Genomic DNA, 56505 nt, shown 5'->3' on the forward strand with positions numbered 1-56505 from the left:
CCAACCGTTGCAGGCTCATCCAGCCCAACCAGTTGGAATTGCCCGTATTTATCATCTTCGCCCAAGGTGTACACCATCAGCCAGCGGTCAGTCGGGTGAACAATCCAGTATTCTTTGACCCCGTGCCGTTCGTAGAGCTTGCGCTTTTTTTCCATGTCCATGAGTGCGGAGGAAGGTGAAACGACCTCGACAATCCAGTCCGGCGCACCGCGACAGCCTTTGTCATCCAGCTTGCTGCGGTCACAAACCACCGTAATGTCGGGCTGGACGGTGGTGTCCACCTTGTCGTCGGCTTCCTGTTGGCGTGGCAGGCGGACATCAAACGGTGCGACATAGGGGCGGCAAGGTTTGCCACGCAGATGTTGCAAAATCTGTGAGCCTAATTCCAACACCACTTCCTGATGTTGCCGTGACGGCGCCGCCATTGCATACGCCACGCCGTCAACCAGTTCCCAATGCTCACCTTCCGGCCATTTTGCGTAATCGGCGTAGGTGTACCGTGCCTGTATCTGTTCTGCTGCACTCATTTTCCGTTTCTCCGCGTGGTTGCGCCAGCTCCAAACATAGCACAAACACCGTTGCTTATTCCCCGTAGCCCAACACCGCCAGATTCTGGCGGATCACCGCATCCAGGCGTTCCGCTGCCTGCATCTGTTGGTAAAGCGTGCGCGTCAATGCCTCCATCTTGGTTTCAAAGGCGATGCCGTCGTCTTCGATTTCAGCAGCGCCCACATAGCGCCCCGGTGTCAGCACGTAGTCATTGGCCTTGATGTCATCCAGCGTGGCGGCCTTGCAGAATCCGGCCCTATCTTCATAACTGCCGTCTTTCTTTTCGCCGCGCCACGCGTGATAGGTGCGGGCAATGGCGGCGATGTCGTCGCTGGTCAGTTCCTTGTGGGTGCGGTCAACCATCGAACCCAGGTTGCGGGCGTCGATGAACAGCGTTTCACCCTGCCGGTTGCGGAAATCGCGGCTGCTGTCCGCCTGCTTGGATTGGGTCAGGAACCACAAACACACCGGAATCTGCGTGGTGTAAAAGAGCTGCCCCGGTAACGCAATCATGCAGTCGACCAGATCGTTTTCGATAATCTTCCGGCGGATTTCACCTTCCGAGTTGGTGTTGGTGGACATGGAGCCGTTGGCCATGACAAACCCCGCCACGCCATTGGCAGAGAGCTTGGCAATCATGTGCAGAATCCACGCATAGTTGGCGTTGCCGGTCGGCGGCGCTTCGTAGCCCGCCCAGCGCGGATCACGGGTCAGCTCATCCGCGCCACGCCAGTCCTTCAGGTTGAAAGGCGGGTTAGCCATGATGAAATCGGCTTTCAGGTCAGGGTGCTGATCCTTGAAAAAGGTGTCAGCAGGCACATCGCCCAGATTCCCGGCAATGCCCCGGATGGCGAGGTTCATTTTCGCCAGCTTGTAGGTGGTGCCAGTGTTTTCCTGCCCATAAATGGAAATGTCTTTTTGGTTGCCGTGGTGACTTTGCACGAACTTGACCGACTGCACGAACATGCCGCCCGAGCCGCAGCACGGGTCGTAAATCTTGCCCTTGTACGGCTCGATCATTTCCGCAATCAGGTTGACCACACACTTGGGTGTGTAGAACTCGCCGCCCAGTTTGCCCTCCGCCGCCGCAAACTTGCCGAGGAAGTATTCATACACCCGCCCGACCACATCGTTTTCTTTGTCGTGGGTGGTGTCGATATTGCTGATGGTGTCAATGAGTGCCGCCAGCTTGCTGGGGTCAAGGCCGAGGCGGGAAAAGTAGTTGTCCGGCAATGCGCCGCGCAACGCCTTGTTGTGCTTTTCCAGCGTTGCCAGCGCCGTGTCGACCTTGAGGGCAATGTCCGGCTGTTTGGCGTAAGTCTGGATGTAAAGCCAGCGGGCTTGTTCCGGCAGGTAGAACACGTTTTTCATGGTGTAGAACTCCACCATGTCGAGGTAGGCTTCCTTGCCTTCGTCGATCAGTTCCTGTTCACGATCGGCGAATTTGTCACTGGCGAATTTCAGGAAAATCAGGCTGAGGATAACGTGCTTGTATTCGGAAGACTCGACCGTGCCGCGCAGTTTGTTGGCGGTGTCCCACAGGGATTCTTCAAAACCTTTTGATGCTTGCTGCTTGGCTGTCGCCGCCATTTGGTGCGCCCTTCGTCCATAAACCCAAAAGATACACCAAAGTGACGCCACCATGCCCATTTAACGCTATAAAGCGCGCGGGGCAGTACGCCTGACCCCGCGCCCGCAGCCACTATACGCAGCCGGTCGGCTTGGGCAGGCCACCGTACTTGGTGATGGGTTTCATTGGGCCGGTTTTCCACATGGCGAACATTTCTTTCTGATCCCTGCCAAGGTATTTGGAAAACTTGCGGATCGGCGGCACAACCGCCTGGTCATCGTAATATTCGCGCGCTTTCAGGATCTGATCCCACTTGTCATCCGTCAGCTCAATGCCGTCAACTTCAGCCATGGCGCGGCCAATTTCAGGCGTCCAGTCGTCCATGCTCAACAGGTAGCCATCGCCATCACGGGGGGGTAATTCGATACTCATCATTCAATCTCCTCAAATTGCCTAGTAATTTAATCAGGTATTGCAATGAAATGATAAATGAGGAGCAGTGTCAATATTCACATTGGCCATAAGCCTCGCAGCTATGGCGCAGATGCCATGGCCGGGGCAACCCTAAAGACCACCCCGGCCTGCGTTTTTATCAAGGTGCGCCGCTAATGAGCGAACCGTTCTGCACGGTAATGGCGGTTCCCCGCGCGCGCTGGAAAGCCGCCAGTTCGGTCTGGATTTCCACCGTCGCCGCCGGGCTGACCGTTGGGTCCAGGATGGAGCCATGCACACCTGCATTGAGGCGGACGACGCCATCCACCCCTGGCGTGGTGGCGGTGATGCTGGCCAGTTTCATGACCCCGATCAGCGGCTCAGTGCCGGATAAGGGCGCGCCCGCCACCCGGTTGGGAATGACTTGGTCGTTCAGCACTTCAACCATGTGCAGCGGCTGGTTGGCGGCGGCCTTTGCCCCCAACACCACCGGATCAGCCGCATCCACCATGGTTTGCGCCACCGCCATGAACGTGGCGTAATCGGCGGAACCCGGCACCAACCCGGCACTGCCCAGGCCAGCTTGGATAACTGGGCCAAATGTCGGCGAACCATCCAACAGGCGCGCAATCCCGCCGCCGGTTGTCACCAGCGACGCAGGCGTCGGGGTTGTTTCCGCCGCCAGATAGCCCGTGCCGACAATGCCGCCGAGGGAATGCCCGATGAAACCCACCTGCGCCGTATTCAATGGCACCGCGCTGATATTCCCCAAACTCCGCCGCAGCACCAACAGGTCAGCAATCCCCTGCCGGATATTGTCGCGCGAGGTCAGCAAGCTGGAAAGGTTGATGAAATGGCTGCCGGAACTGTCAACCACCCCGTCAGCGCCATCAGCACCCGTTGTGGCATTTTGCACATCCAGGTTGAACGTGCGTTCAGCGTCATCGGGAAACGCCGTGTTGGCCGCATTCAGGGGGTCTGCCGCATTGGTCACGCCGTGCAGCGGCAAATCGATGGCGATGCCGACGAAACCCGCATCCGCCAACGTATCCGCCAGCGCCAGCAAGTCTTCACGGTTACGGGAAATGCCATGCTGGAAAATCACCACCGGCCAACCGCCATCCGGCGGCGTGGCCCCAACCACTGACGTTGCATTGGGCACGGTCATCAGCACCGGAATGGTCTGGGTGGAAGTCGCCACTGGCGCAGGGTTGTAACGGGTCAGGAAAGAGCCGCCCGCCCCAGTCCAGAAACGGGTCAGCGGTGCGGTCGGGTTGGCCGCACTGGGCGCGCTCAGGTAATACGGCGTTTGCAGGGTGCCGATGTGCACGTCCGCCTTGCCCGCCAGCGCTGGCAGAACCGCTTTGGTGGAACCAATGGTTGGCGACATCTGCATCGCGCCCGCCGCCGCCTGGTTCCTGATCGCGTCCAGTTCCGGCGTGACGGATAAGGTGGTGAAACTCCAGCTCAACACAATGCCCGCAGCGCTGACGCCCTGGCTGGCCGCCACCGTTTCCTGGTTGTTCACCAGTTGGCGCACCGGCTCCAACGCCGCGTACTCGCCGCTCAAGGCGGTGGCGCTTTTCGCCAGCAAGTAGGCGGAATCACTGCTGGCCGCCTTGCCATCCGCACCCTTGATGGCGTTGGTCAACACCACCAAATAACTGGTGCTTTCCTTCAACGGCTTCAGCGGCAGCAACACCAGCGTATCCTTGTTGTCGCCCGTCGCAGCCGCCAACAGGTCGGCAGCGCCCAGTTCGCGCACCACGCCAGTAATTGCCTGGGTGGCGGCGTCCTTGGTCACTTCATAGACATGAATGCTGGAACCAACCTGTAGGGAGGCCGTATTCAGGCTATTGCCAAAAGCAGCGGTGATCGGCGCGCTCAGGCCAAAACCGTCCAGCGTGTTCAGGGCGGTGGCCAACGCCAACTGGCCGGTATTGGTGATGCTGGTGGTCGGGATGTTCAGCGTGCCATCCTTGGAGCCAGCCAGAAACAGGTCGTTGGTCTGCGGAATGGCACCCGACACAAGGTCAAACCGCGCCACCGCCGAACCGGCCCCCGTCGCCGTGGTATCCGTCGACGCATTAAAATCATAGTCGTTGGAATCATTACAGCCGTTGAGCCCCAACAACCCCAACGCAAGCAGGACGCTCGCCTGCAAGTGACGCAGTTTCATACAAGCCTCCTCCTAGAATGACCAATTGAGCTGGGCGCTGACAACATCCACATCGCTGTCATACAGGCCGCGCAAAGCATAGCCCGTCGCGCTGTCAATATTGTCGATCGGGGTGTCATCCACAAACAGGTGGCTGTAGCCCACGTCGACACTCAGGTTTTTCTTCAGCTTGTAATTGGCGCCAGCGGAAACCCAGGTGCGGTCGCTGTCCGGGATGCGCGCTGTGCGGTGCAAGGCGTCCGGCACCGGCGACTCATCCAGCGCCACGCCGGTGCGCAGCTTCAGGCGCTCGTTACGCTGGTAATTCAACCCAAGGGAATAACGGTTGGCATCCTTCCAACTTTCATCCACATCGGAAATGACCGCGCCAGTGTCAGCGTTGGTCACCCGCAGGCGTTTGAAGCTGCTCCATTGGGTGCGGGTGACATCCCCCAGCACCTCCACCTTGTCATTCAATTTGTGGGCAACCGACAGGGACACGATCGCGGGCAAATCCGCCTCCGCAGCAGCGGGCGCATCGTTGAAGCGGGTGACGCCAGTCGCCGTCAGGATCGGCTGGAGGGCGGGATTGACGGTGTAATCCGCCGTACCCTCCAGATTGTGCTTAATCTTGGAACGGTAACTGAGGCCAAGCTTGGTCTTGTCGGTCGGCTTGTACAAAACACCGGCATTGTAGTTGAACGACCAATCATCCCCCTTGATGGTCGCCTTGCTGTCGGTGGCCGCGTTGCCCACCTTCGGCAACGCCGTCAAGCACTGGGTCAGCAATGCACCACTATTGGCGGCGCTGGCGATGCTGCGGCAAGTCGCCGCCGAATCAATCGCACTGCTGAGGGTGACATCAATGTATTGGGCGCTGACGCCGCCGCCCACCGACAGCTTGTCATTGACCTCGTAGGAAACCGCCGGATTGATATTGACCGTCTTCATATCGGACTTGAGCGCATGGTAGCGGCCATACCAGCCGTCATCGTAATTGGTTTCCAGGCCAAACGGCGCATTGATCCCCAAGCCCGCCTTGGTGCGCTCATTGATCGGGTATACCGCATAGAAATTGGGCACAACGGCGCTCTTGTCCGTACTGCCATTGACGCCGCCCAACGCGGTTTCGGCAGCGGCGACATTCCCGCCGGTCAATGCCGGGTTGACCCGCGACGCCACATTGGTGAAGTTGGCCTGCGGCATAATGAAGTGAACGGCGGCGGACACTTGCTTCGTATCCTTCAGCTCCGACATCCCGGCGGGATTGAACCAGATGGTCGACGCATCTTCCGCGCTGGCGGCCGCCCCCGCAAACGCGTTGCCCATGCCGGAAGCCGAACTCTCAACCAAACCAAACCCCGCCGCATACAACGGCGAACTGGCGCAGCAAAAAAACGCGCTTCCCACCCATATCCTGCATGATGTTTTCATGACGCTCCTCCTCCTATTCGATGACACATATTTTTCTCGGTTACAGTTCTGTTAATTTAGCAGGATTAACGGAACAAATGCCTTATTTGATTACGAAAAACATCGGGCTGTCCCGAATTGGGCGGTTTTCAACCACTCTGGCGCACCATCATCACGACCGAAATCAGCAGCAGGCCAATGGTGGTGGGCAATTTGACCAGTAAAGCTGCCCACCCTGCCCAGCACAAGCCCGAACGAAACGCCCACAGCCTTACCCGAACGTGTAAACCCGCACGCTTTCCTGTTCATTGGGATCATTACGCGACACCAGCGCAATCGCCTCCTCCGTGCTGCTCAAGTTCACGGGCTGGTGAGGCACGCCATCGGGGATAAAAATAAAATCCCCCTGCTGGTTGATGATCGACTTGGAAAGATTTTCCCCATAAAAAGTCTGCACCCTGCCCTTCAGCAGATAAATCGCCGTCTCAAAACCGTCATGATAGTGCGGCTCTGCCTTCGCGGAGGGCGGAATGATCACGATATTCATGGAAATTCCGCTTGATCCGGCGGTTTTCCCCGAAATACCGACATAGTTTGGCAACTGCTGAACGGTATCGACGGTTTCTGCGGGTCTTACCGTCACAATATCCTGCTCCAGATTCACGGCAATACCTCCTGCCTATGTCACATTTACTACCCAGGCGGCCAGTATAGCCCGCCGCCCAACCACCGCCTAAATTCCGCCGCCGCAGCCGGGAGAATGCGCCCCCTTGAAAACGGCGGTGGCAGCACGAACTATAGGGGAACAAGGCGCGCCCAAACCGCCGTCACAGGACAACACCATGCCTGAATCTTCCTGGTTACTGCTGCTGTTGCTGACAGTGGCCGCCATCGCCGCCTTTGCGTGGCCGCATCACCGTTTGCGCAAGGCGGTGGATGCGCCGTTTCCGGCGGCGTGGCGGGAAATCGTGCTCCGCAACCTGCCCGTCTACCAGCGGATGCCCACCAGCCTGCAACGCCAGTTGGAACAGCGCATCCAGCAATTTCTGCACCAAAAGCATTTCACCGGCTGCAACGGCCTGGAAATCACCGACGAAATCCGCGTGACCATCGCCGCCGACGCCTGCCTGCTGATCCTCAACCGCAACACCGGCGTTTACCCCGGCCTGCGCTACATCCTGGTCTACCCTGACGGCTTCCGCGTCACCGCCGAGAGCAGCGATGCGGCCGGACTGGTCAGCACCCGCTGGCGCGGCCTGTCCGGCGAGTCGTGGAGCAATGGCAAGGTGATCCTATCGTGGGCGGATGTCATGCGCGGCAACCGCGATTTCACCGACGGCGCCAATGTCGCCCTGCATGAATTCGCCCATCAACTGGACTACGAGGACGGGGCCACCAATGGCGCGTCCCTCCTCAGCAGCGCGGCGCGCTACCAACGCTGGGCGGAAGTGCTGGGTGGGGAGTTCGCCGCCTTGCAACAAGCCGCCGTCCAGGGCGAGGAAACCCTGCTGAATTACTATGGTGCGACCAATCCCGCCGAGTTTTTCGCCGTCGCCACCGAACATTTCTTCGAACAGCCGCAACAACTGGCGGAACAGCACCCCGCGCTGTTTGCCGAATTGCAGCGTTATTACCGCATCAACCCGGCGGAATGGCGACCGACAGCGCAGCCGCCAAGCTGATCCAGGAAACCGGCTACCACCGCCGCGACGCCGAACTGGCCGAGCTACAAGCGCAGCTTCCTCAATGCTAGCGTATATGCTAGCATTGAACCATCAAGACCAGCGCGAGTAACCTGCTTGAACGTCATCATTGATACCAACGTCATGGTCGCAGCCCTGTTGGGAAAAGAGGATGCCGCTGCCCGGCAGACGATAGGGCTTGCCTTGCAAGACAAGCTTACTCCCTTGATGGGCGATGCCCTGTTCAACGAATATCTGGACGTGATCAGCCGCGAAGATCTCATGCAGAAATGCCCGTTCAACAGCGATGAGCGCATGGATTTTCTGGCCGCTTTCTTCTCCAGTTGCCAATGGTGCAGGATTTATTTCGGCTGGCGACCCAACCTGCAAGACGAAGGTGACAACCACCTGATTGAACTCGCTATCGCGGGTGGAGCCAAATACATCATCACCACCAATGTGCGTGATTTCAAAAACGGGGAACTGCTTTTCGACAACCTGAGAGTCGTGACTCCCCAGGAATTTATCAAGGAGGCGTTATGGGCGTAATCACAGTCAGGCTGCCGGAAGATACCCACCAACGGGTCAAAAACCTAGCGGCTTCCCGCAACATCAGCATCAACAAGCTGTACGAAGAGTTCACCATCATGGCGTTAACTGAATTTGACGCGGAAAACCGTTTCAAAGCGCTGGCCAGCCGTGGCAATAAACAACGAGGGTTGGAATTGCTAAAGAAACTGCAAAACCATTTTGGGGATTCCGCCTGAGAATCCGGATATGCAACAGAAAACGGCCAGCCGCATCGGCTGGCCGCTGATCACGGCAGCGCTTAGTCCGACAAGCCCAGGTTGCGCCAGATGCCCATGCTCGGCTCAACCCGGTTCATGGTGTAGAAATGCAAGCCTGGCGCGCCGGTTTCCAGCAGGTTTTCGCACAGCAACGTGACGAATTCCGTGCCGAAATCGGTGATCGCTTCGGCATTGTCGCCGTAGGTTTCCAGTTGCTTGCGCAGCCAGCGCGGGATTTCCGCCCCGCACATGTCGGAAAACCGCGCCAGTTGGGTGTAGTTGGTGATCGGCATAATGCCGGGCACGATCGGGATGTCCACGCCCCTGGCGGTGCAGGCGTCAACAAAGTGCCAATAGGCGTCCGCATTGTAGAAATACTGCGTGATGGCGCTGTTGGCGCCCGCCTTGACCTTGCGCACAAAGTTGTCGATGTCGGATTTCAGGTTCGGTGCCTGCGGGTGCATCTCCGGGTAGGCCGCCACTTCGATGTTGAAATGGTCGCCGGTTTCCTGGCGGATGAATTCCACCAGTTCGTTGGCGTAACGGAATTCGCCGATGTCGCGCGTGCCGGAGGGCAGGTCGCCGCGCAGGGCGACGATGTGCCGGATGCCGTTGCCTTGGTAGGTTTGCAGGATTTCACGGATTTGCTCTTCACTGGAGCCGACGCAGGACAGGTGCGGCGCCGCCTCGATGCCGGAATCGCGCTGGATTTCCAGCACCGTATTCAGCGTATTGGTTTGCGTGGAACCGCCCGCGCCATAGGTGACGGAAAAGAAACGCGGCTTCAGTTCCGCCAGTTGCGTGCGCACCGCCCGCAGGTTTTCCGCGCCCTTCTCAGTCTTGGGCGGGAAAAATTCGAAGCTGAAAATCAGGTCGTCACGTTGTTCGTGCTCATGTTCGTGTGCATCATTCATAACTAAACTCTCATCCAGCGGGCACCCGCCCGCTTCAGTTGGGATTTCATCTGACTCCATACACTGGAAACAACAGGCGGTGCAGGTTCCTGCGTCTGCAATTCGGGAATCGCCTGCCTGATCTGCCGGACAAGCAATGTCCAGGCATGATCAGGCTGGGAAACCGGCAAAGCCGCCAGGGCTTGCCCAATTTGCAACACCAAGGCGTGATAGACAAACAGGTTCTGGAAGTCCGCCCGCAAACCTTGCAAGGCGCATATTTCTGCCAGCTGCAAATACCGCCATACCCTCGGGTCTGATTCCGGCAACTGCCGCGCCCGCCAGTACAGGTAAAACGGCAAGTTATAGGGCATCGCCTTGCCGACGCCCACCAGCGAATCCGCCGCCAAAACCCGGTCACACAAGGCCTGCGGCTGATCCAGGCCAATGCCGAACAATTGCCGCAGACCGCTTTCGATGGCCTGCCCCGCAGCGTCTTCAACCGCCATGCCCGCCTGCGCCGTATGGGTATGGTAGTTGATCCAATGCCCCAGTTGCACGCGCGCGTCCTGAGCCTCAGCCTGCGTTTTGCGCCGGTAGTATTCCCGCACCCGCGCTTTCGCATCGAACCACGGGGCCAGTTCCACCGGCGCATGGGACAAGACCGCCAATTGCGTCATGCCAAACGGTTCAATGTGGCTCCAGCCAAACCCGGCTTGTTGCGCCAGATCCGCCAGCTTTTCCGGCGACAGCAGGAAATAATGCGCTCCCGGCGACAAGGCCGCGAGCAGTTCCCCCGGTGGCGTTTGTGGTTCCAAAGCCCCGGCGCGTGGCGTGGTCAGTAGCAGCACGCCGCCCGGATTCAGCCGTGCGCGCAACTCCTGCAAAAACGCCAACGGTTGCGGCACATGTTCCAACACTTCCGTCGCATAGATGCAATCGAACTGCTGGCTTTGCACCACTGGCGCATCTTTCAGGTAATGGGCATGGATGGGGATTTCCAGCAGTTTTTGCCCCATCACGCCATAAGCGGATGGCTCCAGTCCGATAACGGTTTGCGCATCCCACAAAGTACGGCAATAGTCCAGCGCAACCCCGGCATTGCAGCCAATTTCCAGCACTGAGCGGAAACCGGCGAACGGCAAGCGCTCCAGCAGGCCCACTTTCCAGTCCAGCCCGCCCACCATTTCCAGGTAATGGTAAATGTAGTAGGGGAAATCAGGGTCTTGCAAAATGATGTTCTGGTCAGGGTATGGCACCAGAAAGCGTTCCATGTCAGGGAACCACGCGCTGCCGCATGCCCCGCACAGGGCCGCTTCCATCATGCCCATTTCCTTGACCCAGTGGGCGACCTGCAACACCAGATGGTTGTGCTGCGTATTGCCACACACGGCACAGGCCTCGGTGGTTGCAGGGCGTGGCCCGTACCAGACGACCCGCTCATTTTGCATATGGATTTGGCCCTCTGAGAAAGAAACCCCTCCTAACCTCCCCTTGTCAGGGGAGGAACAGGAAGGTGCCATTACCCTCTTACTCCCTCCCCTGATAAGGGGAGGGTTGGGGTGGGGTTTCTTCGGGATTTCCTAATAGCGGTAATGATCCGCCTTGTAAGGCCCTTCCACCGCAACGTCGATGTACTGCGCCTGGAACTCGGTCAGGGTGGTCAGTTGCGCGTTCAGTTTCCTCAACTGCAAACGGGCGACCTTCTCATCCAGATGTTTCGGCAGGGTGTAGACGTTGATCGGGTATTCGCCGCTGTCACGTTTAGTCCACAGTTCAATCTGCGCGATGGTCTGGTTGGCGAAGGAGGAGGACATGACGTAAGACGGATGCCCAGTCGCACAACCGAGGTTCACCAGGCGGCCTTTGGCCAGCAGGGTGATGCGCTTGCCATCCGGGAAGATGATGTGGTCGACCTGCGGCTTGATTTCTTCCCACTGGTATTTTTCCAGCGAGGCGACATCGATTTCATTGTCGAAATGGCCGATGTTGCAGACGATGGATTCATTTTTCATCTTCGCCATGTGGTCATGGGTGATGACGTGGTAGTTGCCAGTCGCGGTGACGAAGATGTCAGCTTTATCCGCAGCGTAATCCATGGTCACGACGCGGTAGCCTTCCATCGCCGCTTGCAGGGCGCAGATCGGGTCGATTTCCGTCACCCATACCTGGGCGGACAAGGCGCGCAGGGCCTGGGCGGAACCTTTGCCGACGTCGCCGTAGCCGCACACCACGGCGATCTTGCCTGCAACCATCACGTCGGTGGCGCGCTTGATGCCGTCAACCAGGGACTCGCGGCAGCCGTACAGGTTGTCGAATTTGGATTTGGTGACGGAATCGTTGACGTTGATGGCCGGGAATTTCAGCTCGCCACGCGCATGCATCTGGTACAGGCGGTGTACGCCGGTAGTGGTTTCTTCGGTGACGCCACGCACTTCCGCCAGACGGGCGCTGTACCAGTTGGGGCTGGTTTCCAGGCGGTTGCGGATGGCGGCGTACAAATAGGTTTCCTCTTCGGAAGTCGGGTTGGCGACCAGGGAAGGATTTTTTTCCGCCCGCGCGCCCAGGTGCAGCAGCAGGGTTGCGTCGCCGCCATCATCCAGGATCATGTTGGCTTGCTGACCGTTTGGCCACTCGAAGATTTTGTGGGTGTATTCCCAGTACTCGGCCAGTGATTCGCCTTTGAATGCAAAGACTGGCGTACCGGCGGCGGCGATGGCGGCAGCGGCATGATCCTGGGTGGAGAAGATATTGCAGGAAGCCCAGCGCACATCAGCGCCCAGCGCTTGCAGGGTTTCAATCAGCACCGCGGTCTGGATGGTCATGTGCAGGGAACCGGCAATGCGCGCGCCTGCCAACGGCCTGGAGGCGGCGAATTCCTCACGGATAGCCATCAGCCCTGGCATTTCATGCTCGGCGATCTTGATTTCCTTGCGGCCCCAATCAGACAAAGCAAGGTCGGCGACAACGTAGTCGTTAAAAGTAGCCATATTGTAAGTCTCCTAAATTCTTGTTACAGGCCAGCGGCGGAACGCAGCGCCTCAGCCTTGTCAGTGCGTTCCCACGGCAGGTCAAGGTCATCACGGCCGAAGTGACCGTAGCTTGCGGTGCCGCGATACATTGGGCGCAACAGGTCGAGCATTTTGGTGATGCCGTAAGGGCGCAGGTCGAAGTGTTCACGCACCAGCGCTTCGATCAGGCTTTCGTCCACCTTGTTGGTGCCGAAGGTGTCCACCGTGATGGAAGTCGGTTGCGCCACGCCGATGGCGTAGGAGACTTGGATTTCGCAGCGGTCGGCCAAACCAGCCGCCACAATGTTTTTGGCCACATAGCGGCCAGCGTAGGCAGCGGAGCGGTCAACCTTGGATGGGTCTTTGCCGGAGAAGGCGCCGCCGCCGTGGCGCGCCATGCCGCCGTAGGTGTCAACGATGATTTTGCGGCCTGTCAGGCCACAATCGCCGACCGGGCCGCCGATGACGAAGTTGCCGGTTGGGTTGATGTGGAATTTGGTGTCCTTGTGCAGCCATTCCGTTGGCAGGACAGGGAAAATGACATGTTCCATCACCGCCACGCGCAGGTCATCCAGGCTGATGTCCGGGCTGTGCTGGGTGGACAGGACAACGGCGTCAATCGCCACGATCTTGCCTGCTTCATAGCGCACGGTGACCTGGGATTTGGCATCCGGGCGCAGCCAAGGCAGGGTGCCATCCTTGCGCACTTCGGATTGCTTGCGCACCAGACGGTGGGCGTAGGTCAGCGCGGCAGGCATCAATACGTCGGTTTCATTGGTGGCGTAACCGAACATCAGGCCCTGGTCGCCAGCGCCTTGCTCTTCCGGTTTGGCGCGGTCCACGCCCATGGCGATGTCAGGGGACTGTTTGCCCAGCGCATTGATGACAGCGCAGGTATGGCCGTCGAAACCGATTTCGGAATTGTTGTAGCCGATGTCGTTGACCACATCGCGCACGATGTTTTCGTAGTCGATTTCAGCGGTGGTGGTGATTTCGCCCGCCAGCACGACCATGCCGGTCTTGGTCAGGGTTTCGCAGGCGACGCGCGCATACGGGTCTTTGGCGATGATGGCGTCCAGAATGGCGTCGGATACCTGATCCGCCATTTTGTCTGGGTGGCCTTCGGAAACAGACTCGGAAGTAAACAAATAACTTCTCTCAGTCATTTACGTTCTCCTTAAACAAAAGTAAAAATGAATGACTGAGCGCCGTTATGTCTTGAAGCACAGCCCGAGCCTGGCAGGGTTGGAGCCCCCGTCGCAACGCTCCTCGGACTGGAACGCGCAATCATAGCGGAAAGATAATGATCATGCAGCATTCAGGGTTATTCGGGTTCTCCCAATTTTCCCATTATTGGTCAGCTATCTATCTAACAAGGGAGAGTTGCCCCTTCCCAGGAAGTCCGCCACAATACAAGAGCTTTTATCTGCCTGAATAATAACCATGCAAGCGGGCGCTGCTGTTTCGTCTTGGTCGCGCTTACGGAATGGCGGTTAATGACAAGGCAATGCAGGAATTCCATGCTGAAACTGCCTCATGCCATTGTGCAGTCTATAATGTGTCCTGCCATTCGCCAATTTTAAGACCGTGTCTTTTACACGGCGCTTCACACTATTTGAAAACTACAGGAGACCCGTCAATGACTACACGCCGCGAGTTGGCCAACGCAATCCGCGTACTGGCGATGGATGCCGTACAAAAAGCAAATTCCGGGCATCCGGGCGCACCGATGGGGATGGCAGATATTGCTGAAGTCCTCTACAACGATTACATGTCCCACAACCCACAGAATCCACAATGGGCTAACCGTGACCGTTTCGTCATGTCGAATGGTCATGGCTCTATGCTGCCTTATTCCGTCTTGCACCTGACCGGCTATGACATCTCCATGGATGACCTGAAAGCCTTCCGCCAGCTGCATTCCAAAACCCCGGGCCACCCGGAATACGGCTATGCGCCGGGTATCGAAACCACGACCGGCCCATTAGGCCAAGGCATCAGCAATGCGGTCGGCATGGCGCTGGCGGAAAAGGTGCTGGCTGCACAGTTCAACAAGCCGGGGCACGACATCGTTGACCACTATACTTATGTGTTCCTCGGCGACGGCTGCCTGATGGAAGGCATTTCCCACGAAGCCTGCTCCTTCGCCGGTACGCTGGGTCTGGGCAAGCTGATTTGCTTCTACGATGACAACAATATTTCCATCGACGGTGAAGTGGACGGCTGGTTTACCGACAATACCCCCAAGCGCTTTGAAGCTTACGGCTGGCATGTCGTGGCGGGCGTCAACGGCCATGATGCAAACTCCATCAAGGCTGCGGTCGAAGCTGCCCGTGCTGAAACTGGCAAGCCTTCCATCATCTGCTGCAAGACCACCATCGGCTACGGCTCGCCGAACAAGGCAGGTTCCCACGACTGCCACGGTGCGCCGCTGGGCAATGATGAAATCGCCCTGACCCGTCAGGCACTGGGTTGGGAATATGGCCCGTTTGAAATTCCTGAGCAGGTTTATGCCGGTTGGGATGCCAAAGCCAAAGGTGCGGCAGCGGAAGAAGCTTGGAGCGGCAAGTTTAGCGCTTATGCGGCGGCCTACCCTGCGGAAGCGGCTGAATTCACGCGCCGCATGGCCGGTGAATTGCCTGCCAACTGGGCGGAAGAATCCACCAAAGCCATTGCGGCGGTGAATGCAAAAGCTGAATCCCCGGCGACCCGTGTGGCTTCCAAAGGCGCACTGGACGCTTTCGGTGCCTTGCTGCCGGAAATGCTGGGCGGCTCCGCTGACCTGACGCCTTCCAACAACACCTTCCACAAGTCCAGCAAGCACATCAGCCCTGGGCATGGCAAGGCGCAGGACTTCAGCGGCAATTACCTGTCATACGGTGTGCGCGAGTTCGGTATGAGCGCGATCATGAACGGCATTACCCTGCATGGCGGTTTCATGCCTTATGGCGCCACCTTCCTGATGTTCTCTGAATATGCCCGAAATGCCCTGCGGATGGCGGCATTAATGAATATTCACAGCATTTTCGTTTACACTCACGACTCTATCGGTTTGGGTGAGGATGGCCCCACCCATCAGCCGGTTGAACAGATTCCGACGCTGCGCATGATTCCGCGCATGTCGGTATGGCGCGCTTGTGATGCGGTGGAAACCATTGTTTCCTGGAAACACGCGATTGAATACCAAGGCCCAAGCTGCCTGATCTTCTCGCGCCAGAACCTGAAACATCAGGTTCGCACGCCGGAACAGATTGCCAATATCGCCAAAGGCGGGTATATCCTGAAAGATACGGACGGCACGCCTGATGTCATCGTGATTGCCACCGGTTCCGAAGTCGCGCTGGCGATGGACGCAGCCGAGCAGTCCGACAAGAAAGTCCGCGTGGTTTCCATGCCATCGACTGACGTGTTTGATGCCCAGGATGCCGCCTACAAGGAATCTGTCCTGCCAGCAGCGGTGACTGCCCGCGTTGCGGTGGAAGCGGCGATTGGTGATGGTTGGTACAAGTACGTTGGTTTGAACGGCAAGGTTGTGTGCATGACCAGCTTCGGCGAATCAGCCCCGGCTGGCCAGCTGTTCAAGGAATTCGGTTTCACGGCTGAAAACGTGCTGAATGCGATCAACGCCGTCGCATAAACAAAATGCCAGGCGGCTTTTCAAGAGAGGGGAAAGCCGCCGCTGATTTTATCGTTTGAGTGAATGACAACGAGGAGCTATTCATGACTATCAAAGTAGGTATCAACGGTTTTGGCCGCATTGGCCGTATGGCGTTCCGCGCAATCGCGAAAGACTTCCCGGACATCGAAGTCGTCGCCATCAATGACCTGCTGGATGCTGACTACCTGGCATACATGCTGAAGTACGACTCCGTACATGGCCGTTTCAACGGTGAAGTTGGCGTTGAAGGCGGCCACATGGTCGTCAACGGCAAAACCATCCGCCTGACGGCTGAAACTGACCCTGCCAAGCTGGCGTGGGGCGAGGTCGGCGCTGACCTCGTGCTGGAGTGCACCGGCTTCTTCCTGACAGAAGAAGGTTGCCAGAAGCACATCGCCGCAGGTGCGAAGAAAGTTGTCATGTCTGCGCCTTCCAAGGACAAGACCCCAATGTTCGTCTACGGTGTGAACCACGCTGTTTACGCAGGTCAGGCGATCGTTTCCGCCGCTTCCTGCACCACCAACTGCTTGGCTCCTGTGGCCAAAGTCCTGAACGACAAGTGGGGCATCAAACGTGGCCTGATGACGACCGTGCATGCTGCAACCGCCACCCAGAAAACCGTTGATGGCCCTTCCAAGAAAGATTGGCGCGGTGGCCGTGGCATCCTGGAAAACATCATCCCATCCTCCACTGGCGCGGCCAAAGCGGTAGGCAAAGTCCTGCCGGAACTGAACGGCAAACTGACGGGTATGGCTTTCCGTGTCCCAACCTCTGACGTTTCCGTCGTTGACCTGACCATCGAGCTGAACAGCCCGGCTTCCTACGCTGACATCTGCGCGGCGATGAAGGCAGCGTCCGAAGGCGACCTGAAAGACGTGTTGGGTTACACCGATGAGAAAGTGGTTGCGACTGACTTCCGTGGTTGCACTGCCCCTTCCACTTTCGATGCTGAAGCGGGCATCGCGCTGGATGAAACCTTCGTCAAAGTCGTCGCTTGGTACGACAACGAATACGGTTACACCTGCAACATGCTGCGTTTCGTCAAGCATGTAGCGGCTAACTAAGTTGCTTGGGCGGGTCTGGCAGTTTCTTGTCAGACCCAGCCTCATTCCCAGATCACTCAAATAAATCACAACACAACGCTTTATTTGACTGATTTGAATCCGAGGAGCATCACATGGCTTTCATCAAGCTGACCGACCTGGACCTGAAAGGCAAACGTGTCCTGATCCGTTCCGACCTGAACGTGCCTGTCAAAGAGGGCAAGGTCACATCCGACGCACGCATCACCGCCTCCCTGCCCACCTTCAAATTCGCCCTGGAAGCAGGCGCGAAAGTGATGGTCATGTCCCATTTGGGCCGCCCGGTTGAAGGCGAGTATGACGAACAGTTCTCGCTGGCGCCGGTCGCCGCCGACCTGTCCGCCAAGCTGGGCAAGGAAGTCCGTCTGGTGAAAGACTACCTGGAAAGCGCGCCGGACGTTGCCGAAGGCGAACTGGTGTTGCTGGAAAACGTCCGCTTCAACAAGGGCGAAAAGAAAGACAACGAAGAGCTGGCAAAGAAATATGCCGCCCTGTGTGATGTGTTCGTCATGGATGCTTTCGGTACGGCCCACCGTGCCCAAGCCTCCACCCACGGCGTGGGCGTCAATGCGCCGGTCGCCGCTGCGGGCATCCTGCTGAGTAACGAGTTGGATGCGCTGGCGCAAGCGCTGGCCAATCCTGCCCGCCCGATGGTGGCGATTGTGGGCGGCTCCAAAGTTTCCACCAAACTGACGGTGCTGGAAGCGCTTGCCGAGAAAGTTGACCAACTGGTGGTTGGTGGCGGCATTGCCAACACCTTCCTGAAAGCCTCTGGCAAGAACGTCGGCAAATCCTTGTGCGAAGACGACCTGGTTCCAACCGCGCAGGCGCTGATGGAAAAAATGGCTGCCCGTGGTGCCAGCATCCCAGTTGCGGTTGATGTGGTCTGCGGCAAGAATTTCTCCGCCGACGAACCGGCTGTGCTGAAAGACGCTGGCGATGTGGCTGATGACGACATGATTTTCGACATCGGCCCCAAATCCGCGCAGGAACTGGCTGACATTATCGCCAAGGCTGGCACCATCGTGTGGAATGGCCCGGTTGGCGTCTTCGAATTCGACCAATTCGGCGCAGGCACCAAAACCGTTTCCATGGCGATTGCCAACGCGGATGGTTTCTCGCTGGCTGGTGGTGGCGACACGATCGCTGCCATCCAGAAATACGACATCTACGACAAGGTGTCTTACATCTCCACCGCTGGTGGCGCGTTCCTCGAATACCTGGAAGGCAAAACACTGCCTGCGGTAGCCATGCTGGAAGCGCGCGCCAAAGCCTAGGCGTCGTTGTCTGGGGCCGCGTGGCGGCCTCAGATTCCTGATACAAACGCCATAAAATAAGCATAAACTAGCAACATCGGCACACAGTTATAGGTGCAATAGTGAGAAGGACAAAAATTGTAGCCACATTGGGGCCTGCCACAAGCACACCGGAAGCCATCGACGCCGTTATCCGGGCGGGGGTGGACGTTGTGCGACTCAATTTTTCCCATGGTTCCCATGCAGAACATGCCGCCCGCGCCGAACTGGTGCGTTCCCTGGCGCATAAAGCCGGGAGGGTGGTTGGCATCCTCGGCGATTTGCAAGGGCCAAAACTGCGCATCGCCCGCTTCAAGGACGGCAAAATCACCCTCAAGCCGGGCGACCCTTTCATTCTGGACGCAGATATGGCGAATGACGCAGGCGACCAGCACAGGGTCGGCCTGGGTTACAAGGAACTGGTTGATGACGTCAGGCCGGGTGATGAGCTATGGCTGGATGACGGGCGCATCGTCCTGGAAATCCAGTCCATCCAGGGCCATGAAATCCACACCCGCGCCATCAACGGCGGCGTCCTGTCCAACAACAAGGGACTGAACCGCCGGGGTGGGGGCCTGAGCGCCGCCGCCCTGACCGACAAGGACAAGGAAGACATCGCCGCTGCCGCCAGCATCAATGTGGATTTTCTGGCGGTGTCGTTTCCGCGCAGCGCGGGCGACATCCATGAAGCCCGCCGCTTGGCGGTGGAGGCAGGCTGCAAGGCCGCCATCGTCGCCAAGATGGAGCGCGCTGAAACCATGGAAGAAGCCATCCGCGACGAAATCATCCTGGCTTCCGACGCCATCATGATTGCGCGTGGCGACCTGGGGGTGGAAATCGGCGACGCCAAACTGCCGCGCGCGCAGAAATGCCTGATCAGCCGCGCCCGCACCCTTAACCGCGCCGTCATCACCGCCACCCAGATGATGGAAACCATGACCGAAAACCCCATCCCCACCCGGGCGGAGGTGTTCGACGTGGCGAACGCCGTCATTGACGGCACCGACGCGGTGATGCTCTCGGGTGAAACCGCCACCGGCAGGCACCCAGCGCTGGTGGTCAGCACCATGTCGGCGATTTGTGCGGAGGCGGAAACCTCCAACGAAGTCCGCGTCTCCAGCCACCGTATGGAAGACCGCTTCGAACGCATCGATGAAGGCATTGCGATGGCCACCATGTACACCGCCAACCACATGGGCGTGCGGGCGATCGCCGCACTGACGGAATCCGGCGCCACCCCGTTGTGGATGTCGCGCATCAGTTCCGGCATCCCGGTTTACGCGCTGACTTCCACCGATGAAGCCGCCCGCAGGGTCAGCCTGTACCGAGGTGTTTACCCGGTAAAATTGCATGACCCCCTCAAAGATCCCAAAATAGCCAATCGCCAAGCGGTTGAGCTGATGATTGCCGCAGGGATTGTCGAGGAAGGCGATCTGGTCATCATCACCAAGGGCGACCTGATGGGGATCAAGGGAGGCACCAACCAAATGAAGATGCTGCGGGTTGGCGAACACCAGAATGGCTAAGGCCATCAATATAGTTAACTAAACATTTGAGGAGAACGATATGGCCCTGATTTCAATGCGTCAGTTGTTGGATCATGCCGCCGAACACGGCTACGGCATGCCAGCATTCAACGTCAACAACATGGAGCAGGTTCACGCCATCATGCAGGCTGCCGCTGCGACCAACTCACCCGTCATTATGCAAGGTTCTGCTGGTGCCCGTTCCTATGCAGGCGAACCGTTCCTGCGCCACCTGATCATGGCTGCGGTTGAAATGTACCCACACATCCCGGTGTGCATGCACCAGGATCACGGTGCCGAGCCAGCGGTTTGCTTCCGTTCCATCCAATCCGGCTTCACCTCCGTCATGATGGACGGCTCCCTGCAAGCGGATGGCAAAACACCTTCCAGCTACGAATACAACGTCGAGGTCACCCGCAAGGTGGTTGAACTGGCGCATGCCTGCGGCGTGTCCGTGGAAGGCGAACTGGGCTGCCTGGGTTCCCTGGAAACCGGCATGATGGGCGAGGAAGACGGCCACGGCGCGGAAGGCGTGCTGGACCATTCCCAATTGCTGACCGACCCGGAAGAAGCGGCGGACTTCGTCAAGAAAACGGGCGTTGATGCGCTGGCAATTGCCATCGGCACTTCCCACGGCGCGTACAAGTTCACCCAGAAACCTTCCGGCAAGGTGCTGCGCATCGACCGCGTGAAGGAAATCCATGCGCGCATCCCTAGCGTCCATCTGGTCATGCACGGTTCTTCTTCCGTCCCACAGGACTGGCTGGAAATCATCAACAACTACGGCGGCGACATGGGCCAGACCTACGGCGTGCCGGTCGAGGAAATCGTCGAAGGCATCAAGCACGGTGTGCGCAAGGTCAACATCGACACCGACCTGCGGATGGCCTCCACCGGCTCTATCCGCCGCCACATGGCCGAAAACCGCTCCAACTTTGACCCGCGCAAATACCTGAAAGAATCCACCAAAGGCATGACGGAAATCTGCAAGGCACGTTACGAAGCCTTCGGTTGCGCAGGCATGGCGGATAAGGTCAAGCCTGTTTCCTTGGAAGCCATGTTCAAGCGTTACGGTTCCGGCGAACTGGACCCGCACGTTTCCTAATCAAAGGCGGATTGCCACCAGTATGGAAAGGGAGCTTCGGCTCCCTTTTCAGTTTGTCAGGCAATGAAAGGGATGTCGCTGACGCCCCACGGGCTACTCCGCCGCCACCAGCGCCGCGCCAAGGTTGCATAGACCGAGCGGAAATCGAGGCTGTTTCTGACATCGCCTGCATCCAGCGCATCCAGATCCGGGTGTACGCCATACATCCCGCCTTTGATGCCACCACCGAGGGCAAAATGGGCGGCGGCTGAACCATGGTCTGTGCCCAGGTTGCGGTTTTCCGACGCCCTGCGGCCAAATTCGGAATACGTCACCACCAGCACCTCACCCCACTTGCCGTGCTGCTGCATCACCTTGCTGAACGCAGCCAGCCCTTCCGCCAGATCGCCCAACAACTTCCGGTGCAGGTTCGGCTGGGAAACATGCGTGTCGAAATTGCCCAGCCCGACTTTGTACACCGGCATATTGAAATCACTCAGGATCATGCGGGCGACGGCAGCCAAGCCCTCCCCCAATTCGCCGTTGGGGAATTGCTGCTGGATGCCCTGATTGCTGTTGAGTTGCCGCGCCAGTTCAGCCCCGGCATTCAGCAAGCGTTGCTGGGTTGCCAGAATATGCGCCAGCATCGGGTTGCGGCTGAAAGCAGGAACGGCGGGCAAAGCACTGATATACGCCGCAAACGCATCAACATTATGCAGGTTGATGGCGTTGAAATGGTTGCCTGCCAGCGGCCCCAGCTCGTCACCGATGGTCACGCCCTGCAAACGTTGGCTTTGCTCCGGGAACACCTGCGTGACCCAACCCTGCTGGACATTCTGGTCTTCGCTGGCCGTTTCCCAGGTATGAATCGAGGTGAAATGGGAACGCGCCAGATTTTGGTGGGGAATGCCGATGCCCTGAATCCAGGCCATTTCCCCGTTGCGCCACAGCGGCAGCAATGGCTGCATGGCCGGGTGCAAGCCCATGCCATTGCCCAGCGGCAGGATTTGTTGCGCAGGCAAGGCAAGTTGCGGGCGCAAGCGATAATACGCCGCATCCTGATACGGAACCAGCGTGTTGAGGCTGTCATTGCCACCTTTCAATTCGACCAGCACCACACAGCGCGGTTGCTGGCTGGCTGCGGCTTCAGCAGGCAGTAACGGCAGGATGGAAAGCGCGCCAAGGGTTTTCAGAAAATCACGCCGGTTCATAAGTCGTCACTTACTTCAGTTGGTAGGCGGGGTCAAACATCGCGGCCAGCAAGAACTGCTGCGGGCTATCGCCTGTCAGTGCCTTGACGGGTGACGTCGCCAGCAGCCACTGCGCGATTTGGGCAGCGCTTTGCACCGGCAGCGGGGTTGGCGGCAGGGTGCGGGTCAGTTGGAACAGGATGCCGTAACGGTCCAGCAGGCTTTGCGTGGTGATCCAGGCTTTGCCGCCTTCCCAGCCTTTGGGCGTAGGGGGGACGAACGGGTTCTGCCCCAGCTTTTCCGCATACTTCACCAGTTCAGAAGGTGCCACGCCAGGCCAAGGCAAGGCGCGGAACACGCCGGTCAGCAAGTCCAACGGCGATTTGATCAGCACACCCCGATGCTGTTGCGCCCAGAAAGCCTCGCTCAACAGGACGCTTTCCAGCAGCGTTTTGATGTCATAGCCGGAACTGCGGAAAGCGTTTGCCCACTGGCGGGTTTGCGCCTGGTCGTGGCTCTCGGTGCTGACAAAGGCATACCAGCATTTTTCGGCGATATGTTCAGCCGTGCGGGGGTGCTCCAGCAACGCATCCAGCGCCTGTTCGCCATCCTGCACGCCGCTTTTGCCCAGAAACGGTTGGGTGTTGGGCGCATGGTGCTGGGCATCCAGCAGGAAACGGTTGCTGTTGCGGTCGACTGTCCAGCCGGTAAAGGCGCAGGCGGCGGCCTTGATGTCGCTTTCCCGGTAATGGCCGGAACCCAGCGTAAACAGCTCCAGCAATTCACGGGCGAAATTCTCGTTGGGATGCTGCTTGTAATTCATCGCCCCATCCAGGTAGATGAGCATCGCCGGATCACGGGCGATGGCGTGCAGCAAGGCGCGGAAATTCCCCAACGCATGTTGGCGGATCAACTGATGTTGTTGCAGCACCAGATTGGGCTGGTTGACCTTGTTGATGGAGGTGGTGAAATGGTTGTGCCAGAACATCACCATGCGCTCGGCCAGCGGGGTCTGGGTATGCAGCAGGTGTTGCAGCCACCATTGCTTGAGCGCCATCTTGTCACGGTTGAGCTGCTCGCGGGCTTGCGCCATTTCGCCCTGCTCCAGCATATTTTCCCAGCTTCCCCATGAAGCCAGGGTTGGCGGCTTGGCGGGCATCTGCGGTTCAGCGGCAAGCAATCGCCTGACTACGGTTTGTGGAGAGGCACCTTGCCATGACTGCATCAGCAGCCACTCCTCGCCAAGGCATGCGCGCACCGCCAGATGCCGTGCGTCTGGCAGATCAAGACTGGTTGAAATCATTACAATGAGGGCCCGCTATTAGAAACAATAGTGATGAGCTCACTAAACACTCTTCGCATAATCGACACGTTGTTGCTCAGGGATGCAGCAACAGGTTTTAGTCTACAACATAAACATCGGTTATTTGAATGAATTTACTACAATTTTTGCGGAAAATTTGTAACAGTTTGTAATCGCTTTCAGACAGTTCCAGTTGCCCACAATAGTGGCCTAACGCATGCGCAACACCACATCAGCCAGAGGGTTCTGCTTCAGGGCATCTTGTATGGCGCGTTCATGCATGCCATGCCCGCCATTGACCGGCACCAGTTGCAGTTGCGGCAAGGCTGCCGCCAATGTTTCCGCACCAGCAAAGCGGCACACCTGATCATGCAGGCCATGTACAAGTATCGTGGGAATATGACGGATGGCTTCCAACCCAGGCAAGACGCCATCTTCAGGCAGGAAAAACTGGTGGGTCGCGTAATAGGCATAGACGCGGGTGCGGTTGATCGGCGCTTGCCAGCTTGCCGGATCAGGGTTGAATGAGGATGACGGCACGCCCATGACCGTTGCTTCCCAGGCATCCCACGCCAGCGCGTAACGGTAAGCAATTTCCGTACTGGTATGTGGGTTGAGCAGATGGCGGTACAGGCTGTTGGCGGGGTTTTCGCCCTGCCGTGTTTGCAGCGTTTGCCGCAAAGTTTGATACGCCATTGGAAATTGTCGGGCTACGCCATCTGGTGTGCTGAACCATTCCCAGTCTTCCTGCCGCGCCAGAAATGCACCCCGCAACAGCAACCCAAGCACCCGCTGCGGAAAGCGTTTGGCGTATTCCAGCGCCAGTGTTGCGCCCCACGAGCCGCCGTAAATGGCCCAGTGCTCAATCTGCAAATGCTGGCGCAGCCGTTCCATATCCTGTAGCAAGGCGTCGGTGCGGTTACCCAATAACCTGCCGCCGGGTGTGGAGCGCCCGCAACCGCGCTGGTCGAACTGGATAATACGGAACGTGTCCGGCATCAGCAGTGCCGCTTGGGCTGGGCTGCATCCAGAGCCAGGGCCGCCATGTACAAACAACAATGGTATGCCCTGCGGATTGCCGAATTCCGCGACATACAGCGTATGCCCCTGCGTAACAGGTAAAAAGGTTTCCTGCAAGGCCTTCATAGTGCTACCGGCGTCTGGCCTGTCGGCGCTTGCCCTGAAAGCGACGTGTCAGCGTGTTTGCTGCCTGCGGAATCGCCTGAAAGCTGGAAGAACGCTTCCAGTAAGGAGAAGGTGTTGGTTTGCGCCATCAAAGCGCTGGGCGCGGCCTGCGCTAGTAGTCTGCCTTTGTGCATGACCAGCACCTGATCGGCTTGCTCGGCTTCGTCGATCAGATGGGTCGCCCACAACACACACAGGTTTTTCTCACGGCACAGGCGATGAACGTAAGCCAGCAGCGAGGCGCGTGAGGCAGGGTCGAGCCCCACTGTGGCTTCGTCCATCAATAACAGTTTTGGCCCGGTCAGCAGCGCACGCGCCAGTTCCACCTTGCGCCGGTTACCGCCGCTTAAGTTTCGGCAGGGGCTGGTGGCGGCATCCGTCAGTTCCAGTTGCGCCAGTTCTGCGGTGCTGCGTGCGCGGATTTCCGCCTTGCGCATACCGTGCAGCCGCCCATAGAAATCCAGGTTGGCCTGCACGCTCAAATCCAGATCCAACGCAGGCTGCTGGAAGACGACGCCCATCTGCGCCAGTGCTTGCGGCAGGTTCCGGCGGATACTGGCACCGTTAAGGCGGATGTCTCCCGCGTCAGGTGCAAACAGCCCGGTCAGCAACTGAAACAGGGTGCTTTTGCCTGCACCGTTCGGCCCCAGCAAGGCGTGAAAACCGCTGTCCAGTTGGAAGCTGACCTGATTTACCGCACACAATGCGCCGTAATGTTTGCTGACGGCTTCGACGGAAAGGATGGGCGTTTCAGGCATGACAACTCGCTTGCTGATGACAGGGGTGTCTGCATGGTGACACGCTTACAAGGTCAGAATCCAGTTGACCAGTGTTTCCGCATCCTGTTGGCTGAGTCCCGGATTCGGTGGCATGAAACGCATATTGGTGTCAGGCCATTTCTTTTCCTTGTCGACCGTGCCGTGCATGATGGAATCCAGCAGGGTGGCCTTGGCGTTTTCTGCCTCTTTGTAACGCGCGGCAACTTCGTGGAATGGCGGAGCCAGTGGCATGAAATGGCTGTCGTTTTCCTTGCTGATACCGTGGCAGGCGATACAGCCATTCTGGGCGGCCAGCGTGAGCATGCCTTCGCGGGTAATGACTTCTTCCGGCACGGCATCTTTCTTGATGGAAAGCACCCATTCGGCCAGCTTGGTGGCCTCTTCCGGTGTCACGTTCACATTGGGCGGCATGAAACGCATATTCACTTTGCCTTCCCAGTCCTGCGGGGTATCGACCGTGCCTTTGAGGATGCGTTGCGCCAGATAGGCCGCCGCATCCGGCTGGTTTTTGAAGCGTTCGGCAATGTCGGCATAGGCAGGTGCCAGCGGTACCGCCGGGCCGGTTTTGGTCTGTACGGAGTGGCAGATGAAACAACCTTTCTGGGTGGCTGTATCCAGCATATTGTCTGCGGCCTGAACATTTGCCCCCAGCCCCAGCAGGCTTGCCAATACCATGATTTTCAAACGCTTCATCGTCAATCTCTCCTGTTAATGCCAGTGCGTCTGTAGGCAAGCCTAGCCTTGGCCCGGTTGGTAAAAGGTTGGGATGCCGCACAGCAATTCGGGGCGTTGTTGCAACAATTCATCCTGTAAGGGCTGTAACTGGTGTGTTTCCGGCGGGCGTGGGCGTGCCAGTGGTACGGGGTAATCGAGGATAATGTGCGCAGGGCGTGCCGACAAAAACAGGATGCGATCCGCCAGCAAGAGTGCCTCGTTCAGGTTGTGGGTGACGAATAACACGGTCGGGCGGTTTTCCTCCCACAGTTGCAACAGCAATTGGCGCAAGCCTTGGGCCGTCGGCTCATCCAGCGATTGGAAGGGTTCGTCCATCAGCAGCAGGCCGGGCTGGGTGACGAAGGCGCGCACCAGGGCTGCCCGCCGTTTCATGCCGCCGGATAATTGCCCCGGAAAACTGTTGCGGAAGTCAGTCAGGTCAAGCTGTTCCAGCAGTGTTTCCATACGGGTGAAACGTTGGGTATCGGCTTGCCGGGCGGGGGCGTCCAGCACCAGCCGGATATTGTCTTCCACACTTAACCACGGTAACAGGTGTGGTTCCTGAAACATGAAGCTCAGGCTGGTATCTGGCGGGTAATGGATGCTGCCATGGAAATCGCTATCCAGCCCCGCAATCAAATTGAGCAGGGTACTTTTGCCAGTGCCGGAGGGGCCAACCAGCGCAATGAATTCGCCCTTGTCCGCAGCAAAATGCAGGTCTTGCAAGGTGCAGACACCATTGGGGTAGATTTTGTGCTGCAAATCGACGTGCAGAAAACTCATGTGCGCCACCGGTTGACATGCCGTTCCAACGGGCGCAGCAGCAAGGCTTCCAGCGCCAATACGATCAGGGCAAACGCCAGCGTATACGCCAGCACTCCCTGAATGTCGAAGAAGTGGAAGTAATTGCCCAACTGGAAGCCGACACCATTGCTGCGCCCCAGCAGTTCCACCACCAGCACGATTTTCCAGATCAGCGCCAGCCCGTTGCGCGCCGCGCCAAACAAATAGGGGTAAAGCTGCGGCAGGTAGACTTGGTGGAAGGTTTGCCAGCGCGACAAACGGTAAACCTGGGCGACTTGCAGCAGCTCATGGTCAATGGCGCGGGCACCTTCGCGCAGGGTGACAACGACGGTGGGAATTTTGTTGAGTGCGACGGCCAGCACGGCTGCGGTTTCCCCCAGCCCCAGCCAGATGTAGCAGAGGATAATGGTGACCAGCGCCGGAATATTGAGGCCAAGGATTAGCAACGCATCCAGCCAGTTATCCCAGTTCCGGCGACTGCCCATAAGAATGCCGAGCGCGACACCCGCCAGCATGGCCAGGGTGAAACTGACCACTACCCGCAACAGGGTTACGCCCAGATGAAACAGCAACTCGCCACTCAGCAATTGCTGCCACAGGGTTTCCAGCACCGCCAGCGGGCCGGGTAGCGAACGGCTCGCCAGCCACCACGCCGCCACTTGCCACAGCAATACGAAACCGCACAGGGCTATGAGGCGGCTGTAGCGTGGATGCATGCTCACTCGGCACAGGCGGGCAGGCTGAAGCCAGACCAGAACACCTTGTTATCCAGCGGCGGCTTGGCTTTACCCAGCAGCTTTTCGCCACCCGTTGCCGCCAATATCTGGAAAGCATCTGCCGCAGCCTGTTGTTCCTGCGGGCCAAAACAGGCAGGAATACCGGCGCGGAAACTGTCGCGTAATTGGGTGAAAATCGCGTCGTTTTCGGCCTTCATGCGGGGGCGCAGGCGTTGCCATTCCTCGTCTGATGTTTTGAGGATTTGCTTGACTGCGTAGTCGGCGGCGAGGAAACCTTTAGCTGCTTCCGGGTGTTGGTTTGCCCATTGCTCGCTGAAAACCCAGCCAACCAGGGGCAGATTGCCTTGAATACCCAGACCCTGCACGATTTCGGGAACGCTGATCAAAGCCTGCATCCCGGCAGCTTGCAGACGGGCGGCGTAATGCCAGAAGTTCAGCACAGCATCCAGATCACCGCGTTGCATCAGTTCATTGAGTAGCGGGGGCGCGGCGAATTGCGGTTCAGTTGCGGCCAGCAAATCCAGACCCAGTTTTTGCTGTGCATAGGCGCGTAGCAGCAACCAGCTTTTATCGTTCGGCCCGCCTGCCACGCCGAGTTTTTTGTCTTGCAGGTCAGCCAGCGTTTTGATGCCGCCATCGGCTTTGACCATCAGCGCCCCAACCGCGTTGGAGTAGGGAAACAGCGTGTAATCCTGCCCTGCCGCCCGCTGCTGCGCGACCCATACCCAGTCGGAAACGACGATATCGACCGTGCCGCCTTGCAGGGCGACAGTGGAAGCATCGGCGGAAGCCAGCGGTGTGATTTCGAGTTCGATACCGTGTTGCTCATCCAGCTTGTGCTGTTTGAGGGTATCCATCTCCCAGTTGACCGTGCCGAATTCCAGCACGCCTACCCGTATCTTTTCCAGCGCGAAAGCGGGTGATGTCAGCCCTGCCAATAGGGCCAGAGTGGTTGCACAGCGGGCTAGCCAGTGGCGGTATGAATGCGTCATGGTGTCCTCCTCCCCGATGACATGCGAGCATTCTTGATACCGTAAAAGCGGGGTGGGTTTCCACCAACCTTTTGCCAACCTGAGGGGCAGGGTTGTATTTAATTATTACTCGGTGATGTCTTGGGCAATATTTTCCTACCACCACATTGATAACGGTACTGCGAACAACTTCTCTCCAAATGGCACCACTTCCCGCCCGCTGTACAGCACAATCCCGCGTTGGAATATCGCTGCTTCCGTTTCCTGCAAATGCTTCAAGCCTTTAAAGTCCTTGGCGTCTACCGTAGCGCTGGCTTTGACCTCAATACCCGTGAGATTGCCTGAGCGATTTTCCAGGATGAAATCAACTTCGATATTGTTTTGTGTGCGGTAGTGCCACAGGGTCAGGCGCTGGTGGGAGAAGGCCAGATGTTTGAGCAATTCGCCGAGAACAAAAGTTTCGACCAAGCCGCCGGGTAGGCCGCTTTCCACACCCATGCGATCCGCCGTCCAGTTGGCGAGGTGGGCAAGCAAGCCGGTGTCAGGCACAAATACTTTGGGCGCTTTGACCAAGCGTTTGCCTGGATTACGTTCCCAGGCAGGTAAGCGGTAGAGCATGAACAATGTTTCCAGCAAGGTGAAATAACGCTTCAAGGTCGTTTGCGGCAGGTTGCTGGTGCGCGACAGTTCCGCGAAATTCAGCAGGTTGGCACTGCGAACGGCTAGTAATTGCAATAGATTGGGGATTTCAGTGAGCTGTTCCACCCGCGCCAGTTCACGTACATCGCGGTATAGGATGGCTTGCAGGTAGTTGTCGAACCACGCGGCTCGTCGCCGTTCGCTATCACGTTCCAGTGCTTCGGGAAATCCGCCTATGATCAGCCGGTCTATGAGTTGGGAGCGCTCACAAGGTGGAACTGCGTTGGCATTCAAATCGCCGCTAAACAACCAGTCAGCCAGGTTAGTGTCGGCGTTTCCGGCAATTTCAGCACTCGACAATGGCCACAGGGACAAAACCTCCATGCGCCCGGCTAATGAGTCGGCAATGTTCGGTAGCAGCATGACATTAGCGGAACCTGTCAGTAGGAAGCGACCGGGTTTACGATCACGGTCAACCGCAGCCTTGATAGCGAGAAACAGGCCGGGAGCCCGTTGCACTTCGTCCAATGCTACCGGTGCGTTAATACCCGCGATGAACCCGGCAGGGTCATTACTGGCTGCTGACAGGGTGGCGTGATCATCCAGAGTGAAATAGCGGCGGCCTTCGCTCTCAGCAAGTGTTTGTACCAGCGTGCTCTTTCCGGTCTGGCGTGCGCCATTAAGCAACACGACAGGCGTATCTGCCAGTGCTTCTTGAATCAGGGGTGAAATGTGTCGCGTATACATAAGCTGATTCTAGGTGATGCATATCAGTCATTCAATAGTTGAAAATCATCCACCTAATGGACGATTTTCATATTTTAGCTGGGATCATGCGTATCCTGCGGGCCACTTCCGCACGCCTGTACACAATCCACCCTGCCAACAGATATGCCATCCGTTGGCAGGGTGCTCTTCTTGATACCGCTAACTGACTTGCGGGTTAGCGTTGTGCCAGCGTGTTGTTGCCTGTTCCGCTTGTGCCGAAACGGTCCAGGTTCATGACCTTGGCCCAGGCCGCGACGAAGTCATGGGCAAACTTATCCTGGCCATCGTTGGCGGCATACGCTTCAGCAACAGCCCGCAGCTCGGAATTGGAGCCGAAAATAAGGTCAACAGGGGTGGCTGTCCATTTTGCTTGGCCTGAGGCGCGATCAACACCTTCATACAGGCCAGGGAAGGCGGATGATTGCTTCCACTGTGTAGACATATCCAGCAGATTGACGAAAAAGTCATTGCTCAGGGTGCCGGGCTTATCCGTCAGGATGCCATGTTTGCTTTGGTCGGCGTTGGTGTTAAGGGCGCGCATACCGCCCACCAATGCCGTCATTTCCGGTACGGTCAGGGTTAACAGGTCGGCTTTTTCCACCATCATTTCTGTCGGTGAGCCATAGCTGCGATCACTGTAGTAATTGCGGAAGGCATCCGCTGTCGGTTCCAGCACAGCAAAGGAATTCACGTCGGTCATTTCCTGGGTTGCATCGGTGCGCCCAGGTGTGAAAGGCACTTCAACCGGGTGACCGGCTTGTTTGGCAGCCTCTTCAATGGCGACGGCACCACCCAACACAATCATGTCGGCCAGTGAAACCTTTTTCCCATCCGTTTGCGCGCGGTTGAAATTTTCTTTCACAATGGCGAGGGCTGACAGCACCTTGTTCAGTTCTGATGCATCGTTGACCGGCCAGTTTTTCTGCGGCTCAAGGCTGATGCGCGCGCCATTGGCGCCACCCCGCATGTCGGAACCCCGGAAAGTGGAAGCGGATGCCCATGCAGTCCTGACCAGCTCAGGATTGGTCAGGTTAAATTTCAAAATCTCGGCTTTTAACTGGGCAATGTCTGTGGCATTCACCAACGGATGATCAACGGCTGGCACCGGGTCTTGCCAGATAAACACTTCTGCTGGAATTTCACTGCCTAGGTAGCGGGTGCGTGGCCCCAAATCACGGTGCGTCAATTTGAACCAGGCTTTGGCAAACGCCTTGTCAAACTCCTTGGGGTTTTTCCAGAAGTTTTCGGCAATCTTGCGAAAACCGGGGTCTTCCTTCAGCGCGATGTCGGTTGTGAACATCAAGGGTGGATTGCGTTTGCCTGCGATATGCGCATCCGGCACCATCGCTTGCGCTGATTCATCGGTTGGTGCCCATTGTGTGGCCCCAGCAGGGCTTTTGACCTGGTGCCAATCGAAGCGGAACAGGTTGTCGAGGTAAAGGATCGACCATGCGGTGGGCGTTGCTGTCCAAGCACCTTCCAAGCCGCTGGTCATGGCGTCTTCCGCATTGCCTTTGTTGCACTTGTTCATCCAGCCAAGACCCTGCTCCTCGATACCGGCGGCAGCGGGTTCCGCACCCAGGCAATCAACCGGCTTGGCACCGTGGGCTTTGCCCAACGTGTGGCCTCCTGCCACCAGTGCGACGATCTCTTCATCGTTCATGGCCATGCGGCCAAAGGATTCGCGCATGTCTTTCGCAGCGGCCAAAGGGTCACCACTGCCGTTTGGGCCTTCTGGATTCACATAGATCAGGCCCATTTGTACGGCGGCCAGCGGTTTTTCCAGTTCGCCACTTTTATAACGCTGGTCGTTGCCCAGCATTTTGGTTTCTGCTCCCCAGTATACGGTATCGGATTCCCAGTCATCGGTGCGCCCACCGGCAAAACCCAGGGTTTTAAAGCCCATGGATTCCAGTGCAACATTACCCGCCAGCACCATCAGGTCAGCCCAGGAAACATTGCGCCCGTATTTTTGCTTGACTGGCCACAGCAGGCGGCGCGCCTTGTCCAGATTGGCGTTATCCGGCCAACTGTTGAGTGGTTCGAAACGCTGCTGGCCTCCGTCAGCGCCACCACGGCCATCGTGTATGCGGTAGGTTCCGGCGCTATGCCAGGCCATCCTGATCATCAGGCCGCCGTAATGCCCCCAGTCGGCGGGCCACCAGTCCTGCGATGTGGTCAGGGTTTGTTCTATGTCTTTTTTCAGGGCGGCGAGATCGACTTTACTGAAGGCTTCGGCATAGTTGAAGCCGTCGCCATAGGGGTTGGATCGGGCGTCGTGCGCACGTAGTGCTGCCAAGTCCAGTGTTTGCGGCCACCAGAACTGGTTCGAGTGGGCCATATCCATGTCGGTTGCGGCGGGAAGGGTTACGGGAGTTAATGCGGTCAGGGTTATTAGGCTGGCGGTCAATAAAGGTAATGTCCTTTTTAACATGATGGTTCTCCTCCTACTGGTGAACGGGAAAATAGATTTCCCTGGGGCATTGTTTTGCCTTCAATATCTCCTCTTCAGTGTTCAGTATGGCGGCAACCTAACCTGGCATGAAAATGGATTTTTTGTTTTAAATCGATCTATTTTCTGGTGATTGTTGCCTTATTTTGCCGGTAGGTGGATACATCGATTGATGATAGGTGCGAAGTGTTACTTCTCAAGTGCGAGCGAAACGTCCAGATGTAGCCAATGGGCTGAGGTGATATTAGACGAGGGCTTTAGCGATGGTCTGGATCGGCAAAAACATCGGTAAGGGTTCAGGGCGGTTGCCTAACTCGCCGCTGACGCTTTCCAGGGCTTGGAAGCCGAGCTTGGTATAGAAATCGACGGCGGTGGGTTTGGCATCCACTAAAACACCAATACAGCCGGTCTGGTCACGTAATTGTAAGGCCAGTTCCAGCATGGCTTTCAGCAATAGTTTGCCAATCCCTTGGCCTTGGAAGCGCTGGTCGACTGCTAGGCGTGCCAGACGCAAAATAGGCAGGGGGTAATCCGGCAAGCGTTTGCGGACTATGCCTGCCAATATTTCAGCTGTGATTTCGCCGCTGCTGACGGTGGCGAATCCAGCAATTTGCCCACTGCAATCGGCAATATAGCTGGTGCCTACATAGTGTCGAAACTGGTTTTGTCCGGCAAAGCGTTGGAAAAAGCGGTCAAGTTCAATGTCGCCACTGCAAAAGCTGGAACGGTCATCGTGACTTTCCAGACGGCGAACTTGTACCAGTAATGAATCCGGCATTACTTGCTTGCCATTAGGGCGCGTAGGGCGGGAGTAGGTTCTTCATCTGATTCCAGCCGTTCTGCCAGTTTCAGCATGCTGCTTTCAGTGATGACCAGACGGGCGGGAATGATCACGTCTTCCGGAATTTCACGCAGCACTTGCAGGAAATGTTGCAGGGCGCTTTCGATTATGAACGCCTTGGTCACGCCCCGACGTTTGACGTAGGACTCGATTTGCCCCTTGGTGTCTTCGGAGATGTAGGCGGAAATCTGGGTGGTTGTGGTGCTCATGCTTCTTCCTCTACAAATTTGTAGATAGTGTGTCGGATGATAGCGCAGTAGCGTAATCCACACAATTCTGATTTATCTCACCCACGCCGCGCTTTCCTCACCACCCCATACTGCGGATCATACCCCCACACCGCCAGCAGAAAAAACACGAGCAAAGCGCCCAGTACGACCAGAGAAGAGAGGAGGTTGAACTGGCCGTACAGGGCAAAACGGATCATTTCCACCACATGTGTAAACGGGTTGTAGGTTGCCAGCAGGTGCACGATGGCCGCGCCCGATTCCTGCAACTTCCAAAGCGGATACAACGCGGTGGAAAGAAAGAACATGGGAAAGATGACGAAATTCATCGTCCCTGCGAAGTTTTCCAACTGGCGGATGGAAACCGACAACAGCAGCCCCAGCGCACCCAGCATCAGGCCGCCGAGTATCATGGCTGGCAATGCATACAGCCAGCCTGACCAGGGAATATCCACCTTGAAGACGGCGCACAAAGCCAGAAACGCATACGCCTGCAACACTGACAGCACGGTTCCCGCCACCAGCTTGCTGAACAGCAGAAACCAGCGTGGTTGTGGCGCAATCAGCAGCAAACGCATCAGCCCCATTTCGCGGTCATACACCATCGCCAGGGAGGACTGCATACCGTTGAACAGCAACACCATTCCCAGCAGCCCCGGCACCACGTACACCTGATATTCGATATAGGTGTCGTAAGGCGGAATGATCGACACCCCGAAAATATTCTGGAAGCCAGCAGCAAACACGATCAGCCACAAGGCCGGGCGCACCAGTGCTGACAGCAGGCGGCCACGCTGATGCAGGAACTTGACGGTTTCACGCTGACTGATTGCCAGCAGTGCAGGCAGATGCCGTGTAGCCATAACCTCCTCCTGATGGTTTGCCTATTTGATACTGAAAATGGGGTGCTTGTGCCACCCACTTTTTACCAACCTTAAACAGCCAGATCCTGCAAGGAAAAGCCACGGTAAGTGATGTCGTAGCCCGTCAGGCGCTGCTCCAGCCGTTGCGCCTTGGCCTTGAGGTGGCTGAGGCGCAAGTTATCCGGGTTACGTTTCACCTCGGCAATCAGGGCGGTTTTCGTGAAGTCATTCACTGCCACGATGTCGATTTCATTTTTATTGCCTGCCTCCCAGTAACTGCCGATCAGGTTATAGTCGCCACTGGCGGCAAGCTGGGTGCGGAACAGTTGCTCCAGCCATGCCCCACTGTAAGTGGCGAAATCCCGAACGATCACCTGGCGGATAAAGGCGAAGTTTTCGATTTCCACTGCACTGCGGTAACGGTAGATAAAGCGGAACCAAAAGCTCAGGAAGGCGTCTTGGATGCGGTATTTGACCTGACGGCTATTGGGCGTGGCGAACACGGGCTTGAGACGCTGAATGATGTCGAAGTCTTCCTCCAGCCGTTTCAGGTAGGGGCCGATGGAGGTTTCCAGTACGGATTCAATCTCGCCACGGCTGGTTTTACCGCTGGCCAGGGTAGCGAGGATGGAAAAATAGGTGCTTTGTTCGGCGCCAAATTCTTCCGCCAGCCGGTAACGGCCTTCTTCAATCACCAAGCTGAATTCGTTGATCAGGCTTTCCCAGATAGCCTGCTGCGGATCGGTTTTTGCCAGCCATTCGAGGTATTTGGGCACCCCGCCACTCACGGTATACCACGCCAGCAGGCTATCCGTGTCATAGCGCCCGTCGTCGCGCAGCAGTTCGGCGATATAGGCGGGTTTGAGCGGTTGCAGGTTGATGCGGTGATCAGCCCGCCCGAATAACGGTTCCTTGCTGTCCTGAAACAACCGGGTCATCAGCGAATACAGCGAACCGCAGCAGATCAGGTGCAGCTTGCAACGTGGGCGGTACTGATCCCACAGGTTTTGCAGTTCGGAAAACACCGCCGGATTCACCCGTGCAATGTCCTGAAACTCATCCAGAATCAGGGTCAGCGGCTGGCTTTGCGCGTACTGGAACAGGACTTCCAGCACTTCGCGCAAGCTGCGGGGTTGACCAAAAATCGGCAGGTTTAACTGGTTGCGGATTTGTTCGGTGAATTCTTCGCACAATAACAGCTCGGATTTGCGGGAAATGAACAGGTAGAGCGCTCTATCCTGATAGGTGTGCACCAACAAACCGGTCTTGCCGACACGCCGCCGTCCGACCATCAGGGTCAGGCTGGATTGACCTTCAGCGGCTTGTTGTGACCACAGGCGTAGTTGATGTTGTTCACTTTCGCGGTTGTAGAACTTCATTTCTGATTACCGTAATAATGGTTACAGTAATTTATCTTACGACAGTTGAATGGGGATGAGCAAAGCACCAACCTTTTGCCAACCCGGCAACGGCTACTGTGCAGTGATAACGTAAGGGAAGAGGAGAACGTTATGCGCTCAATGCATTTCAGGTTTGCGATGCCATTGCTGGCATTTAGCCTGCTGGCCTCCGGCACCGTTTTTGCCAAAGACACCGGCTATATCTTCATCAGCAGCGAAGAGGATGATGTGGTGACGGTGCTGGACGGCAAAACCTTCGAGAAGGTGAAAGCCATCGAAACCGCCGAACGCCCGCGTCACCTCCAGTTCAGCCCGGATCACAGCCTGTTGTACGTAGCCTGCGGTGACGGTGAAAGCGTGGACATTATCGATGTCGCCAAACTGGAAGACGTTGACCGGATCAAGGGTATTGAAGACCCGGAGGCCTTCGACATCAGCCCTGATGGCAAGACCCTGTATATCTCGCTGGAAGACGACAGCATGCTCGGCACTATCGATCTGGCCGCGCAGGAAATGACCAAGACTGTCGAGGTTGGTGGCGAACCGGAAGGCGTGCTGGTGACGCCGGATGGCAAAACGGCTTACGTCACTTCCGAATCCGCCAATAGCGTGCATGTGGTTGATCTTGCCAGCAATACGCTGCAAGCCAGTATTGTGGTCGGTGCCCGCCCGCGCCGTCTGGTGCTAATGCCGGATGGCAAAGAGCTGTGGGTCAGCAGCGAACTGGATGCTTCCGCCAGCATTATTGATGTTGCCACCAATACCGTGAAGCAGAAGATTACCTTCGCCCCGGAGGGTTTCCGCAAGGAAGACATTACCCCGGTCGGTATGGCGCTGACCAAAGACGCCAAGACTATGTATATCACGCTGGGGCGCGCCAATCGGGTGGCTGTGGTTGATGTGGCCTCCCGCGAAGTGAAGGATTACATCCTGGTCGGTAACCGCCCCTGGAATGTGGCGCTGACCCGCGACGAAGCCACCTTATTCGTAGCCAATGGCCTGAGTGACGATGTTTCCATTGTGCAGACAGCGGATAACAAAGTGGCCAAGTCGGTGCCTGCCGGACGGGTTCCCTACATGGTTGTGATTGATGATTAAGCAGGAGAGAAGCCCATGCGTCGCACGCTTTATGCCGCTGTCCTGCTGAGTGTGTTTGCTAGCAGCCCTGCATGGACGGATGGCTCCTCCCCAGTATCCGCCGTGCAGGAGCCTGCCTCTACCCAGGCGGTGAAAACTTTCACGATGGGTTATTTGACGCAGGCTGATGATAAACGCTACGACAAGCGCCGTATGTTTGCGCAGTTCCTCGGCCAGCCATTGGGTCACCCGCTGGCGGGAGCGGAAGTGGCGATGAAGGAAATCAAGTTCCACGGTCAGGCTGCTGGTGTCAGTTTTGCCCTGCAACCTGCCGAAGGGGAAACCGCCGCCGAGCTGATCAAACAGGTGGAAACGATGCAGGCGGCGGGTGTCCATTTCATTCTGACGGATTTGCCCGCGCCGTTGCTGAGTGAAGTGGCGGCTGCCTTCAAAGGTAAGGAGCTGGCTTTCTTCAATGTGTCCGCACCCGACGACAGCCTGCGTCAGGAACAGTGTCAGGCCAATGTTTTTCACACGCTGCCCAGTCATGCCATGCAGGCTGACGGTTTGGTGCAATACCTGGTTGCGCACAAGTGGAAAGAGGCCTTGATGCTGGAAGGCCCGGCCCCCGAAGACAAGCTGTTAAGCGCTGCGTTTGAACGTGCGGCCAAACGCTACGGGGTGGAGATTACTGACAAGCGTCCGTTTGTGCTGGGCAACGACCCGCGCGAGCGTGACAAGAACAATATCGCCCTGCTGACGGGCGGTGATTACGACGTGGTTTACATTGCCGACAGTAACGGTGAATTTGCCCGCAATGCACCTTATCAGACGCTATTGCCGCGACCGGTGGTGGGTTCCGGCGGCCTGAATGCACTGGCCTGGAACTGGGCGTGGAACCGTCACGGTGCGCCACAGGTGGAAAAGCGTTTCGAGAAACAGGCGCAGCGGCGCATGGCCGATGTCGACTGGGCAGCGTGGATGTCGGTGAAAGCGATTGCCACCGCCGTCCAGCAAACTGCCAGCTGCGATTTCAGCAAGTTGCGGGATTACCTGACTGACCCCAATACCACGCTGGATGGTGCCAAGGGCAATGCCAGCAGTTATCGCCCGTGGGATCATCAGCTACGCCAGCCGCTGTTGCTGGCTACCCAGAACTGGGTGGTGGAACGTGCGCCGCTGCAAGGTTTCCTGCACCAGACCAATAATCTGGATACACTTGGTTTCGATGAGCGGGATAGCAACTGCAAGTTTTAAGCCGGAAACGGTTTTACTCAACGGGTACCGGGCTGGCTTCCTGTAATGGCAGCCCGGCTTCTGCCCAGCCATCCGTCCCTTCCTTGTACCAATACACCTGGGTGTAGCCATAGGCGGATGCCCGCTGCGCGGCATTCCACGACATCCAGCAATCGGCCACGCAGAAAAAGACCAGCGGCCTGGTTTTATCCCCGCCCGTCAGGCGTTGCAGGTTGTATTGCAGGTAGTTTTCCAGCTCCGCATCCAGCGTGCCGTAACCAACATTCGGTAGCCATACCGCGCCGGGCAGGCTGTCGTGCACATCGTTGGGCAGCCATTCGCTGGGAAAGCCTGCTTCCTGGCGCAGCAATATGGCCCAGACATCGATCAGGATAGGTTTTGCCGTGCGCTGCAAGGCCTGCACCCCGGCCGTATCCAGTGTTGTGCCATGCGGAACACAAACTGGCGTCGGGCTGTGGTAATGATCCAGTTTCATCCCCGGTGGCATTTCCGGGGTGCGTTCGCAGTCGGGTGTTGCCGCATCCGGTTGGCAGGCAGCAAGCACAAGGCTCAGGCAGACAAGTGGGAACAGTGGTTTCATTCCGTCTGCTTTGCCGGTTGCAGGTTGCCCAGTTCCAGCGCCGGGTAAAGATGGCTGACTGAACGTTGTAATTCGCTACGGGCCAAGGCGACATCTTTGAAGCGTTCCGGGATCGGGGTTTGCATGACTTCATTCATATCCAGTCCGTTGGCGGCACCGTCCTTGAGGGTGGTGATCAGCCATTGCAGGTAATCACGGGTTTGTTCGATCGGGGCTTTATCCTGCGCGACCGGGCCATGCCCCGGCACAATCACCTTGAAAGGCAGGGATTGCAGTTTTTCCAGCGCTTGCAGCCAAGCGTCAATATTGGCGTGCGGGGTGGTGGCAGCACGGTTATTGAACACCAGGTCGCCGCTGAATAACACGCCGGTGGTGTGATCGAATATGACCAGATCGCCAGCTGTATGGCCGCTGAGGGCAATGGTTTCCAGCGCGTGGCCGCCGACGGTTTCCGTACCGTCCTGGGCTGTCTTGTCGGGCAGGGTAATGCCTGTGCCACGCATCCAGTCGCCGGTCATGCGGTACATATTGGCCGTGAAGCTTTCGCCTTCCTGCTGCATGCCACGTTTGCTGGCGGGCAGGACATAACGGGGGACATCGGCATACGCCTGATTGCCGAGAAAGTGATCCGGGTGATGGTGTGTCAGGTAGAGGCGAATCACGGGCTTACCCGTACTCTTTTCAATCAGGGCGCGTTGTTGCTCGCCGAAGCGTTTCGACGGGCCGCTGTCGATGACGACCACGCCATCAGCGGTGACGATATAGCCGGTGTTGACGATGAAACCACCGTTCTTGCGGGAAAAGTCTTCGGTCTTGCCTTCCAGCACGTAGGTGTCGGGGGCGACCTGTTGTGCTTGCAGCGGGTATTGGAAGCTGTCGGCCTGGGTTGTAGGCATCCAGATCAGAACTAACAGCAGGTAGAAACGTTTCATTCGTCCACCTCCGCTTCAATCCGGTTGCCGTTATTGTCCTGCCCCTCCACCCGGAAATCCTGATGTTGCCCGACATCCAGACTCAGCATCGGGTTTTCACTGACCGGCTCGTGCAGGGTCATGCTTGCCAGCACCTCGCCGGATGCATCCAAAATAGCCAGGTCTTCAATGTGGAAGGTAGGAATGCCGGAAGCCAACCCGGTATCCATTGGGTGCATCACCCGTACCCTCAGGCGGTTGTTGTCCGGGCGTTGCCAGACGTGCGCGGAAACCTTGCCGAGCGTGCTGCTCCAGTCGCCGCTGGCGGTGCCGGTACTGGGCAAGGTGCAACCGCCACCTGCCGCATCCACCCACACGCCGCCGACATGCCAGAGACCATCGGCTGTTTTTGCCGCCGCCCGGATGGGGCTGCCCTGTTGCAGTTTCATGCGGAAAGACAAGCGTGCGGGGATGGTTTTGGGGCTGAACTCCAGCACGCCGGGAATCGGGTTAAGGTCTGCCATCACAACCACCTTTTCCACCTGTTCCAAAGCAGTGGCGTCGAAGGTGATAGGAACATTCAGCGAATCTTCGGCGGAAGCCGGGGCCAGCACTTTGACCTTGTCGTCAAACCGGTAGTTTTCACCGTTGAGAAAACGGCTGTGCATGGTTGCCCACTGCGGGGATTGTAGTGGGTCAGGTTCACCTGCCAGCACCAGGCCGGGCAGGCAACACAGGAGGCTCAACAAGACTGTGCGCATGGCGGCCTCCTTACTGTTTGGCAGTTACATCGGGGGCTTCTGCTGGTGGTTGGTAGCTGACTTTGTGCTGCTCGAAAATCTTTTGCACGGAACCGTCTTTCACCAGTTCAGCCATAGCCTGGCCCACCACTTTGCTCAGATCGCCCATAATGTCGGCCTTGACGGCAATGCCCATGGCCCAGCTACTGCGCGCCAGCCCTGGCGTCACCAGCGTTTGAATCTGGATAGTGTCGGGGCGCTCGCCCAGCACACCTTCCAGTTCGCCGCGTGGCCCCATAATGCCTGAGATTTCCCCGGACTTGAGCGCTTCGGCGGCTTTGCTCAGGTTTTCATAGTGGCGAATGTTCTGGCTGATGCTGCCCTGCAAAGCTTGTAACAGGTAGAGATCGCTCAGGGTGTCGAGTTCCACGCCAATGGGTTCGCTCCTGAAATTGGCCAGGGTCGGCTGCTTGCCCACTTTATTGGTATTGAAGGCAAACACCAGTGATTCCAGCTGATACGGGGCGACAAACTTGGCCTCGTCCACCTTTTTGGAAAAGGCGCGGTCATACGGCATGTGCAGCATGACATCGCTGACACCGCCGCCGAGGTAATGGCCTTTCCAGACATTGTTGCGCAGATCGTCTTCCACGTTTTCATCCGCACCGACCAGGCGGATGTCAGTTTCCACCCCCAGCTTGTGCGCCAGGGCTTTGGCAAGGTCGACATCAATGCCTTGCTGTTTGCCGTCCTGTAGGTAGGAATACGGGGGGAAATCCTTGTAGAGGGAAACAGTCAGCATCCCCCGTGCTTTGACTTCATCCAGCGTGACTGCGTGAACTGGCAGGGATGCCGCCAGCAGTATGGTCGCTGTCAGAATGGATAATGGCTTGTTCCACATGCGCAATGTCCTCCTCCAAACATTGTCAGTGATACCCTCGCCACAGGAGGGTATCTTGCGGTGTCACTTGCTTTCAGCCGTTTTGCTTGTGTCGGTTGCTGCGGCATTGTCAGATTTGGCTGCATCGGTTTTAGTTTCATCCGGCTTGGCCTCGTCTGCTTTGGCGGTGTCTTTCGGCGGAGCATCGACGGAGACGGATTCCAGCCAGGAACGGATGGCCCATAGACCTTCCTGCGCAATCAGCCCTTCAAATTTGGGCATGTAGGTTACGCCGTTGCGCACCGCGCCATTGATCATGCGCTCCTTGAAAAATTCATCACCTTCCTCGCCGAGTGGTAGGGTTTCGCGCAAGTCGGGGGCGATGCCGCCGGAAACCGCATCGATCCCGTGGCAGCGTGCGCAGTTCTGGGCGAAAGCGTGGTGACCGATTTCAATGGCCTTTTCATTGCCGGAATAAGGGTTGGTGTCGAGCCATACATCCGGATTTTCAATCGGCTTCAGGCCGGTGATGTCGACTGGTTGCGGGGTGACATCGCCGTGCGCCCAGACTCCGGCAGCGGCAGTCAATGCGAGCACTGCCATGGCACCGGTAAAAGAACGTTTAAGCATTTGCATAGTACCTACCTTCAAATCAAAAAGTGTCTGCTCCAAAAACGGCGGGACGTGCTGTCGCCCCGCCAATCGCAGTGGAGATCAGGAAGTTTTGGGAAGTTTGAACACCCACAGGCTGCCGCCCTGGTTGAGGTGCTTGATGCGCTTGGCAACGTCGCCGCCCCACAGTGGGACCGCACCACCCCAGCCGGATGGCACCGCCACAAACTGTTCGCCGTCCTGTTCCCAGGTGATTGGGCAACCCACCACGCCGGAGCCGGTCTGGAATTTCCACAGCTCTTGGCCGGTCTTGGCATCAAACGCTTTCAGGTAGCCTTCCGGCGTGCCGGTAAATACCAGGTTGCCTGCGGTGGTCAGCACACCACCCCACAATGGGGAGTAGTTTTTGGCTTCCCACACGATCTTGCCGGTTTTCGGATCCATTGCCCGCAGTGCGCCAATGTAGTCTTCGTTCAGCGATTTGATGTTGAAACCGGCGCCGAGGTAAGCCGCACCTTTTTTGTAGGTGATGGGCTCGTTCCAGATGTCCATGCCCCATTCATTGGCGGGTACGTAGAACAAATCCGTGTTGGGGTTGTAAGCCATTGGCATCCAGTTTTTGCCACCGAGGAACGACGGTGCAGCGAATACGGATTTACCCTTTTCCTCGCCTTCCGGTGCGCCAGGGCGGTTGTCGTCGTTGTATTCAGGGCGGCCAGTTTCCAGGTTGATGCCTTTGGCCCAGGTGATCTGGTTGACGAAGGGCGAAGCACTGATCAGCTTGCCATTGGTACGATCCAACACGTAGAAAAAGCCATTACGGTCAGCATGGCCGCCAGCCTTGATGACCGTGCCGTCCGCTTGTTTCAGGTCGAAGGAAATGAATTCATTAACGCCGTCGAAGTCCCAGCCGTCATGTGGCGTCCATTGGTAGTGCCACTTGATGGTGCCGTCCGCCGGGTTGATTGCCAGGATGGAGGAGGAATACAGGTTGTCGCCGGGGCGCAGGTGCGAGTTCCACGGGGAGGGGTTGCCGGTGCCGAAGAACAGGGAATCGGTTTCTGCGTCGTAAGTGCCGCCCAGCCAGGTGGCCGCGCCGCCGGTTTTCCACAGGTCGCCCGGCCAGGTTTTACCCTGCTCGCCGGTGATGCCATTGTCCTGGCCGTTGAGGGTGCCCATGTGGCCTTCCACGGTGGGGCGTGACCAGATCAGTTTGCCGGTTTTGGCATCGCGTGCTTCGACCTTGCCGACCACGCCGAATTCACCGCCGGAAACGCCGGTAATGACCATGCCTTTGACCACAATCGGCGCGGCGGTGTTGGAATAACCGGCCTTGTAGTCTTCCATTTTCTCTTTCCACACCACTTTGCCGGTGTCTTGGTCGAGTGCGACCAGTTGCGCATCCAGCGTAGAGAAAATGAACAGGTTGTCGTACAGCGCGCCACCACGGTTAACCACGTCGCAGCATGGCAGAATGCCGTCCGGCAGGCGGTGGTCGTATTGCCAGATTTCCTCACCGGTTTTGGCGTCGGCAGCAAATACACGGGAATAAGAGGCCGTTACGAAAATCTTGCCGTTATGCACCAGCGGCTGGGATTCCTGACCACGCTGTTTCTCATCGCCGTAAGACAATACAAACGCGGGTACCAGATTTTTGACCGTTTCGGTATTGAGCTTGTCCAGCGGGCTGAAGCGCTGGCCTTGCAGGCCCATGCCGTAACTGACGACATCGCCGGTGGTTTGGGCGTCGTTGGCAATGTCCTGATCGGTGACGGCTGCCATCAGGGCGGGGGTACTAAGTGCGCAACCGATGGTCAGCGCCAGTAAGGCTTTACGGAATGTTTGCTCTGCTTTCATGTTGGAAATCTCCTCCTGCTATCGAGCCAAGTTGTGTCGGTACAGCCTGCGGCAGAGCTTCTCCCCTTGCTCTTGCAGGTGCTTGAAATCAGCTTAAAGGGGTTCAGGTTGGAAAAAGGTTGGGGTTTGCGGATTTTTGCCGTTGCCGGAAAATCATGGGCTTGGCTGGTGTTGACGCACCCAGTCTGCTGGCGTCAATTGCCTGCTCAATGACGTGATGATGCGGGGATTTGGCACAGGTCGGGTCAGCATTCGCCGGGTCGCCGCTCAGTTTGAACGCCTGACAATGACAGCCGCCGAAATCCTTTTCCCGTTCGTTACAACTGCGGCACGGCTCTTTCATCCAACCTTCGCCACGGAAATGATTGAAGCCGGGTGATTCGTTCCAGATCCATTCCAGACTGTGATCGCGCACATTGTGCAGCTCCAGCCCCGGCAGGTCGCGGGCGGCATGACAGGGTAATGCCATGCCGTCCGGCGCTACCGCGAGGAATACTCTGCCCCAGCCGCCGACGCAGGCTTTTGGCCGGTTTTCGTAGTAATCGGGCACGACGTAGTAGATTTTCATCTTGCCCTTGAGCTTTTCCTGATAGACATGGGCAATACGCTCGGCTTCGCGTACCTGCTCCAGCGTGGGTAACAGGTGGTCGCGGTTGAGCAGCGCCCAACCTTCAAACTGGGTGGTGGCCAGTTCCACATAATCGGCCTGCAACTCCACCGCCAGATCCAGCATTTGTGCAATGCGGTCGGAATTCTGCCGGTGGATAACGAAACACAGCACCATCGGGTAGCCGTTCGCCTTGACTGCGCGCGCCATCTCCAGTTTGTGCTGGAAGGCGTGGGTTCCGGCCAGATAATCGTTCAGGGTGGCATCGTCCGCCTGAAAGCTGACCTGGATGTGATCCAGCCCCAGTTCGCGGAAACGGGCAACCCGGTCTGCATCCATGCCAATGCCGGAGGTAATCAGGTTGCTGTAGTAGCCGAGTTTGCGCGCTTCCCCGATCAGTGCTTCCAGATCCTTGCGCACCAGTGGTTCGCCGCCGGAAAAGCCGAGTTGTGCCGCGCCCAACTGGCGGGCTTCGTGCAATACGCGCAGCCAGCCTTCGGTGTCGAGCTCGTCCTTCTTCGGCACCAGATTGAGCGGGTTGCTGCAATACGGGCATTGCAACGGGCAGGAATGGGTGACTTCGGCCAACAGCCACAGCGGTGGAGGTGGCTTAGACATAACGTATCCACCCGCGCTCAAGCGCTTCATGCAGGAAGCTGACAACATCCTCGCGCAAGCCTTCCGCTTCGTAGGCATTTTCCAGGTCGGCGATCACGCCGATGACACTGCGCTGGCCGTCGCAAAAGCCGAGGATGGCGGCGGCGGTATCATTCAGTTGCACCATGCCTTCCGGGTACAGCAGCACATGGCATTCCTGCACCGGTTCCCACTGGAAACGGTAGCCGGGGGCGATGGCAGGTTTGGCGTGCAAATCAGGCATGTGCGGCCTCCTCAAGATTGAAGTAAGGCGGCATGTGCTGCACGTAGGCCAGATACATCGCATCCAGCATTGCCCACAACACATCCAGTTTGAATTTGAGGATTTGCAGGGCGCGCTGCTGCTGCTCGTAAGTGGTGAAATGCTGCAAGGTCAGAGCCAGACCGTGATCTACGTCGCGGTGCGCTTCGGTCAGGCGGTTGCGGAAATACTGCAAGCCTGCGTTATCGATCCAGGGGTAATGATCCGGCCAGCTTTGCAGGCGCTGGCGGTGCGCCGTCGGCGCAAACAGTTCGGTCAGCGAGGAACACACGCCTTCGCGCCAGTCCGCGTGGTGCACGAAGTTGATGTAGGCATCCACCGCGAAACGCACACCCGGCAAGACATGGCGCTGGTCGAGCAACTCTTCGCGCGGCACACCGCAGGCTTCACCCAGTCGCAGCCAGGCTTCGATGCCGCCGTCGGAGACGTGGTCGGTCGCCGAGCCGCCGTCATGGTCGAGGATGCGCTGAATCCATACCCGACGCACTTCCCGGTCGGGGCAGTTGAACAGCAGGGCGGCGTCCTTACGTGGAATCGTCACCTGATAGTAGAAGCGGTTAGCCGCCCAGCCACGCAACTGCTCGGGCGTCAGTTTGCCTGCGTACATCATCTGTTGAAACGGGTGGTGAATGTGGTAATAGCGCCCCATGGCGCGCAATTGCTGCTCGAATTCGGCAGGCGTCCACGCTGTCGTCATATCTTGGTTCTCCTCTCCCAGATTGCGTTCAGTATGGAAGTGGAGGGGTTGGCGAAAGGTTGGTTAGGAGGCTGGAGGCTTACAACTCCAGCAACATCCCGTCAAAGGAAACCTCAATTCCAGCTTCAGCCAGCACGGCCCGTTCCGGCGAATCTTCATCCAGGATCGGATTGGTGTTGTTGATGTGGATCAGAACCTTGCGGGTGGAGGGGAAATTCGCCAGCCATTCCAGCATACCACCTGCGCCTGATTGCGGCAGATGGCCCATTTCACGGGCTTTTTTAACGCCTACCTGACGGCGTTGCATTTCATCATCTGTCCAGCAGGTGCCATCAACCAGCACACAATCAGCGTCGGCGAAAAAGGCTTGCAGGTGCGGCTCGATTTCACCCAGACCGGGGGCGTAGAACAGTCTGCCGCCAGTGCTGGTATCTTCAAACCAGAAGCCTGCGTTATCACCAATACCAGGGTTGTGGCGATGCGGGGAATAAGGCGGTGCTTTGCTGTTGAGTCCTACCGGTGTAATCCGCAGGTGGTCGATGCCGGGAATGCTGAGGGCGGAACCATCCAGCGGCAGCGTATGCCGGTTCACCCCGCAATAATGCTGCAACATGTTCAGCACTGGGAAGCCGGTGGTCAGGTCTTCGTACACGCTGTCGGTGCAATACAATTCCAGCGGCTTGGGGCTTTCACGCAGAATCAGCAAGCCGGTGGTGTGGTCAATCTGGCTGTCGGCCAGCATCACAGCGGCAATGCCGGTATCACGCAACTGGCGGGCAGGTTGCAACAGTGGGTGATTGGCATTGAGCTGGGTGCGGATGTCAGGCGAGGCATTCACCAGCAGCCAGTTTACCTTGTCGGTGGATACCGCGATGGATGACTGGGTGCGGGCGTAGGCTGCAATCGAGCCATTCCGTTCCCCTGCGCACATCGGGCAATTACAGTTCCACTGCGGGAATCCACCTCCCGCAGCGGAACCAAGAACCAGTACAAACAAGGGTTTAACGGTTCATGATGTACAGGTTGATTTCAAAACCGTAACGCATTTCCTTGAATGCCGGTTTGACCCATTTCATTGGCTTTTTCATTGCGTATCACTCCTCTTTCAGTGACAGGTTGATCGGAGTATCCATTATGCGCCACCAAGGTTGGGGAAAGGTTGGTGGGCGCTTAGAACGAGAGCATTGCCCCTACCGCAACACTGCCGGATTTATCGGTTCCAACACCTTCCAGGTCGCTTTTCTGGCGAGACACTTCACCAATCAGGCTCAGGTTGTCGGTCAGGCTGTGATACGCGCCCAGCGTGACCTTGTCGTTTTTGACATTGGTCAGATGGGTCTGCTTGCTTTGGGCAAGGTTGAGGCCCAGTTTGGTTTTGCCCAGCTTGTAGGTGGCTTGCACCATACCGCCTTTGGACTTTTCAGCCTCGCCGGTTGTGCTGTCAAAGCCGGGGAAGATAATGCCGCCAATCCCAAGCGTATCCATGCCTTTGCCTTGATAGTAGGAAGCGGCAAAGCTGGCTTTGTTGATATCCACTTTGCCGAAGACTTCTGCGCCCGTGATGCTGGGTTTGTTGCCATTGGCCAGTTTGACTTTCTGGCTCAGGCCACTGACAGAAACGTGCCCTTTAACGCCGTTGCCCCGGTCAAAGTCATAGCTGGCTTTGCCATGGAAACCTGGCTGGCCACCATCACGGGTGGACTGACTGGTAACGCCGTTGGATTCCTGCCCGTCGACGGGGTTGAAAACGCCTACGGTGGCTTCAAAGCCATTTTTCTTCGGGGAACTCCAGTTGATCTGCGAGAGCCGGTCGGTATACACATAGCCGAAACCCAAACCGCCCAGCGTGGTATGACCCGGCCCGGCAGCGGTGAACATGGCACCGTTACCACTGAGGCTCATGTCATTGATGATCGGGTCGAATCCGAACAGGCCGAAGTCGCGCCCGGCCTTGACCGTACCCATGCGTTCATTGCCAAACGTCAGATAGACCTGACGGGCATCGACCGTGGAAAAGTCCAGCGCATCACCCGGCAATTTGTTGGTGTCCTGCGTGGCTGTACCGTAATAGACATTGACGTTGCCACTGATGTCGTAACCGTTTTGCTTGGTTTTTGCGCTGAAATTCAAGGAGGCAGGCAGCAAGCCGTTGGAAACGCTATGGGTGTCGCCATCCGTCAGCGTGCCGGTGTCTGGGTCAAGGCAGGCAAGCCCGGTCATGGTGCCGCCGCCAGCCCCCAGTTTGCCGCTGTCACATTGGGTCACCGTGTAGAAGGTGTTGACGTTGCCGCCCAACCCCAACTCCCAGTCACCAGCCTGCCAAGTGGCTGCTGAAGCCACGCTTGTGGAACCGCTTAGAATGGCGGCCAGCAGTAATGCTATTGGGTTCTTACGCATATAATCATCCTCTCCGATCTTATTGACTTCCCACCCGGAACATATTGGGCGGAGATTATGATTTGGCATATCAGGTTGGAAAAAGGTGGGCTATTTATTTTGAATGGAACCTAATTTAAAAGATGACCCGATGTTTTTAATGACAAGAGATTATTCACAATAACATTTCTATATGAAATGAAGGACATATCCCGAAAACAGTGCAATGTTTTTATTTCAGGATGTGAAAAGCTATTAAGTTCCGTCATTTTGTTCTTGCCTTTATCCGGCGCTTTTTGCTATTTAATTAATGGTCTTTCCAATCATGAGTTTACATGCTAGTCTCCGAAAAGAATGTGTAAGTTAATCAATTATCATGTGAGGGTGGATATTACTTAAAGGAAGGTTGGGAAAAGGTTGGCAGGCCCTTTTTTCACCACGCACAATCGCTTTGACGCAGGAGGAGGCGTATGAGGCAAGCACACGCGGCAGGAGGAACCCTGTCACAGCGGCGGGTTACGATCGAAACCCAATGGAGCCGTTTCATGGCGGGCAGCCCATTCATGAAAGCGGATAACGTGCGCGATGACATCATGTCTTCGTGGCAACGCAGCGCCCAATATCTCAAACCCCAACGGCCCCACGCACCGGCTGACGATGAATACACCGCCACCAAGCTCTGGCAGGAATCCCAACTTTGCCAGGCAGCCCGCCGCGAACAGGATGCAATGATGCAACTGGCCAAGGAAGGGGAACTGGTGGCGGCGATTGCTGACCCGAGTGGACGTTTGTTGTGGACGTTTGCCAGCAGCCACATGCAACGGCGGGCTGAAGCCGTCAACTTTACCGCAGGCGGGCATTGGGACGAACGTTCGGTCGGCACCAATGCTATTGGCCTTACCCTGAAACTGCGGCGCTCGGTCACGGTGTTTTCATCCGAACATTACTTGCCGTTTGTGCATGACTGGGTGTGTTACGGCGCGCCGATCATTCATCCGCAAACCGGCGAATGCGTAGGCGTGCTGGACATGTCCACCACCTGGAACCGGCATACGCCCTTGGGGCAGGCGGCGGTGACTGAGCTGGCGCGTTCCATTGCTGCCGGTTTGCCACACAATCTGCCGCGTGCGGAACTGGAAATCCATGCAATGGGCCACCCGCGTGTTTCGTTCCGGGGCAAGCCGCTGAATCTGCCGATGCGTCAGGTGGAAATTCTCTGTCTGCTGGCGCTGAATCCGCAAGGCTTGAGTCTGGATGGCTTCCACGCCGCGTTGTATGGCGATGCGCCGGTTTCCACCGCAACCCTGAAGTCGGAACTTTCCCATTTGCGCCGGGTATTGGATGGGCAGATTGGTTCACGGCCTTACCGTTTGCTGGCACCCGTCTGGGCTGATTTCATCCAGGTTTGGCAGACTTTGCGTCAGCAGCGCACCAACGAAGCTTTCTCGCTGTATCGCGGTTCATTCCTGCCGCAATCCGAGTCACCGGAGCTGGAGGAATGGCGGCATTGCATCGACGCGGTGATGGGGAAGGCATTGGAATCCTGCCAGAACCCTGCCCTATTGATGGAAAAGCTGTGCCACAGTACGTCCGGCAGTGAACTGGTGCGCGAACGGCTGGCCGAACTGGCCTCAAACGGCGGGTTCTGAACAGGTCAATGCTGCGTAATGCCGCAGGTATTCCGGCTCGTAGGTTTGCAAAGCGCTACGCAAGTCATCGGCAGCAATCAGGGAAGAAAGCGCCCGCGCCAGCACATTGCAGTTCCACAAGCCAACCACCGGCTGTTGGCCGAATGCGTAACGGCCTTTTTCATCCGCCGGGTTGATCACGCACGCCGGGTCACGTTCCGGGGTAAAGCCGCTTAAACCCACATCCAGCGTCAGTCCAAGGATGGACTGATTGTCGGTGTTCATCACACCATGTACGAATCCTACTGCCTGCCAGTGTGCTATCAGCCGCGCTGCGCGTAACACCACTTCCTGGAAAAATGCTGCATAGCGTTGTTCGCCTGCCTCTGCGCAATGCGGGAAATGCCAGTGGATGACGTAATCAGCCAGTTTGCGCAAGGCTTTCGTATTGCGCTGGAAATGGTAGTTCTCGAAAGTGCCGAAACGGATATGGCTGGGGGCAATGCGGGTCAGCATGGCTTCCGGGCCAAAACCGCTGCGGTAGACCAGCCCGGAACCCTGGGTGATGCATAGGCAGCGAGTGGTGGGCACGCCGAGTGCAGCCAATTGCTCAGTGATGGCGTATTCGTGCAGGCATTCGTCCAGCCCCGCGCGGCCATCGGCATTGCGGGCGTAAGGGGTGCGGCCAGCGCCTTTCAGGCAGATGTCGAGCAAGCCTGTTGCGGTTTCCACTTCCCCCAATAACACGGCGCGCCCATCGCCCAAAAATGGGTTGAAGTGGCCGAACTGATGCCCGGCGTAAGCTTGTGCCAGCGGGCGGCTGTTAGGTAGCAAGGCATTGCCGCTGAATATTTGTAGGAAATCGTCGGTTGCGCATTCAGCAGGGTCGAGGCCGAGCTGTTGCCCAATAGCAGGGTTAGCGCGTGTAAGGCTGGGATGCTGCAAACCCTGCGGCTGGTGTTCGGCGTAGAACCCTTCCCCCAAGCCGTGGAAATGCTGCTGGAGGGTGAGTTCGGCCAGCCGTTTCATGCTTTGGCTTGCTTGCTGCGTTTGGGCGGGGCTTTGTGTTTGAGGGCGGTGGCGTAGGCTTTGCGCGCCCATTCCAGCAGTTGGTCTTGGTCTTCCAGCAGGTCGGCGGGCACCGTCCAGTAGGACATGACCGCAACCTTGCCATCTTTCTTGCTGTAAGTGAAAGGTTGGCTGCCTGCCTGTTCGTAATCGGCTTGGTTGTCCTCCGTCACCTTGAAGTAGAGGGTATCGCTGATCACGATGGCGAAGATCACGTCGTCGCGGTAGATGCCGAAGCCGCCGAACATGGAACGGTGCGTCACCTGCCCGAGCGGGGCGAGCAGTTCGAGGAGGTAGGTGAGGTATTCGGTTGGTTTGGGCATGGTGCTACCCGCTTGTGTCTAAACAGTCTTCTAGACTAGCAACATCATGATGCTTTTCAAAGGGAGCGCTGGGGAATATTGATAAAGCGAATAGGCTGTTTAGGGATGGTGGTGCTAAACTCAAATACTCCTTAGGCGCAGTACGTGGAGTGCTTTATGAATGTTATAGGCATCAAGGAATTACAAACCAATCCCGGTAAACTCAGCCATTCACTACTAAACAATGAATACATGTTGATCACCCGCCGTGGCGAGCCGCTGGGTGTGGCGCTGCCTTTCGGCACACAGTTGCTGGAAAATGGCATGAAAAACTGGGTTGCCCTCAAGGCTTTTCAGGCGGGTGATTTGAGCCTGGGGCAGTTGGGCAAGGTTTTGGGCAAAAACAAGCATGAAACACTCACGTTGTTGGGGGAGCTGAACATACCTTTTGCTGATTACGATTTGCAGGAAGATTTACAGACACTGGATGAGCTGTTTCCAGCATGACGGCTATTATCGTTAGTGACACTACCAGCCTGATTGTGCTGGAAAAGCTCCAGGCATTGCCGTTGTTGTGTCACCTGTTTTCGCGTGTGCTGATACCTGAGGTTGTTCTTGCTGAATTACAGGCGGGTTCTCCTCATATTCACGAGCTCATTGAGCAGCTTGCTTGTCTGGAGGTGGTGACTGTTCCCGTTTCCCGCAGGTTGGAGTCTTTGTTGCTGTTGCTGGATGCCGGGGAGGCGAATGCGATTGAATTGGCTGTCAGCCGTCATTTGCCACTGATTATTGATGAACGTAAAGGGCGTCAAATTGCACACCAGTTCGGTTTGAAGATAACAGGCTTTGCCGGATTGTTGATTCAGGCTGTTCGCCATGGGGTGATTGATAGGGAGACTGCACTGGAATATCTGGATCAGGCGATGATGAATGGGTTACGTCTGTCTGACCCATTATTGCGGCAAGTGAGAGAGGCACTGGGCAAGATAAGCTAACGCTGCTTGCCTTTTGTCACGCCTCAGGTCTTCCCTCCGACTTACACTAACCCTATAAAGCCAGGGAGGAAGCGCCATACTTCAAATCCTCATCATGGCAGCAGCCACATCCCAATTTGTCCCATAGGGTTCAGCGTAAAGCCGTGGCATTGGCTTTGAAACTGCTGTAATTTGTCGCCAGTTCTTCGGACATGCCAAAATGCGACAAGTGTAGATACAGGAAATTAAGCGAAATGATCACAATAACCCGTAAAATTGCGTGGCTGGCCATTGGCCTGGGCACTTTGGGGCTTGCCGCTGGCAGCCTGATCCTGACGGCTTGGCTGGATTTGCACCCGTGTTACTTATGCATTTTCCAGCGCTTGCTGTTCATCCTGATTGGTGTATTCGGCTTGCTGGCGGTTAGCGGATTCGGGGAAAAGTTATGGGGCGGAGCCATCCTGCTGTTGTCAGGCATCGGCATCAGCGTGTCGGCGTATCAAACCTGGTTGCAGCTACAGCCGCCTGGGTCTGCCTCCTGTGCAGGTGGGCAACCCAACCTGATCGAACAATTGGTTTACTTCCTGAGCGACAACGTCCCTAGCCTGTTTGAGGTTTCCGGCTTATGTGAAGACGAGGAACTGGTGATCCTGGGGCTTTCGCTAGCCAACTGGGCGCTGGTTTCATTCCTGTCAGTGTTTGCTGTGGCGATTTGGGGGATGTTCAGCAAGCAACCGTGGGTAATCGGTTCCCGCCGCTGATCGGTTGCAGGGTACAGGCCAAAAAGCGCGGGCCAGGAAAACCCGGCCCGCGTATCACACGCTAGGAGGAGGAAATCAGAAGAAGCCCAGAGGGTTGATGTCGTAGCTGACCAACAGGTTTTTGGTTTGCTGGTAGTGGTCGAGCATCATTTTGTGGGTTTCGCGCCCTACCCCGGACTTTTTGTAGCCGCCGAAGGCTGCATGTGCAGGGTAGAGGTGGTAACAGTTGGTCCATACCCGGCCTGCGTGGATGCCACGGCCCATGCGGTAGGAACGGTTCATGTCGCGGGTCCATACGCCTGCACCCAAACCAAACTCAGTGTCATTGGCAATCGCCAGCGCTTCTGCTTCATCCTTGAACGTCGTCACCGATACCACCGGCCCGAAAATTTCTTCCTGGAACACCCGCATATTGTTGGTGCCTTTCAGCAGGGTCGGCTTGATGTAGTAACCATCGCAGTATTCACCGCTGAGGTGTTCCGCTTCGCCGCCGGTGATGACTTCGGCACCTTCATCCTTACCGATCTGAATGTATTCCAGAATCTTGTCGTACTGTTCCTGGGAAGCTTGTGCACCGACCATGACTTCAGTGTCCAGCGGGTTGCCGCGTTTGATCTGGGCGGCACGCTCAATCACCATGCCGATGAATTTTTCGTACATGTCTTCCTGCACCAGCATGCGGGATGGGCAGGTGCAGACTTCACCCTGGTTGAAGAAGGCCAGTACCGCGCCTTCGACTGCTTTGCTCAGGAAGGAGTCTTCGTGATCCATGACATCGGAGAAGTAAACATTAGGTGATTTGCCGCCCAGTTCCACGGTGGAGGGAATGATATTGTCGGCAGCGTATTTCATAATCAGTGAGCCGACCGGGGTGGAGCCGGTGAAGGCAATCTTGGCGATGCGGGTGCTGGTTGCCAGTGCCTTGCCTGCTTCCGCGCCGAAACCATTGACGATGTTCAGCACGCCTGCTGGCAGCAAATCCTGGATCAGTTCCGCCAGCACCAGGATGGAGGCTGGCGTTTGTTCGGCAGGCTTGAGCACGACGCAGTTACCCGCAGCCAGCGCTGGAGCCAGTTTCCATGCGGCCATCAGCAGCGGGAAGTTCCACGGAATGATCTGCCCGACCACGCCCAGCGGCTCGTGGAAGTGGTAAGCAACGGTGTGTTCGTCGATTTCGCTGAGAGTGCCTTCCTGCGCACGCAGGCAGCCTGCAAAGTAGCGGAAATGGTCGACGCACAGTGGCACGTCTGCGTTCAGGGTTTCGCGCACGGCTTTGCCGTTGTCCCAGGTTTCGGCGACGGCCAGCATTTCCAGGTTGGCTTCAATGCGGTCAGCGATTTTCAGCAGGATGTTGGAACGGGCGGTGACGGAGGTTTTGCCCCAGGCGTCTTTGGCTGCGTGTGCTGCGTCCAGTGCCAGCTCAATGTCTTCCGCGCTGGAACGGGGAATCTGGCAGAACGGTTTGCCATTCACCGGGGAAATATTGTCGAAGTATTCGCCTTTGACCGGCTCCTTCCACTGGCCGCCGATGAAGTTGCCATAGCGTCCCTTGAAGTTGATGACTGCGCCAGCGGTGTTCGGATTTGCGTATTGCATGTTGGTCGTCCTCTCTCTCTATTTGCCGTTTGATAGGTCGGGATTGCCTCCCTTGAGAACAAGACTACGGCGGCAAAGGTTGGGAAAAGGTGGGATACAACAACAATCGTGACGTGAGAAATAGGTGTATTGGGCGCGAATGTCTTTCTGGTCGCGCTGACACAAACAGTGAGCGTTGATGAAACTATGCTGCTTCTGCGGTCAGGGTGAAATCCGCATGGATTGTATCGTAGGGGACGCAGATGCCACCCGCATCCTGCTCGACAATGCCATGTTCGATCAGGATTTTGATGTCATCATGCACGCGCCGGACATCACGCTGAACCTGTTTTGCCAGTTCGCGGATACTGGTTTTACCCAGTTTTTGCAGCTTGACCACCAAATCCCAGCGGCGGGCGTTGATTACTTCAAAGAACATGCCGGGAGAAGTGAAGGTCAGGTATTCGCCAGCGTATTCGCCCTTGTTCCAGGCATCCAGAAAGCGGGTGGCAGACGCCTGCATGGCCTGTTCTTCCGTCAGTATCTTGATTTCGAGGGTGCGTTCAGTCTTGGTCATGATTTGTACAGGTGTTTGCTGCCTACCACAGGCTGCTCCAATTCCCATATCACCATTTCCTGAATGTGGCCGCCTTCATAAACGATGCGGTCTTTGAGTATGAGTTTTGCTGGCATGTTGACATTATGACAACGGCAAGCGGCGGGATCAATGCGTGGTGAGCATTTTCTGATAGGAAAGTAGCACGTTTTATGAGCAGTCGTGTTTACAAAATAAGGTGGGATACAACAACAATCGTGGCGAGAGAAATAGGCTTCAACCCTAGGTTTTCGCTATGCTGAAACGAAACCACCGGGGAAGGAGCCACCATGGATGATGACCAGTTGTTGCGTTACAGCCGCCAGATCATGCTGCCGCAGATCGACCTGACGGGGCAGGAAAAACTCAACGCTGCATCGGTGCTGATTATTGGCCTGGGAGGGCTGGGTTCCCCCGTTGCCATGTACCTCGCCGCCAGTGGTGTAGGCAGGCTGGTGCTCTGCGACCCGGATGTGGTCGACCTGACCAACCTGCAACGCCAGATTGCGCACGATACCCCCAAAGTCGGCCTGCCCAAGGTCGATTCCGCCGCCGAAACCCTGCGCCGCCTCAACCCGGAAACCACGCTCGAAACCATCCCCTCCAAACTGGACGAAACTGCCCTGCTGGAGCAGATGCAGCAGGTGGATGTCGTCGTGGATTGCACCGACAGCCTCGATTCCCGCCTGCTGATCAATCGTGCGGCAGTGGCTGCCCGCAAGCCGCTGGTGTCCGCCGCCGCCATCCGCTGGGAAGGGCAGATCAGCGTGTTCCAGCCCCACCTTGGGGAAAACCCTTGCTACCACTGCTTTTACGGCAAGGTCGGCGGCCTTGCGCAAACCTGTAGTGAAAACGGTGTGGTCGGCCCCCTACTGGGCGTGCTTGGCAGCATGCAGGCGTTGGAAACCCTCAAGTTGCTGGTCGGCAGCGGCACAACCCTGACCGGGCGTGTCCTGATGTTCGACGGGCAGGCGATGGAATGGATGGAATTCAAACTACCGCGCGACCCCAACTGCCCGGTATGCGGCAACCTTCACAGAAGGTAAGGACTCTCAAAACCCCCAAATATTTTGGT

At 57.1% G+C, this 56505-nt stretch carries 55 protein-coding genes and 1 riboswitch; of the genes, 15 read left to right on the top strand and 40 right to left on the bottom strand.

What is annotated here, in order from left to right; translation table 11 throughout:
* The 6 genes from VSS37_RS10880 to VSS37_RS10905 all read right to left on the bottom strand — a co-directional run.
* The coding region (locus tag VSS37_RS10880) for a Uma2 family endonuclease (RefSeq protein ID WP_324695129.1) at positions 1 to 527 on the bottom strand (527 nt) is incomplete at its 3' end.
* A gap of 55 nt (positions 528 to 582) precedes the next feature.
* Positions 583 to 2139, bottom strand: coding sequence for a type I restriction-modification system subunit M (locus VSS37_RS10885; RefSeq protein WP_324695131.1), 1557 nt, complete (start codon positions 2137 to 2139; stop codon positions 583 to 585).
* Positions 2140 to 2251: 112 nt separating this feature from the next.
* The gene (locus VSS37_RS10890; RefSeq protein ID WP_324695133.1) at positions 2252 to 2554 is read right to left on the bottom strand and encodes a TusE/DsrC/DsvC family sulfur relay protein; all 303 of its coding nucleotides are present in this window, start codon (positions 2552 to 2554) and stop codon (positions 2252 to 2254) included.
* Positions 2555 to 2711: 157 nt separating this feature from the next.
* On the bottom strand, positions 2712 to 4730 hold the full coding sequence (locus VSS37_RS10895; RefSeq protein WP_324695135.1) for a lipase: 2019 nt from the start codon (positions 4728 to 4730) through the stop codon (positions 2712 to 2714).
* Positions 4731 to 4742: 12 nt separating this feature from the next.
* Positions 4743 to 6143, bottom strand: a complete 1401-nt coding sequence (locus VSS37_RS10900; protein WP_324695136.1) for an OmpP1/FadL family transporter — start codon at positions 6141 to 6143, stop codon at positions 4743 to 4745.
* A 250-nt stretch (positions 6144 to 6393) separates the two neighbouring features.
* A complete protein-coding gene (locus VSS37_RS10905) occupies positions 6394 to 6786 on the bottom strand; it encodes a cupin domain-containing protein (protein ID WP_324695138.1) in 393 nt (130 codons plus the stop codon).
* A 178-nt stretch (positions 6787 to 6964) separates the two neighbouring features.
* Between VSS37_RS10905 and VSS37_RS10910 the strand changes: the two genes are divergently transcribed.
* The 3 genes from VSS37_RS10910 (at position 6965) to VSS37_RS10920 (ending at position 8571) form a co-directional block, all read left to right on the top strand.
* Entirely contained in the window at positions 6965 to 7804 is an 840-nt protein-coding gene (locus VSS37_RS10910) for a M90 family metallopeptidase (RefSeq protein WP_324695139.1), read from the top strand.
* A 117-nt stretch (positions 7805 to 7921) separates the two neighbouring features.
* The gene (locus VSS37_RS10915) at positions 7922 to 8353 is read left to right on the top strand and encodes a putative toxin-antitoxin system toxin component, PIN family (protein WP_324695140.1); all 432 of its coding nucleotides are present in this window, start codon (positions 7922 to 7924) and stop codon (positions 8351 to 8353) included.
* Positions 8344 to 8571: a toxin-antitoxin system HicB family antitoxin gene (locus VSS37_RS10920; protein WP_324695142.1), complete on the top strand. Its 228-nt coding sequence runs from the start codon at positions 8344 to 8346 to the stop codon at positions 8569 to 8571. The genes VSS37_RS10915 and VSS37_RS10920 overlap by 10 nt, the downstream gene beginning before the upstream one ends.
* 62 nt (positions 8572 to 8633) lie before the next feature.
* Here VSS37_RS10920 and metF read toward each other — a convergent pair whose 3' ends face one another.
* From metF to metK, 4 genes are all read right to left on the bottom strand, one after another.
* Positions 8634 to 9506 (bottom strand): methylenetetrahydrofolate reductase [NAD(P)H], encoded by an 873-nt coding sequence (metF, locus tag VSS37_RS10925; RefSeq protein ID WP_324695144.1) that lies wholly within the window; start codon positions 9504 to 9506, stop codon positions 8634 to 8636.
* Positions 9507 to 9508: 2 nt separating this feature from the next.
* On the bottom strand, positions 9509 to 10936 hold the full coding sequence (locus tag VSS37_RS10930) for a class I SAM-dependent methyltransferase (protein WP_324695145.1): 1428 nt from the start codon (positions 10934 to 10936) through the stop codon (positions 9509 to 9511).
* A gap of 132 nt (positions 10937 to 11068) precedes the next feature.
* Positions 11069 to 12475: an adenosylhomocysteinase gene (gene ahcY / locus VSS37_RS10935; RefSeq protein WP_324695147.1), complete on the bottom strand. Its 1407-nt coding sequence runs from the start codon at positions 12473 to 12475 to the stop codon at positions 11069 to 11071.
* A 23-nt stretch (positions 12476 to 12498) separates the two neighbouring features.
* Positions 12499 to 13662 (bottom strand): methionine adenosyltransferase, encoded by a 1164-nt coding sequence (gene metK, locus VSS37_RS10940; RefSeq protein ID WP_324695149.1) that lies wholly within the window; start codon positions 13660 to 13662, stop codon positions 12499 to 12501.
* Positions 13663 to 13692: 30 nt separating this feature from the next.
* Positions 13693 to 13773: riboswitch (S-adenosyl-L-homocysteine riboswitch) on the bottom strand.
* Positions 13774 to 14135: 362 nt separating this feature from the next.
* Between metK and tkt the strand changes: the two genes are divergently transcribed.
* The 5 genes from tkt to fba all read left to right on the top strand — a co-directional run bounded on the left by tkt (position 14136) and on the right by fba (position 21162).
* Positions 14136 to 16133, top strand: a complete 1998-nt coding sequence (gene tkt / locus VSS37_RS10945) for a transketolase (protein ID WP_324695150.1) — start codon at positions 14136 to 14138, stop codon at positions 16131 to 16133.
* 83 nt (positions 16134 to 16216) lie between these two features.
* Positions 16217 to 17218 carry a type I glyceraldehyde-3-phosphate dehydrogenase gene (gap, locus tag VSS37_RS10950; protein ID WP_324695152.1) on the top strand — a complete coding sequence of 334 codons (1002 nt, stop codon included), beginning with the start codon at positions 16217 to 16219 and terminating at the stop codon, positions 17216 to 17218.
* A 113-nt stretch (positions 17219 to 17331) separates the two neighbouring features.
* Positions 17332 to 18513, top strand: coding sequence for a phosphoglycerate kinase (locus tag VSS37_RS10955; RefSeq protein ID WP_324695154.1), 1182 nt, complete (start codon positions 17332 to 17334; stop codon positions 18511 to 18513).
* A 101-nt stretch (positions 18514 to 18614) separates the two neighbouring features.
* Entirely contained in the window at positions 18615 to 20057 is a 1443-nt protein-coding gene (gene pyk, locus VSS37_RS10960) for a pyruvate kinase (protein ID WP_324695156.1), read from the top strand.
* 40 nt (positions 20058 to 20097) lie between these two features.
* On the top strand, positions 20098 to 21162 hold the full coding sequence (gene fba / locus VSS37_RS10965) for a class II fructose-bisphosphate aldolase (protein ID WP_324695158.1): 1065 nt from the start codon (positions 20098 to 20100) through the stop codon (positions 21160 to 21162).
* 56 nt (positions 21163 to 21218) lie between these two features.
* On the opposite strand, the gene VSS37_RS10970 is transcribed toward fba, so the two are convergent.
* The 14 genes from VSS37_RS10970 to VSS37_RS11035 form a co-directional block, all read right to left on the bottom strand.
* Positions 21219 to 22352 (bottom strand): DUF1501 domain-containing protein, encoded by a 1134-nt coding sequence (locus VSS37_RS10970; protein ID WP_324695160.1) that lies wholly within the window; start codon positions 22350 to 22352, stop codon positions 21219 to 21221.
* 10 nt (positions 22353 to 22362) lie between these two features.
* Positions 22363 to 23634 carry a DUF1800 domain-containing protein gene (locus VSS37_RS10975; RefSeq protein ID WP_324695162.1) on the bottom strand — a complete coding sequence of 424 codons (1272 nt, stop codon included), beginning with the start codon at positions 23632 to 23634 and terminating at the stop codon, positions 22363 to 22365.
* A gap of 210 nt (positions 23635 to 23844) precedes the next feature.
* Positions 23845 to 24780 carry an alpha/beta fold hydrolase gene (locus VSS37_RS10980; protein WP_324695164.1) on the bottom strand — a complete coding sequence of 312 codons (936 nt, stop codon included), beginning with the start codon at positions 24778 to 24780 and terminating at the stop codon, positions 23845 to 23847.
* The gene (gene pedB / locus VSS37_RS10985) at positions 24777 to 25577 is read right to left on the bottom strand and encodes a lanthanide ABC transporter ATP-binding protein PedB/LutE (protein WP_324695166.1); all 801 of its coding nucleotides are present in this window, start codon (positions 25575 to 25577) and stop codon (positions 24777 to 24779) included. The genes VSS37_RS10980 and pedB overlap by 4 nt, the downstream gene beginning before the upstream one ends.
* 45 nt (positions 25578 to 25622) lie before the next feature.
* A complete protein-coding gene (locus VSS37_RS10990; protein WP_324695168.1) occupies positions 25623 to 26291 on the bottom strand; it encodes a c-type cytochrome in 669 nt (222 codons plus the stop codon).
* Between the two features lie 42 nt (positions 26292 to 26333).
* Positions 26334 to 27095 (bottom strand): ABC transporter ATP-binding protein, encoded by a 762-nt coding sequence (locus VSS37_RS10995; RefSeq protein WP_324695169.1) that lies wholly within the window; start codon positions 27093 to 27095, stop codon positions 26334 to 26336.
* Positions 27092 to 27832, bottom strand: a complete 741-nt coding sequence (locus VSS37_RS11000) for an ABC transporter permease (protein ID WP_324695171.1) — start codon at positions 27830 to 27832, stop codon at positions 27092 to 27094. Before VSS37_RS11000 ends, VSS37_RS10995 begins: the two co-directional genes overlap by 4 nt.
* Positions 27833 to 27834: 2 nt before the next feature.
* Complete coding sequence (locus VSS37_RS11005; protein ID WP_324695173.1) at positions 27835 to 28845, bottom strand: ABC transporter substrate-binding protein; 1011 nt, start codon at positions 28843 to 28845, stop codon at positions 27835 to 27837.
* Positions 28846 to 28980: 135 nt separating this feature from the next.
* A complete protein-coding gene (locus tag VSS37_RS11010) occupies positions 28981 to 30210 on the bottom strand; it encodes an ATP-binding protein (protein ID WP_324695175.1) in 1230 nt (409 codons plus the stop codon).
* A gap of 196 nt (positions 30211 to 30406) precedes the next feature.
* Positions 30407 to 32665, bottom strand: coding sequence for a catalase/peroxidase HPI (gene katG, locus VSS37_RS11015; RefSeq protein ID WP_324695177.1), 2259 nt, complete (start codon positions 32663 to 32665; stop codon positions 30407 to 30409).
* Positions 32666 to 32927: 262 nt separating this feature from the next.
* Positions 32928 to 33461, bottom strand: coding sequence for a GNAT family N-acetyltransferase (locus VSS37_RS11020; RefSeq protein ID WP_324695179.1), 534 nt, complete (start codon positions 33459 to 33461; stop codon positions 32928 to 32930).
* On the bottom strand, positions 33461 to 33733 hold the full coding sequence (locus VSS37_RS11025) for a hypothetical protein (protein ID WP_324695180.1): 273 nt from the start codon (positions 33731 to 33733) through the stop codon (positions 33461 to 33463). Before VSS37_RS11025 ends, VSS37_RS11020 begins: the two co-directional genes overlap by 1 nt.
* Before the next feature lie 77 nt (positions 33734 to 33810).
* Positions 33811 to 34614 (bottom strand): lanthanide ABC transporter permease protein PedC, encoded by an 804-nt coding sequence (pedC, locus tag VSS37_RS11030; RefSeq protein ID WP_324695182.1) that lies wholly within the window; start codon positions 34612 to 34614, stop codon positions 33811 to 33813.
* Between the two features lie 71 nt (positions 34615 to 34685).
* Positions 34686 to 35993, bottom strand: coding sequence for an ATP-binding protein (locus VSS37_RS11035; protein WP_324695184.1), 1308 nt, complete (start codon positions 35991 to 35993; stop codon positions 34686 to 34688).
* 132 nt (positions 35994 to 36125) lie between these two features.
* Here VSS37_RS11035 and VSS37_RS11040 point away from each other — a divergent pair, with 132 nt between their 5' ends.
* Together VSS37_RS11040 and pedA1 are read left to right on the top strand one after the other, a co-directional pair.
* On the top strand, positions 36126 to 37112 hold the full coding sequence (locus VSS37_RS11040; RefSeq protein ID WP_324695185.1) for a PQQ-dependent catabolism-associated beta-propeller protein: 987 nt from the start codon (positions 36126 to 36128) through the stop codon (positions 37110 to 37112).
* A gap of 15 nt (positions 37113 to 37127) precedes the next feature.
* A complete protein-coding gene (gene pedA1, locus VSS37_RS11045; RefSeq protein ID WP_324695187.1) occupies positions 37128 to 38348 on the top strand; it encodes a lanthanide ABC transporter ABC transporter substrate-binding protein PedA1 in 1221 nt (406 codons plus the stop codon).
* Positions 38349 to 38361: 13 nt separating this feature from the next.
* Here pedA1 and VSS37_RS11050 read toward each other — a convergent pair whose 3' ends face one another.
* From VSS37_RS11050 to VSS37_RS11100, 12 genes are all read right to left on the bottom strand, one after another.
* A complete protein-coding gene (locus VSS37_RS11050) occupies positions 38362 to 38928 on the bottom strand; it encodes a rhodanese-like domain-containing protein (protein WP_324695189.1) in 567 nt (188 codons plus the stop codon).
* Positions 38925 to 39860, bottom strand: coding sequence for a quinoprotein relay system zinc metallohydrolase 1 (locus VSS37_RS11055; RefSeq protein ID WP_324695191.1), 936 nt, complete (start codon positions 39858 to 39860; stop codon positions 38925 to 38927). The genes VSS37_RS11050 and VSS37_RS11055 overlap by 4 nt, the downstream gene beginning before the upstream one ends.
* On the bottom strand, positions 39857 to 40600 hold the full coding sequence (locus tag VSS37_RS11060; RefSeq protein WP_324695193.1) for a quinoprotein dehydrogenase-associated SoxYZ-like carrier: 744 nt from the start codon (positions 40598 to 40600) through the stop codon (positions 39857 to 39859). The genes VSS37_RS11055 and VSS37_RS11060 overlap by 4 nt, the downstream gene beginning before the upstream one ends.
* Positions 40601 to 40610: 10 nt before the next feature.
* A complete protein-coding gene (locus tag VSS37_RS11065) occupies positions 40611 to 41480 on the bottom strand; it encodes a substrate-binding periplasmic protein (protein ID WP_324695195.1) in 870 nt (289 codons plus the stop codon).
* 63 nt (positions 41481 to 41543) lie between these two features.
* Entirely contained in the window at positions 41544 to 42089 is a 546-nt protein-coding gene (gene pedF / locus VSS37_RS11070; RefSeq protein WP_324695197.1) for a cytochrome c-550 PedF, read from the bottom strand.
* Between the two features lie 84 nt (positions 42090 to 42173).
* Positions 42174 to 43928: a methanol/ethanol family PQQ-dependent dehydrogenase gene (locus tag VSS37_RS11075; RefSeq protein ID WP_324695199.1), complete on the bottom strand. Its 1755-nt coding sequence runs from the start codon at positions 43926 to 43928 to the stop codon at positions 42174 to 42176.
* A gap of 103 nt (positions 43929 to 44031) precedes the next feature.
* Positions 44032 to 45153, bottom strand: coding sequence for a pyrroloquinoline quinone biosynthesis protein PqqE (gene pqqE / locus VSS37_RS11080; protein WP_324695201.1), 1122 nt, complete (start codon positions 45151 to 45153; stop codon positions 44032 to 44034).
* Positions 45146 to 45415 carry a pyrroloquinoline quinone biosynthesis peptide chaperone PqqD gene (pqqD, locus tag VSS37_RS11085; RefSeq protein ID WP_324695203.1) on the bottom strand — a complete coding sequence of 90 codons (270 nt, stop codon included), beginning with the start codon at positions 45413 to 45415 and terminating at the stop codon, positions 45146 to 45148. The genes pqqE and pqqD overlap by 8 nt, the downstream gene beginning before the upstream one ends.
* On the bottom strand, positions 45408 to 46151 hold the full coding sequence (pqqC, locus tag VSS37_RS11090) for a pyrroloquinoline-quinone synthase PqqC (protein WP_324695205.1): 744 nt from the start codon (positions 46149 to 46151) through the stop codon (positions 45408 to 45410). Before pqqC ends, pqqD begins: the two co-directional genes overlap by 8 nt.
* A 79-nt stretch (positions 46152 to 46230) precedes the next feature.
* On the bottom strand, positions 46231 to 47148 hold the full coding sequence (gene pqqB / locus VSS37_RS11095) for a pyrroloquinoline quinone biosynthesis protein PqqB (protein ID WP_324695207.1): 918 nt from the start codon (positions 47146 to 47148) through the stop codon (positions 46231 to 46233).
* A gap of 4 nt (positions 47149 to 47152) precedes the next feature.
* A complete protein-coding gene (pqqA, locus tag VSS37_RS21860) occupies positions 47153 to 47239 on the bottom strand; it encodes a pyrroloquinoline quinone precursor peptide PqqA (protein ID WP_375339141.1) in 87 nt (28 codons plus the stop codon).
* An 82-nt stretch (positions 47240 to 47321) separates the two neighbouring features.
* A complete protein-coding gene (locus tag VSS37_RS11100) occupies positions 47322 to 48548 on the bottom strand; it encodes a porin (RefSeq protein ID WP_324695209.1) in 1227 nt (408 codons plus the stop codon).
* Between the two features lie 449 nt (positions 48549 to 48997).
* On the opposite strand from VSS37_RS11100, the gene VSS37_RS11105 reads away from it, so the two are divergent.
* Positions 48998 to 50176, top strand: a complete 1179-nt coding sequence (locus tag VSS37_RS11105) for a helix-turn-helix domain-containing protein (protein WP_324695211.1) — start codon at positions 48998 to 49000, stop codon at positions 50174 to 50176.
* Here VSS37_RS11105 and VSS37_RS11110 read toward each other — a convergent pair.
* Positions 50159 to 51184, bottom strand: coding sequence for a protein adenylyltransferase SelO family protein (locus VSS37_RS11110; RefSeq protein ID WP_324695213.1), 1026 nt, complete (start codon positions 51182 to 51184; stop codon positions 50159 to 50161). The genes VSS37_RS11105 and VSS37_RS11110 overlap by 18 nt on opposite strands.
* Positions 51181 to 51546 (bottom strand): TfoX/Sxy family protein, encoded by a 366-nt coding sequence (locus VSS37_RS11115; RefSeq protein WP_324695215.1) that lies wholly within the window; start codon positions 51544 to 51546, stop codon positions 51181 to 51183. The genes VSS37_RS11110 and VSS37_RS11115 overlap by 4 nt, the downstream gene beginning before the upstream one ends.
* A 156-nt stretch (positions 51547 to 51702) precedes the next feature.
* Here VSS37_RS11115 and VSS37_RS11120 point away from each other — a divergent pair, with 156 nt between their 5' ends.
* The 3 genes from VSS37_RS11120 (at position 51703) to VSS37_RS11130 (ending at position 53260) form a co-directional block, all read left to right on the top strand.
* Complete coding sequence (locus tag VSS37_RS11120) at positions 51703 to 52032, top strand: UPF0175 family protein (protein WP_324695217.1); 330 nt, start codon at positions 51703 to 51705, stop codon at positions 52030 to 52032.
* Positions 52029 to 52520 carry a PIN domain-containing protein gene (locus tag VSS37_RS11125; RefSeq protein WP_510952326.1) on the top strand — a complete coding sequence of 164 codons (492 nt, stop codon included), beginning with the start codon at positions 52029 to 52031 and terminating at the stop codon, positions 52518 to 52520. The genes VSS37_RS11120 and VSS37_RS11125 overlap by 4 nt, the downstream gene beginning before the upstream one ends.
* A gap of 233 nt (positions 52521 to 52753) precedes the next feature.
* Positions 52754 to 53260, top strand: coding sequence for a disulfide bond formation protein B (locus VSS37_RS11130; RefSeq protein WP_324695221.1), 507 nt, complete (start codon positions 52754 to 52756; stop codon positions 53258 to 53260).
* 75 nt (positions 53261 to 53335) lie between these two features.
* Here VSS37_RS11130 and exaC read toward each other — a convergent pair whose 3' ends face one another.
* Both exaC and VSS37_RS11140 read right to left on the bottom strand, forming a co-directional pair.
* Entirely contained in the window at positions 53336 to 54856 is a 1521-nt protein-coding gene (gene exaC, locus VSS37_RS11135; protein WP_324695223.1) for an acetaldehyde dehydrogenase ExaC, read from the bottom strand.
* Between the two features lie 184 nt (positions 54857 to 55040).
* Positions 55041 to 55412 carry an HVO_A0114 family putative DNA-binding protein gene (locus VSS37_RS11140; protein WP_324695225.1) on the bottom strand — a complete coding sequence of 124 codons (372 nt, stop codon included), beginning with the start codon at positions 55410 to 55412 and terminating at the stop codon, positions 55041 to 55043.
* A 308-nt stretch (positions 55413 to 55720) separates the two neighbouring features.
* On the opposite strand from VSS37_RS11140, the gene VSS37_RS11145 reads away from it, so the two are divergent.
* The gene (locus tag VSS37_RS11145) at positions 55721 to 56476 is read left to right on the top strand and encodes a HesA/MoeB/ThiF family protein (RefSeq protein ID WP_324695228.1); all 756 of its coding nucleotides are present in this window, start codon (positions 55721 to 55723) and stop codon (positions 56474 to 56476) included.
* Positions 56477 to 56505 lie beyond the last annotated feature (29 nt).

The organism is Candidatus Thiothrix phosphatis, assembly GCF_035668035.1.
Lineage (GTDB): Bacteria > Pseudomonadota > Gammaproteobacteria > Thiotrichales > Thiotrichaceae > Thiothrix > Thiothrix phosphatis.

What these genes read in the sequence shown, in the direction of transcription:
- VSS37_RS10885 (WP_324695131.1), bottom strand. Translation starts at nt 2,139, where the DNA reads ATGGCGGCGACAGCCAAGCAGCAAGCATCAAAAGGTTTTGAAGAATCC.
- VSS37_RS10890 (WP_324695133.1), bottom strand. Translation starts at nt 2,554, where the DNA reads ATGATGAGTATCGAATTACCCCCCCGTGATGGCGATGGCTACCTGTTG.
- VSS37_RS10895 (WP_324695135.1), bottom strand. Translation starts at nt 4,730, where the DNA reads ATGAAACTGCGTCACTTGCAGGCGAGCGTCCTGCTTGCGTTGGGGTTG.
- VSS37_RS10900 (WP_324695136.1), bottom strand. Translation starts at nt 6,143, where the DNA reads ATGAAAACATCATGCAGGATATGGGTGGGAAGCGCGTTTTTTTGCTGC.
- VSS37_RS10910 (WP_324695139.1), top strand. Translation starts at nt 6,965, where the DNA reads ATGCCTGAATCTTCCTGGTTACTGCTGCTGTTGCTGACAGTGGCCGCC.
- VSS37_RS10920 (WP_324695142.1), top strand. Translation starts at nt 8,344, where the DNA reads ATGGGCGTAATCACAGTCAGGCTGCCGGAAGATACCCACCAACGGGTC.
- metF (WP_324695144.1), bottom strand. Translation starts at nt 9,506, where the DNA reads ATGAATGATGCACACGAACATGAGCACGAACAACGTGACGACCTGATT.
- VSS37_RS10930 (WP_324695145.1), bottom strand. Translation starts at nt 10,936, where the DNA reads ATGCAAAATGAGCGGGTCGTCTGGTACGGGCCACGCCCTGCAACCACC.
- ahcY (WP_324695147.1), bottom strand. Translation starts at nt 12,475, where the DNA reads ATGGCTACTTTTAACGACTACGTTGTCGCCGACCTTGCTTTGTCTGAT.
- metK (WP_324695149.1), bottom strand. Translation starts at nt 13,662, where the DNA reads ATGACTGAGAGAAGTTATTTGTTTACTTCCGAGTCTGTTTCCGAAGGC.
- tkt (WP_324695150.1), top strand. Translation starts at nt 14,136, where the DNA reads ATGACTACACGCCGCGAGTTGGCCAACGCAATCCGCGTACTGGCGATG.
- gap (WP_324695152.1), top strand. Translation starts at nt 16,217, where the DNA reads ATGACTATCAAAGTAGGTATCAACGGTTTTGGCCGCATTGGCCGTATG.
- VSS37_RS10955 (WP_324695154.1), top strand. Translation starts at nt 17,332, where the DNA reads ATGGCTTTCATCAAGCTGACCGACCTGGACCTGAAAGGCAAACGTGTC.
- fba (WP_324695158.1), top strand. Translation starts at nt 20,098, where the DNA reads ATGGCCCTGATTTCAATGCGTCAGTTGTTGGATCATGCCGCCGAACAC.
- VSS37_RS10970 (WP_324695160.1), bottom strand. Translation starts at nt 22,352, where the DNA reads ATGAACCGGCGTGATTTTCTGAAAACCCTTGGCGCGCTTTCCATCCTG.
- VSS37_RS10975 (WP_324695162.1), bottom strand. Translation starts at nt 23,634, where the DNA reads ATGATTTCAACCAGTCTTGATCTGCCAGACGCACGGCATCTGGCGGTG.
- VSS37_RS10980 (WP_324695164.1), bottom strand. Translation starts at nt 24,780, where the DNA reads ATGAAGGCCTTGCAGGAAACCTTTTTACCTGTTACGCAGGGGCATACG.
- pedB (WP_324695166.1), bottom strand. Translation starts at nt 25,577, where the DNA reads ATGCCTGAAACGCCCATCCTTTCCGTCGAAGCCGTCAGCAAACATTAC.
- VSS37_RS10990 (WP_324695168.1), bottom strand. Translation starts at nt 26,291, where the DNA reads ATGAAGCGTTTGAAAATCATGGTATTGGCAAGCCTGCTGGGGCTGGGG.
- VSS37_RS10995 (WP_324695169.1), bottom strand. Translation starts at nt 27,095, where the DNA reads ATGAGTTTTCTGCACGTCGATTTGCAGCACAAAATCTACCCCAATGGT.
- VSS37_RS11000 (WP_324695171.1), bottom strand. Translation starts at nt 27,832, where the DNA reads ATGCATCCACGCTACAGCCGCCTCATAGCCCTGTGCGGTTTCGTATTG.
- VSS37_RS11005 (WP_324695173.1), bottom strand. Translation starts at nt 28,845, where the DNA reads ATGACGCATTCATACCGCCACTGGCTAGCCCGCTGTGCAACCACTCTG.
- VSS37_RS11010 (WP_324695175.1), bottom strand. Translation starts at nt 30,210, where the DNA reads ATGTATACGCGACACATTTCACCCCTGATTCAAGAAGCACTGGCAGAT.
- katG (WP_324695177.1), bottom strand. Translation starts at nt 32,665, where the DNA reads ATGTTAAAAAGGACATTACCTTTATTGACCGCCAGCCTAATAACCCTG.
- VSS37_RS11020 (WP_324695179.1), bottom strand. Translation starts at nt 33,461, where the DNA reads ATGCCGGATTCATTACTGGTACAAGTTCGCCGTCTGGAAAGTCACGAT.
- VSS37_RS11025 (WP_324695180.1), bottom strand. Translation starts at nt 33,733, where the DNA reads ATGAGCACCACAACCACCCAGATTTCCGCCTACATCTCCGAAGACACC.
- pedC (WP_324695182.1), bottom strand. Translation starts at nt 34,614, where the DNA reads ATGGCTACACGGCATCTGCCTGCACTGCTGGCAATCAGTCAGCGTGAA.
- VSS37_RS11035 (WP_324695184.1), bottom strand. Translation starts at nt 35,993, where the DNA reads ATGAAGTTCTACAACCGCGAAAGTGAACAACATCAACTACGCCTGTGG.
- VSS37_RS11040 (WP_324695185.1), top strand. Translation starts at nt 36,126, where the DNA reads ATGCGCTCAATGCATTTCAGGTTTGCGATGCCATTGCTGGCATTTAGC.
- pedA1 (WP_324695187.1), top strand. Translation starts at nt 37,128, where the DNA reads ATGCGTCGCACGCTTTATGCCGCTGTCCTGCTGAGTGTGTTTGCTAGC.
- VSS37_RS11050 (WP_324695189.1), bottom strand. Translation starts at nt 38,928, where the DNA reads ATGAAACCACTGTTCCCACTTGTCTGCCTGAGCCTTGTGCTTGCTGCC.
- VSS37_RS11055 (WP_324695191.1), bottom strand. Translation starts at nt 39,860, where the DNA reads ATGAAACGTTTCTACCTGCTGTTAGTTCTGATCTGGATGCCTACAACC.
- VSS37_RS11060 (WP_324695193.1), bottom strand. Translation starts at nt 40,600, where the DNA reads ATGCGCACAGTCTTGTTGAGCCTCCTGTGTTGCCTGCCCGGCCTGGTG.
- VSS37_RS11065 (WP_324695195.1), bottom strand. Translation starts at nt 41,480, where the DNA reads ATGTGGAACAAGCCATTATCCATTCTGACAGCGACCATACTGCTGGCG.
- pedF (WP_324695197.1), bottom strand. Translation starts at nt 42,089, where the DNA reads ATGCTTAAACGTTCTTTTACCGGTGCCATGGCAGTGCTCGCATTGACT.
- VSS37_RS11075 (WP_324695199.1), bottom strand. Translation starts at nt 43,928, where the DNA reads ATGAAAGCAGAGCAAACATTCCGTAAAGCCTTACTGGCGCTGACCATC.
- pqqE (WP_324695201.1), bottom strand. Translation starts at nt 45,153, where the DNA reads ATGTCTAAGCCACCTCCACCGCTGTGGCTGTTGGCCGAAGTCACCCAT.
- pqqD (WP_324695203.1), bottom strand. Translation starts at nt 45,415, where the DNA reads ATGCCTGATTTGCACGCCAAACCTGCCATCGCCCCCGGCTACCGTTTC.
- pqqC (WP_324695205.1), bottom strand. Translation starts at nt 46,151, where the DNA reads ATGACGACAGCGTGGACGCCTGCCGAATTCGAGCAGCAATTGCGCGCC.
- pqqA (WP_375339141.1), bottom strand. Translation starts at nt 47,239, where the DNA reads ATGAAAAAGCCAATGAAATGGGTCAAACCGGCATTCAAGGAAATGCGT.
- VSS37_RS11100 (WP_324695209.1), bottom strand. Translation starts at nt 48,548, where the DNA reads ATGCGTAAGAACCCAATAGCATTACTGCTGGCCGCCATTCTAAGCGGT.
- VSS37_RS11105 (WP_324695211.1), top strand. Translation starts at nt 48,998, where the DNA reads ATGAGGCAAGCACACGCGGCAGGAGGAACCCTGTCACAGCGGCGGGTT.
- VSS37_RS11110 (WP_324695213.1), bottom strand. Translation starts at nt 51,184, where the DNA reads ATGAAACGGCTGGCCGAACTCACCCTCCAGCAGCATTTCCACGGCTTG.
- VSS37_RS11115 (WP_324695215.1), bottom strand. Translation starts at nt 51,546, where the DNA reads ATGCCCAAACCAACCGAATACCTCACCTACCTCCTCGAACTGCTCGCC.
- VSS37_RS11120 (WP_324695217.1), top strand. Translation starts at nt 51,703, where the DNA reads ATGAATGTTATAGGCATCAAGGAATTACAAACCAATCCCGGTAAACTC.
- VSS37_RS11125 (WP_510952326.1), top strand. Translation starts at nt 52,029, where the DNA reads ATGACGGCTATTATCGTTAGTGACACTACCAGCCTGATTGTGCTGGAA.
- VSS37_RS11130 (WP_324695221.1), top strand. Translation starts at nt 52,754, where the DNA reads ATGATCACAATAACCCGTAAAATTGCGTGGCTGGCCATTGGCCTGGGC.
- exaC (WP_324695223.1), bottom strand. Translation starts at nt 54,856, where the DNA reads ATGCAATACGCAAATCCGAACACCGCTGGCGCAGTCATCAACTTCAAG.
- VSS37_RS11140 (WP_324695225.1), bottom strand. Translation starts at nt 55,412, where the DNA reads ATGACCAAGACTGAACGCACCCTCGAAATCAAGATACTGACGGAAGAA.
- VSS37_RS11145 (WP_324695228.1), top strand. Translation starts at nt 55,721, where the DNA reads ATGGATGATGACCAGTTGTTGCGTTACAGCCGCCAGATCATGCTGCCG.